Source organism: Peribacillus sp. SIMBA_075 (assembly GCF_046534585.1).
The window spans coordinates 1-57,671 of record NZ_JAWRYN010000027.1; the positions used below are offsets into that span (position 1 = coordinate 1).

58 protein-coding genes, 6 pseudogenes and 1 CRISPR repeat array (1 of these 65 running past the window's edge) are annotated in these 57,671 nt (G+C 34.4%); of the genes and pseudogenes, 40 read left to right on the forward strand and 24 right to left on the reverse strand.

Features of this window, described 5'->3' with window-relative positions; genetic code table 11:
- A pseudogene (locus tag SB775_RS17885) lies at positions 1-216 on the forward strand (hypothetical protein); the annotation flags it as partial.
- Positions 217-863: 647 nt separating this feature from the next.
- Here SB775_RS17885 and SB775_RS17890 read toward each other — a convergent pair.
- The 5 genes from SB775_RS17890 to SB775_RS17910 form a co-directional block, all read right to left on the reverse strand.
- The gene (locus tag SB775_RS17890; protein ID WP_410862569.1) at positions 864-2,213 is read right to left on the reverse strand and encodes a PepSY-associated TM helix domain-containing protein; all 1,350 of its coding nucleotides are present in this window, start codon (positions 2,211-2,213) and stop codon (positions 864-866) included.
- Positions 2,214-2,526: 313 nt separating this feature from the next.
- Positions 2,527-3,222, reverse strand: a complete 696-nt coding sequence (locus tag SB775_RS17895; RefSeq protein ID WP_410862571.1) for an ABC transporter ATP-binding protein — start codon at positions 3,220-3,222, stop codon at positions 2,527-2,529.
- The gene (locus tag SB775_RS17900; RefSeq protein ID WP_410862573.1) at positions 3,219-4,031 is read right to left on the reverse strand and encodes an ABC transporter permease; all 813 of its coding nucleotides are present in this window, start codon (positions 4,029-4,031) and stop codon (positions 3,219-3,221) included. The genes SB775_RS17895 and SB775_RS17900 overlap by 4 nt, the downstream gene beginning before the upstream one ends.
- A 155-nt stretch (positions 4,032-4,186) precedes the next feature.
- The gene (locus tag SB775_RS17905; RefSeq protein WP_410862574.1) at positions 4,187-4,726 is read right to left on the reverse strand and encodes a nitrous oxide reductase accessory protein NosL; all 540 of its coding nucleotides are present in this window, start codon (positions 4,724-4,726) and stop codon (positions 4,187-4,189) included.
- Complete coding sequence (locus SB775_RS17910) at positions 4,723-5,988, reverse strand: right-handed parallel beta-helix repeat-containing protein (protein WP_410862658.1); 1,266 nt, start codon at positions 5,986-5,988, stop codon at positions 4,723-4,725. The genes SB775_RS17905 and SB775_RS17910 overlap by 4 nt, the downstream gene beginning before the upstream one ends.
- Before the next feature lie 655 nt (positions 5,989-6,643).
- On the opposite strand from SB775_RS17910, the gene SB775_RS17915 reads away from it, so the two are divergent.
- Entirely contained in the window at positions 6,644-7,471 is an 828-nt protein-coding gene (locus SB775_RS17915) for a sensor histidine kinase (RefSeq protein ID WP_410862576.1), read from the forward strand.
- Positions 7,472-8,110: a response regulator gene (locus SB775_RS17920; RefSeq protein ID WP_410862578.1), complete on the forward strand. Its 639-nt coding sequence runs from the start codon at positions 7,472-7,474 to the stop codon at positions 8,108-8,110.
- A gap of 218 nt (positions 8,111-8,328) precedes the next feature.
- On the opposite strand, the gene SB775_RS17925 is transcribed toward SB775_RS17920, so the two are convergent.
- Positions 8,329-8,862 carry a hypothetical protein gene (locus tag SB775_RS17925; protein WP_410862580.1) on the reverse strand — a complete coding sequence of 178 codons (534 nt, stop codon included), beginning with the start codon at positions 8,860-8,862 and terminating at the stop codon, positions 8,329-8,331.
- Between the two features lie 245 nt (positions 8,863-9,107).
- Between SB775_RS17925 and SB775_RS17930 the strand changes: the two genes are divergently transcribed.
- The 6 genes and pseudogenes from SB775_RS17930 (at position 9,108) to SB775_RS17955 (ending at position 14,008) form a co-directional block, all read left to right on the forward strand.
- Positions 9,108-10,115: a metallophosphoesterase family protein gene (locus SB775_RS17930; protein WP_410862581.1), complete on the forward strand. Its 1,008-nt coding sequence runs from the start codon at positions 9,108-9,110 to the stop codon at positions 10,113-10,115.
- 24 nt (positions 10,116-10,139) lie between these two features.
- Positions 10,140-10,340, forward strand: a complete 201-nt coding sequence (locus SB775_RS17935) for a twin-arginine translocase TatA/TatE family subunit (RefSeq protein ID WP_410862583.1) — start codon at positions 10,140-10,142, stop codon at positions 10,338-10,340.
- Positions 10,341-11,027: 687 nt separating this feature from the next.
- Positions 11,028-11,267: a hypothetical protein gene (locus SB775_RS17940; RefSeq protein ID WP_410862584.1), complete on the forward strand. Its 240-nt coding sequence runs from the start codon at positions 11,028-11,030 to the stop codon at positions 11,265-11,267.
- 239 nt (positions 11,268-11,506) lie between these two features.
- Positions 11,507-11,968 carry a hypothetical protein gene (locus tag SB775_RS17945; RefSeq protein ID WP_410862585.1) on the forward strand — a complete coding sequence of 154 codons (462 nt, stop codon included), beginning with the start codon at positions 11,507-11,509 and terminating at the stop codon, positions 11,966-11,968.
- Between the two features lie 190 nt (positions 11,969-12,158).
- Positions 12,159-12,503 carry a Na(+)/H(+) antiporter subunit C gene (locus SB775_RS17950; RefSeq protein ID WP_367411943.1) on the forward strand — a complete coding sequence of 115 codons (345 nt, stop codon included), beginning with the start codon at positions 12,159-12,161 and terminating at the stop codon, positions 12,501-12,503.
- A gap of 231 nt (positions 12,504-12,734) precedes the next feature.
- Positions 12,735-14,008, forward strand: a pseudogene (locus SB775_RS17955) (IS110 family RNA-guided transposase).
- Positions 14,009-14,694: 686 nt separating this feature from the next.
- Here the strand turns inward: SB775_RS17955 and SB775_RS17960 are convergent.
- Positions 14,695-14,934 (reverse strand): hypothetical protein, encoded by a 240-nt coding sequence (locus tag SB775_RS17960; protein WP_410862587.1) that lies wholly within the window; start codon positions 14,932-14,934, stop codon positions 14,695-14,697.
- 676 nt (positions 14,935-15,610) lie between these two features.
- Here SB775_RS17960 and SB775_RS17965 point away from each other — a divergent pair.
- Positions 15,611-15,856, forward strand: coding sequence for an AbrB/MazE/SpoVT family DNA-binding domain-containing protein (locus tag SB775_RS17965; protein WP_048689328.1), 246 nt, complete (start codon positions 15,611-15,613; stop codon positions 15,854-15,856).
- A gap of 7 nt (positions 15,857-15,863) precedes the next feature.
- Positions 15,864-16,253 (forward strand): type II toxin-antitoxin system death-on-curing family toxin, encoded by a 390-nt coding sequence (locus SB775_RS17970; RefSeq protein WP_410862660.1) that lies wholly within the window; start codon positions 15,864-15,866, stop codon positions 16,251-16,253.
- A 331-nt stretch (positions 16,254-16,584) separates the two neighbouring features.
- Here the strand turns inward: SB775_RS17970 and SB775_RS17975 are convergent, their stop codons facing one another.
- A complete protein-coding gene (locus SB775_RS17975; protein WP_410862589.1) occupies positions 16,585-17,730 on the reverse strand; it encodes a tyrosine-type recombinase/integrase in 1,146 nt (381 codons plus the stop codon).
- A 350-nt stretch (positions 17,731-18,080) separates the two neighbouring features.
- Here SB775_RS17975 and SB775_RS17980 point away from each other — a divergent pair, with 350 nt between their 5' ends.
- The 5 genes from SB775_RS17980 to SB775_RS18000 all read left to right on the forward strand — a co-directional run bounded on the left by SB775_RS17980 (position 18,081) and on the right by SB775_RS18000 (position 25,192).
- Positions 18,081-18,317, forward strand: coding sequence for a hypothetical protein (locus SB775_RS17980; protein WP_410862591.1), 237 nt, complete (start codon positions 18,081-18,083; stop codon positions 18,315-18,317).
- 62 nt (positions 18,318-18,379) lie between these two features.
- Positions 18,380-19,333, forward strand: coding sequence for a helix-turn-helix domain-containing protein (locus SB775_RS17985; RefSeq protein WP_410862593.1), 954 nt, complete (start codon positions 18,380-18,382; stop codon positions 19,331-19,333).
- Between the two features lie 886 nt (positions 19,334-20,219).
- Entirely contained in the window at positions 20,220-21,914 is a 1,695-nt protein-coding gene (locus SB775_RS17990; RefSeq protein WP_410862594.1) for a hypothetical protein, read from the forward strand.
- A 6-nt stretch (positions 21,915-21,920) separates the two neighbouring features.
- Positions 21,921-22,442, forward strand: a complete 522-nt coding sequence (locus tag SB775_RS17995; RefSeq protein WP_410862596.1) for an ABC-three component system middle component 1 — start codon at positions 21,921-21,923, stop codon at positions 22,440-22,442.
- Positions 22,443-22,444: 2 nt separating this feature from the next.
- Positions 22,445-25,192: an AAA family ATPase gene (locus tag SB775_RS18000; protein ID WP_410862598.1), complete on the forward strand. Its 2,748-nt coding sequence runs from the start codon at positions 22,445-22,447 to the stop codon at positions 25,190-25,192.
- Between the two features lie 216 nt (positions 25,193-25,408).
- Here the strand turns inward: SB775_RS18000 and SB775_RS18005 are convergent, their stop codons facing one another.
- Positions 25,409-26,080 (reverse strand): IS6 family transposase, encoded by a 672-nt coding sequence (locus SB775_RS18005; RefSeq protein ID WP_410862600.1) that lies wholly within the window; start codon positions 26,078-26,080, stop codon positions 25,409-25,411.
- 84 nt (positions 26,081-26,164) lie between these two features.
- Here SB775_RS18005 and SB775_RS34690 point away from each other — a divergent pair.
- The 3 genes and pseudogenes from SB775_RS34690 to SB775_RS18015 all read left to right on the forward strand — a co-directional run.
- Positions 26,165-26,292 (forward strand): annotated as a pseudogene (locus tag SB775_RS34690) (IS6 family transposase); the annotation flags it as partial.
- Positions 26,293-26,585: 293 nt separating this feature from the next.
- On the forward strand, positions 26,586-28,646 hold the full coding sequence (locus SB775_RS18010; RefSeq protein ID WP_410862602.1) for an AAA family ATPase: 2,061 nt from the start codon (positions 26,586-26,588) through the stop codon (positions 28,644-28,646).
- A complete protein-coding gene (locus tag SB775_RS18015; RefSeq protein ID WP_410862604.1) occupies positions 28,633-29,559 on the forward strand; it encodes an HNH nuclease in 927 nt (308 codons plus the stop codon). The genes SB775_RS18010 and SB775_RS18015 overlap by 14 nt, the downstream gene beginning before the upstream one ends.
- Positions 29,560-29,627: 68 nt before the next feature.
- Here the strand turns inward: SB775_RS18015 and SB775_RS18020 are convergent, their stop codons facing one another.
- Complete coding sequence (locus SB775_RS18020; protein ID WP_410862605.1) at positions 29,628-30,104, reverse strand: hypothetical protein; 477 nt, start codon at positions 30,102-30,104, stop codon at positions 29,628-29,630.
- Between the two features lie 573 nt (positions 30,105-30,677).
- On the opposite strand from SB775_RS18020, the gene SB775_RS18025 reads away from it, so the two are divergent.
- The 10 genes from SB775_RS18025 (at position 30,678) to cas2 (ending at position 40,738) form a co-directional block, all read left to right on the forward strand.
- On the forward strand, positions 30,678-30,878 hold the full coding sequence (locus SB775_RS18025; protein ID WP_410862606.1) for a type II toxin-antitoxin system HicA family toxin: 201 nt from the start codon (positions 30,678-30,680) through the stop codon (positions 30,876-30,878).
- A 114-nt stretch (positions 30,879-30,992) separates the two neighbouring features.
- On the forward strand, positions 30,993-31,466 hold the full coding sequence (locus tag SB775_RS18030; RefSeq protein WP_410862608.1) for a type II toxin-antitoxin system HicB family antitoxin: 474 nt from the start codon (positions 30,993-30,995) through the stop codon (positions 31,464-31,466).
- A gap of 936 nt (positions 31,467-32,402) precedes the next feature.
- On the forward strand, positions 32,403-32,726 hold the full coding sequence (locus SB775_RS18035; RefSeq protein WP_410862609.1) for a hypothetical protein: 324 nt from the start codon (positions 32,403-32,405) through the stop codon (positions 32,724-32,726).
- A gap of 4 nt (positions 32,727-32,730) precedes the next feature.
- Complete coding sequence (gene cas3 / locus SB775_RS18040) at positions 32,731-35,157, forward strand: CRISPR-associated helicase Cas3' (RefSeq protein ID WP_410862611.1); 2,427 nt, start codon at positions 32,731-32,733, stop codon at positions 35,155-35,157.
- A gap of 120 nt (positions 35,158-35,277) precedes the next feature.
- Positions 35,278-35,991 carry a type I-C CRISPR-associated protein Cas5c gene (gene cas5c, locus SB775_RS18045; protein WP_410862613.1) on the forward strand — a complete coding sequence of 238 codons (714 nt, stop codon included), beginning with the start codon at positions 35,278-35,280 and terminating at the stop codon, positions 35,989-35,991.
- 4 nt (positions 35,992-35,995) lie between these two features.
- A complete protein-coding gene (cas8c, locus tag SB775_RS18050) occupies positions 35,996-37,882 on the forward strand; it encodes a type I-C CRISPR-associated protein Cas8c/Csd1 (RefSeq protein WP_410862615.1) in 1,887 nt (628 codons plus the stop codon).
- A 14-nt stretch (positions 37,883-37,896) separates the two neighbouring features.
- The gene (gene cas7c / locus SB775_RS18055) at positions 37,897-38,760 is read left to right on the forward strand and encodes a type I-C CRISPR-associated protein Cas7/Csd2 (protein ID WP_410862617.1); all 864 of its coding nucleotides are present in this window, start codon (positions 37,897-37,899) and stop codon (positions 38,758-38,760) included.
- Positions 38,760-39,410 (forward strand): CRISPR-associated protein Cas4, encoded by a 651-nt coding sequence (gene cas4 / locus SB775_RS18060; protein WP_410862618.1) that lies wholly within the window; start codon positions 38,760-38,762, stop codon positions 39,408-39,410. The genes cas7c and cas4 overlap by 1 nt, the downstream gene beginning before the upstream one ends.
- A complete protein-coding gene (cas1c, locus tag SB775_RS18065) occupies positions 39,407-40,438 on the forward strand; it encodes a type I-C CRISPR-associated endonuclease Cas1c (protein ID WP_410862620.1) in 1,032 nt (343 codons plus the stop codon). The genes cas4 and cas1c overlap by 4 nt, the downstream gene beginning before the upstream one ends.
- 9 nt (positions 40,439-40,447) lie before the next feature.
- The gene (gene cas2 / locus SB775_RS18070) at positions 40,448-40,738 is read left to right on the forward strand and encodes a CRISPR-associated endonuclease Cas2 (protein WP_410862622.1); all 291 of its coding nucleotides are present in this window, start codon (positions 40,448-40,450) and stop codon (positions 40,736-40,738) included.
- Here the strand turns inward: cas2 and SB775_RS18075 are convergent.
- Positions 40,698-40,898 carry a hypothetical protein gene (locus SB775_RS18075; RefSeq protein WP_410862662.1) on the reverse strand — a complete coding sequence of 67 codons (201 nt, stop codon included), beginning with the start codon at positions 40,896-40,898 and terminating at the stop codon, positions 40,698-40,700. The two genes, cas2 and SB775_RS18075, sit on opposite strands and share 41 nt — an antisense overlap.
- Before the next feature lie 8 nt (positions 40,899-40,906).
- Positions 40,907-41,670: a CRISPR direct-repeat array (repeat unit 32 nt; unit sequence GTCGCATCCTTCATGGATGCGTGGATTGAAAT).
- Between the two features lie 72 nt (positions 41,671-41,742).
- On the opposite strand from SB775_RS18075, the gene SB775_RS18080 reads away from it, so the two are divergent.
- The 5 genes from SB775_RS18080 (at position 41,743) to SB775_RS18100 (ending at position 44,081) form a co-directional block, all read left to right on the forward strand.
- Positions 41,743-41,955: a hypothetical protein gene (locus SB775_RS18080; RefSeq protein ID WP_410862624.1), complete on the forward strand. Its 213-nt coding sequence runs from the start codon at positions 41,743-41,745 to the stop codon at positions 41,953-41,955.
- Between the two features lie 352 nt (positions 41,956-42,307).
- Positions 42,308-42,703 (forward strand): hypothetical protein, encoded by a 396-nt coding sequence (locus SB775_RS18085; RefSeq protein ID WP_410862626.1) that lies wholly within the window; start codon positions 42,308-42,310, stop codon positions 42,701-42,703.
- Complete coding sequence (locus tag SB775_RS18090; protein WP_410862627.1) at positions 42,678-43,172, forward strand: excalibur calcium-binding domain-containing protein; 495 nt, start codon at positions 42,678-42,680, stop codon at positions 43,170-43,172. The genes SB775_RS18085 and SB775_RS18090 overlap by 26 nt, the downstream gene beginning before the upstream one ends.
- Positions 43,173-43,232: 60 nt before the next feature.
- A complete protein-coding gene (locus SB775_RS18095) occupies positions 43,233-43,448 on the forward strand; it encodes a hypothetical protein (protein ID WP_410862629.1) in 216 nt (71 codons plus the stop codon).
- 285 nt (positions 43,449-43,733) lie between these two features.
- A complete protein-coding gene (locus tag SB775_RS18100; protein WP_410862631.1) occupies positions 43,734-44,081 on the forward strand; it encodes a hypothetical protein in 348 nt (115 codons plus the stop codon).
- Between the two features lie 603 nt (positions 44,082-44,684).
- Here SB775_RS18100 and SB775_RS18105 read toward each other — a convergent pair.
- From SB775_RS18105 to SB775_RS18130, 6 genes and pseudogenes are all read right to left on the reverse strand, one after another.
- Entirely contained in the window at positions 44,685-44,903 is a 219-nt protein-coding gene (locus tag SB775_RS18105) for a hypothetical protein (RefSeq protein WP_410862632.1), read from the reverse strand.
- Between the two features lie 290 nt (positions 44,904-45,193).
- Positions 45,194-45,781, reverse strand: a complete 588-nt coding sequence (locus SB775_RS18110) for a YitT family protein (RefSeq protein WP_410862633.1) — start codon at positions 45,779-45,781, stop codon at positions 45,194-45,196.
- A gap of 1,057 nt (positions 45,782-46,838) precedes the next feature.
- Positions 46,839-47,024, reverse strand: a complete 186-nt coding sequence (locus SB775_RS18115; RefSeq protein ID WP_410862634.1) for a YjcZ family sporulation protein — start codon at positions 47,022-47,024, stop codon at positions 46,839-46,841.
- A gap of 570 nt (positions 47,025-47,594) precedes the next feature.
- Entirely contained in the window at positions 47,595-48,275 is a 681-nt protein-coding gene (locus SB775_RS18120; protein ID WP_410862636.1) for a response regulator transcription factor, read from the reverse strand.
- 415 nt (positions 48,276-48,690) lie between these two features.
- Entirely contained in the window at positions 48,691-49,212 is a 522-nt protein-coding gene (locus tag SB775_RS18125; RefSeq protein ID WP_410862637.1) for a YhcN/YlaJ family sporulation lipoprotein, read from the reverse strand.
- A 714-nt stretch (positions 49,213-49,926) separates the two neighbouring features.
- A pseudogene (locus tag SB775_RS18130) lies at positions 49,927-50,309 on the reverse strand (transposase); the annotation flags it as partial.
- A gap of 498 nt (positions 50,310-50,807) precedes the next feature.
- Here SB775_RS18130 and SB775_RS18135 point away from each other — a divergent pair.
- The 4 genes and pseudogenes from SB775_RS18135 to SB775_RS18150 form a co-directional block, all read left to right on the forward strand.
- A complete protein-coding gene (locus SB775_RS18135; RefSeq protein WP_410862639.1) occupies positions 50,808-51,014 on the forward strand; it encodes a DUF1657 domain-containing protein in 207 nt (68 codons plus the stop codon).
- A 385-nt stretch (positions 51,015-51,399) separates the two neighbouring features.
- A complete protein-coding gene (locus tag SB775_RS18140; protein WP_410862641.1) occupies positions 51,400-51,564 on the forward strand; it encodes a hypothetical protein in 165 nt (54 codons plus the stop codon).
- Positions 51,565-51,584: 20 nt separating this feature from the next.
- A pseudogene (gene spoVAC, locus SB775_RS18145) lies at positions 51,585-52,062 on the forward strand (stage V sporulation protein AC).
- A pseudogene (locus SB775_RS18150) lies at positions 52,062-52,539 on the forward strand (beta-ketoacyl-[acyl-carrier-protein] synthase family protein); the annotation flags it as partial. The pseudogenes spoVAC and SB775_RS18150, both read left to right, overlap by 1 nt.
- Positions 52,540-53,041: 502 nt before the next feature.
- Here SB775_RS18150 and xerS read toward each other — a convergent pair.
- The 5 genes from xerS to SB775_RS18175 form a co-directional block, all read right to left on the reverse strand.
- Complete coding sequence (gene xerS / locus SB775_RS18155; RefSeq protein ID WP_410862642.1) at positions 53,042-54,169, reverse strand: tyrosine recombinase XerS; 1,128 nt, start codon at positions 54,167-54,169, stop codon at positions 53,042-53,044.
- 132 nt (positions 54,170-54,301) lie between these two features.
- Positions 54,302-54,463: a hypothetical protein gene (locus SB775_RS18160; protein ID WP_410862644.1), complete on the reverse strand. Its 162-nt coding sequence runs from the start codon at positions 54,461-54,463 to the stop codon at positions 54,302-54,304.
- Between the two features lie 15 nt (positions 54,464-54,478).
- Entirely contained in the window at positions 54,479-54,883 is a 405-nt protein-coding gene (gene hepT, locus SB775_RS18165) for a type VII toxin-antitoxin system HepT family RNase toxin (protein ID WP_410862646.1), read from the reverse strand.
- Positions 54,873-55,280, reverse strand: coding sequence for a type VII toxin-antitoxin system MntA family adenylyltransferase antitoxin (mntA, locus tag SB775_RS18170; protein ID WP_410862647.1), 408 nt, complete (start codon positions 55,278-55,280; stop codon positions 54,873-54,875). Before mntA ends, hepT begins: the two co-directional genes overlap by 11 nt.
- A gap of 79 nt (positions 55,281-55,359) precedes the next feature.
- Complete coding sequence (locus SB775_RS18175) at positions 55,360-55,494, reverse strand: hypothetical protein (protein ID WP_410862649.1); 135 nt, start codon at positions 55,492-55,494, stop codon at positions 55,360-55,362.
- A gap of 28 nt (positions 55,495-55,522) precedes the next feature.
- Between SB775_RS18175 and SB775_RS18180 the strand changes: the two genes are divergently transcribed.
- Together SB775_RS18180 and SB775_RS18185 are read left to right on the forward strand one after the other, a co-directional pair.
- The gene (locus tag SB775_RS18180; RefSeq protein WP_410862650.1) at positions 55,523-55,930 is read left to right on the forward strand and encodes a hypothetical protein; all 408 of its coding nucleotides are present in this window, start codon (positions 55,523-55,525) and stop codon (positions 55,928-55,930) included.
- A 194-nt stretch (positions 55,931-56,124) separates the two neighbouring features.
- On the forward strand, positions 56,125-56,328 hold the full coding sequence (locus tag SB775_RS18185; protein WP_410862652.1) for a hypothetical protein: 204 nt from the start codon (positions 56,125-56,127) through the stop codon (positions 56,326-56,328).
- 50 nt (positions 56,329-56,378) lie between these two features.
- On the opposite strand, the gene SB775_RS18190 is transcribed toward SB775_RS18185, so the two are convergent.
- Complete coding sequence (locus SB775_RS18190) at positions 56,379-56,927, reverse strand: SMI1/KNR4 family protein (protein WP_410862654.1); 549 nt, start codon at positions 56,925-56,927, stop codon at positions 56,379-56,381.
- 24 nt (positions 56,928-56,951) lie between these two features.
- Positions 56,952-57,671: the 3' portion of an HNH endonuclease signature motif containing protein gene (locus SB775_RS18195; RefSeq protein ID WP_410862655.1), read on the reverse strand. The gene runs 252 nt beyond the window's last position; 720 of the gene's 972 nt are visible here — the last part of the coding sequence; its start codon lies beyond the right edge, outside the window; the stop codon is at positions 56,952-56,954.

The following is a 57,671-nucleotide window of genomic DNA, read 5'->3' on the forward strand; positions in this document are numbered from 1 at the left end:
TATGCGATGAAAGTTGCACCTACGGTGCGAGCAGGGGGAAAAGGGAACGATAACTTCAAACCCTTACCTATCTGCATTATTAAGGAAGACAAAAAGATCAGCGTTTTTTATGAAAGAATAATCCAATTCAATAGTAGTATAAGGGCATGTTTTGATAATCTATTTTCAAAACATGCCCTTTGTATTTATTTATCAAAGTTTTTTGTATTAGTTTGAACAAACTTTGTTTCAAATCTACAATAAGATAGATTTTAATAGGTTATTGGACGTAGAATAATGAACAGGGTTTTATGACGTGAATAGTGACAAAAAAAGAGTTATTCAAAGCGTCATGACATGTGTTCAAAAAGGACGAGTTTTGGAACAAATAATAACTTATTTATGAAATGTTTGCTTTTTTACTTTTGTTCAGCAATCGGGCCAGATAATTGAACAACACCTTTAAAGAGAACTGTATATTCATGTATATAGATAAGATTGTGAAATATTGTACTTAAACTAAAGGATTCCATATTATGCCTAAAGTGCATACAAAAATTCCGGTATTCGATTGCATACCGGAATTTAATAGATTTAGTGGTGATGATTATGGTTTTGTCTTTGATTTGATTTTTATTTAATGGAATTATTTCCTGCATTTTAATTTTTATAATGCTAGAGTCAACCCTTTCCAAGTTGAGCTTCTATCAACTCGTTGGCTTCCATATTTCAATTTAAACCACATTTTCTTTACCTTGTTATATTTTAAACTTTAATATACCTTCATGATTTAAAGGAAATCTCTTTTGTTAATAAAATATCAACTTCTATTAGTTAAGGTAACGAACGGTGTTCAATTCTTAATAAAGATTAATTTGCAATTGTCACTTTCTTTCTTTATTGAGGAGATAAATAATTCCTTCAATAATAACCACCACGATTAAAGAAATCCCGAATAATGGCATAGCTAACCCTAAAACTATCATAAAGATAATAAAGCCAACCGAAAGACCACTTGAAGCTCTTGGTGGAGCTGAGAATTTACCCTCTTTTTTACGAGATAGCCACGTTTTAATTCCCAAAAAAATGACGAATAGGAAGGAGAGACAAACTGATAAGTTAATAAGTTTATTTGGCCAGCCAAATAAATGACCTTCATGTAATGGAATGCCCCATGTAAACCATTTTGCCAAAATGCCATAATCCTGATAGCTCACTTTTGAAATCAAGTTTCCACTATATTGATCGAAATAGGTTGTCATTTCATCATACGGGCTAACGTCTAAACCGGTCACACCAGTATTACTACCCTTAGATACAGTGTATACACCTTCTTCAGTCGCTGGATATATAATTGAATAAGGTTTCGAAATATGAGCTTCCTCAACCTTATTGATCAATTGTTCGACACTTAACATACTGCTGTCATTTGACATACCTGGCATAGCAGACATATCACCATGATGTGCATGAGACTCGCTTGATGTGGGTGCCTCATTTTTACGAGTAGCCCATGGAATTTCACTCATATCCGAAGTTGGCGGCTGTTGTTTTAGTGTTGGAATCCCAATAGAAGGATGCTCTTGAGCTGCTGAGTATATAAAATTGCCCATAAATGCTGACCAAGGTAAGCCGGTAAAAATAATGATAATCATGGGAATTGTAATAATTGTTCCCACTAACGCATGCAATTTTTTATTTTTTTGTCGCTTCGTTGGATTCTGTATTTTCTTCAATGCCCTTCCCTTAAAGGTCATGTAAAGACCAGTAAACAGCAAGAAGATTGCCCAGCATGCAGCTAATTCAACTAAATAATTTACAACAGTTCCACCTATAAAAAGTGAACTATGTATCTCTCTCATAACATTTGAAAATGTATGTTTCGCACTTTGACTACCGACCATCTCATAATTATCATCTAAGAATACATATTTTTGGTCGCCATCTTCATTTGTCATCGTTAAGCGTGTATTATACGGATCATCTAATAAAATAACTTTCGAGACAGAATAGCCTTTGTATTGCTCTACCGCCTTCTTAATGCCTTCATCAATCGTTAATTGTTCCGTTTTTTCGCTTTCTCCAAAGAATAATTCATCGTAAGCTTTATTTTCTACATCTGTATAAAATAAATATCCAATGCCACTTAGTGTTAATGTAATCAGTAGTGGTGCGATAAATAATGCTGCATAGAAATGCCATTGCCATAAACGATTATAATTGCCTTTTTTCACTTCTAAACCCCCATCAAGAGTAACTTAATATGATTTTTGTTTTGTATCTACTTTTACTGTTGCTATTCTCCTCCTACTGTTTCAGATAGCAGCAGTCTTTACCATGCATTTATATAGTTATAGTTTGAGATACTTCTTTAAAACCATACATTTTCCCACCAAATCCCAACTGGAATTGTTTTGCTTGTTTCAAAGAATCAAAAGCATGACTTATTGATGGCAACAGTTGAGATTAATATCTGCACTCAACAGGAATGTCGTCATCTTTGCACTTATAGTTGTTTCTTTAAAAAAATCCTGACAAATGCGATTCTCATTGGCGATGAAGCTTCAACAACTTCATCGTCGTCTCTTCTACCTTATTTTCATTATTGATTGTCTGAATGATTTCCCCCTGTTTCATAAACAGAATAATGTTGCCCGTCTCGGCTGCTACATCCATCATATGGGTAGAAAAAACGATAATTGTACCATTTTTTTTAATCTGATTAAGAATTTCAACGAACCGGTTTACCCAGTAGGGATCCAATCCATTTGTCGGTTCATCCAGTAGCAAAACATTCGGTTTGGCTAAAATTGATTGCCCAAATAATAAGCGTTGCCTCATACCCTTAGACAAACTTTTTACTAATTCACGCTTCTTATCACCAAGGCCTATCAAATCCATTACTTCATTAATCCTATCTCTTTTCACTTTCCGTAAAGATCCATAAAAACTAAGGAACTCTTCAACTGTCATCATTTCCTGGGCATGGAAATCATCAGGCATGAAGCCGATTTCGGTTAAATAGTTCTCGCGATCGAATTTAATTACTCTTCCGTTTATAGAAGTTGTACCACTTGATGGATAAAGAATACCCGCAATTATTTGCAGTAATGTACTTTTGCCAGCACCATTTCCACCGCATAACACAAGGCAAGTTCCCTCCGTTACTTCAAAAGAACATGGATATAACGCAGTCTTTTTCTTATAAACCTTCGAGACACCATCCACTTTTAATCCTGTCATCGCCTTTTCCTCCATTCCAGCATAAGCATCGAAAATAATAACGTCAGTGTCAAAAATCCAATGACATATAATATATAGATAATGATTCCGAAAGAAGAGTCTAAGAAAGTCACAAGTGAATCATATGCTTGTCCAAAAACAGCTCCTGCATCAAGTGACATGACAAAGGACACCCGAATGATTTCAGCAGGATTGGCAAATAATGCGAATTTCATCAATGGGGCAATCCATGGGTAAGGGAGCAATCCTAAAATACCAATTAATGCAGTCGGCCAAATCATAATTAGGAAAAACCAGATAATGACTGAAATTGATAACGCCTGCCACCTTGTCGATACGATACACCCTACGGTTATACCAAGGATGAGAAAGAAAAAAATAAGAGTAATAGAGAAAAAGTAAATAGACAAAAGCCAATCACTGGAAAAAACACTCCCACTCACTAGACCTATTGCCAAGCTAATTCCATAACTGAACGTGAATACGATCGCTTGAGCCGTGAATTGACCACCTATTTTCCCAACTATGTACGACAATGTAAATAACGGATAGGTATTCAACAACCGCCATTGTCCATTTTCCATTTCATTGGCGATTGAAAAGGAACCAATGATCAACATGAAAAGTGGAATGATATATAAAGCGACATTGACTACAGTACCAGTCGTATTGGTATATCCAGTTAAGGAGGGGGAGCTGCTTTGCAATAAAAATAAGAGAGATAATACAGCGACCCACAAGCAAAAAAAAGAATAATAAGATCGCTGTCGTACCGTCATGCGCAGTTCAGAGCGCCAAATATTCCACATCTTCATTCCTCTTTTCGAACAATCTTCTACCTAAGTATCTTAAATGCCTAAAATTCAGTTCATAAATACCTAAAATTCAGTTCATAAATACCTCATATATAACTATCTGATAAAGTAAAAGGGACCGCCCGAAAACGGAGCTGGCCCCTATTCTTTTAATGAGAATCATCACTATGACTATCTTCAGCGCCATCTGAATGTGAATGGTCCTTCATATCTTGTTTCTGCATCATTTCATTGTTTTGCTCCCAACCATAGTCAGCTAAATCCTTTGCTGTCATTAGCGTACTGCCTTCATTTGCAGTAGCAAACTCTTCAGCAGAAACTTTATCTTTAAACGATACTACATTATAGGCCATTGGTGTTTTAACCGATGGATTGTGTACATAAGTTGCATCTTCCCCTAAAACCCACTCTTTATCGTTGTAATCACGGACAAATTGAGCATCAATTTGTTTATTTTCATTTGCATGAACCCATTCATACATACAGCCTACATCATCAAAAACCATAGATTTACCATTTTTCAAAATAATTTCGGTAGCATGTTGGTCGTCAATAACAGCCATATTACATGTATCACAAGTGTCCGTTGTTTCATTAATCGCAACAGGTTTAACCTCATCATTTCCACATGCTGTGAGATTCATAATTATTCCTGCCAATGCAATAAAACTAAATAGTTTTTTCTTCATCTTCTTTTCCTCCCAAGTATAAATAGACTAAAGCTTGCTAAAATCATCACTGCACTCATAATCCATAAACTAAAACTCGATGATTGTTCTTTTGCTACTTCCATCGTCATGTCCATTAGAGGGGCTGAATCTATTAACAACTGTTCAGCCGGACTTTTCAACATATTTTGCAACAGGATAATTCCTGGTGCTTGAAAAAACAGCTGATATTCCGGAACATCCGCCGTTAAGGTAAGAAAATATGGGTCAGCAGTAAAGACAATTTCACTCTCTCCATTTCCATTTGTATCAACCTTGCTTGCGGCGTCCCAATAATTCCTATCTACTTGATTATTTGAGCTTTCTATGGCCTGTGCATCGTTGACGTTTCCAACGAATGTATTATTTACTGCCTTATTTCCATTCGATTTTAAAAACTGTACTCCTGTAAAATTGTCCATGATTTTATTGGAATCCAATCGGTTATTTTCAGCTTCTTCGATAAAAATGCCTACTCGATTGGAAATAAACTCATTTCCGGTCACCTCAGTATCAGAAGCCAAATATATTAACAGTCCTTGAGCATTCACACTATTGTTATTAGAAGAAAACTGATTATTACTAACGACTGTCCGTTTTGATTCCATCAACTCAGTGCCTGTTGTATTTGATCTAGATACATTTTCGTCAAGTATATTATCATTGGAAAACATGAGATGCATACCGTAACGTGATTTTTGGATGTTATTTCCATGCAAAGTATTCTCATTGCTTTGTTCTAAATAAATTCCGTCAGAAACATTGGTTATATTAAGGTTATCAAACTTATTTCGGTTGGATTTCCATAAATCGATTCCATTCCCTTGATTTATGCCAATAATCTCGCTGTCTTGGATTGTCACGTCAGTCGCATTTTCAAGTCTAATGCCGAAGTGCTTAGCCTCAATATTAAGTCCTTCCAGAATATGATTAGAACCAGTAACATAAATAGCTGTGTCTTCTTTTTCATCCCCACAGTGTTCCACTTTGATATTTTTTAGAGTAACACCCTTATTGCGAATGGTAACTACCGGCTCAGCCTCACAAGAGCGAAGAAGGACTTTACCCGTTCCTTCAAGGGTTAATGGCTTGGATATTACCACTGTTTCCTCATACTCTCCATCCTCTATTTTAATCGTGGCACCGTTGGGAGCTTCATCAATTTTAGATTGCAAAGTGCTTGCTGCTTCAGATACAGCTGGCATGCAAAATGATAATAAGAGGAGAAACATTATGTAATGCATTATTTTCACTTCTTTAGCCTCCTCGCTCTCGAATAGATTCACTTTGTCAGTCTAGTCTTTAATGATGATAGCCATGATTATGATGTTACTCTTGATTTTGGTGTCATCCTATTATGAAAATTAGTTTCTCTTCCAAAGCATTTCTAAAAAGGGGTAAAGACAACATTTATCGAATTTCCCACGTAAAGGCTTAAACCTTTGAAATCCAAAGATATACCATAAATTGTAAATCTACCTCTCTGATAATAAAAGGAATTAGGTGTATTTTCGTTACCTCAACCCAAAATCCCTTTTTAGAAAGTTATTTATTAAAATGGGGAACAGGATCAGAGTAAGAAAACACAACCATAATTAATAAATGTGCTAAATTAGTTTTTACGGCAAATGGTCAGTGGCACCACTAATAACATGAATAAGAGTCAACACTGGATACTTGTTCATGCCACTGCAGTTTCGATTAATAATTAATTTCGCTTTTAATTAGAAAAAGTCATCCCGAAAGATAACCTTTCACCAAGCCGTCATCCACATTATTATAGGCAGAATGAAAAGATTAAATAATAACTCGAAAGAGTGATTTTAAAGAAAAAATGTAAAAAATTTTAGTGCAGATGATAAAATATAGACACATTTCATGTAGAAAAAAGGTGAAAGCTTGAAGTATAAACAAATAAAATGGCTCATTTTAATTCTTCCAACTGTGACAATCACGTTATGGGAATACATTCGACACGCCTTACTTCTTCCTTATATCTCAATGGATATGGGGAATTTTCTTTCGCCTGTATTAGTATTTGTCGTTACACTCATCTTCTTACGGCATTTATTTTCAATTTTAGAACGATTTCAAGAAGAGCTAAGATCGGAAAAAGCCAAGAAAGCAGCACTTATTGAGAGAGAAAAGTTAGCAAGAGAACTTCATGATGGAATTGCCCAATCTTTATTTCTCTTATCCGTAAAAATGAATAAGTTTGGAAGAAAGAATCATCTCGAACATGATTCGGATTTTCAAAAAATTAAGCAGACGTTACAGCACGTTCACGAGGATACTCGTCAAGCTATTACAAACTTAAAATACTTAGCAAGTGAAGATCCATTTAGTTGGACAGAAACCATTTATCAGTATGTAACAGAACTTAAGAATAATCATTTGATGGATGTAAAGTTAGAATGGGGAATACAAGAAGATACGCTATCAACGAAAGAAAAAATAGAGCTGTTTGCGTGTATAAAAGAAGCCGTTGTGAATGTCATCAAACATGCAAAAACTAACCAAATATCGATTCATTCAAGAGAAAAAGACAATGGGTGGATTTGTGAAGTCAAAGATCAAGGAATAGGATTCACAAATGAAACAATTCAGTTTAGCAAGGGCTATGGGCTACAAATCATTAAAGATAGAGCCAGAGATATGGAATGGGAATTTTCTATGAAGAGAAAAGATAATGAAACCATCATTGAATTAAAAAAGGAGAACAAGTAGATGCAACCTTTTCGAATACTAATTGTTGATGATCACTCTCATGCAAGAGAAGGAATTCGAGAAATTTTAGAAGAATATGAAGACTTTCTTATTATAGGAGAAGGGAAAAATGGAGAGGAAGCGATTAAACTTACCGAAGAATTAATGCCTGATATTATTCTAATGGATATTCAAATGCCAGTAATGAACGGACTAGAAGCAACTAAAAGAATAAAACTTAAATTTCCATATGTGAAGATTGTGATGATTACGGTTTCAGATGATATCACAGATTTATTTGATGCGTTAAAAAAAGGGGCTCAAGGCTATTTATTAAAAAACATTCAATCGGAAGCATGGTATGAATATTTAAAAGCTTTTGCTTTAGATGAGGTACCAATGTCAAAAGAAATCGCCTTTCAAATCTTAAAGGACTTCCCTCAAAGCACAATGACTAAAGAGAAGACACCTTTGTCTAAGCGAGAATTAGAAGTGCTACAATTAGTGGCCAAAGGTTTATCAAATAGAGAAATTTCAGAGACTCTTTTTATTTCGGAACATACAGTTAAAAGTCACCTGAAAAACATATTAAGTAAACTTCACTTAGATAATCGAGTTCAACTAACAAGTTATGCTTTTCAACAAGGCTTGATGAATTAATTAGGGTATAATGAACATCATCATGATCCTGGCTTCATATTAAGCCGGTAATGTGTTTGGTTTACGAAGACAGATTATAAACAACTGAAAGTTTAATTCTTGTTGAAATAACAGGTGCGTTAGCTTAAGTTCGAAGCTGCCTTAAAGACAGCTCTGATCTTGAGCTAACGCACCCGTTAGCTCAATAAGAAAAACCCCTAGCCCCTAATGACTCATCATTATAGGAATGAATCTGCTATTTCTATTAAAACCTTTGGTGGAACTTTATCAGATATCCTCTTATCAATTCCTAACATATACTGCCAACCATCTTTTTCAAAAATCAAATAATTACATACTTGGGCTCGGTTTGTCACATATAGTGCATAAGTGTCATTGCTTATTTTATACTTTTTGTCAATCCGTTCTTGTGTAAAATTAATCCTGTGTTCGCTCGGTCGAACTCTGATTACATAATGGTTTTTCGGTATATTTTCATTAATTAGCTCAACTTCAAGCTCATTGTTTATTCCAATTGTATGATTGCATCTGCCTAATTGATGTGTGAAAGCTATAGGTGGCAATTTATATGGAATTTTTATCTTTTTATTAAAGTATGATTCGCAGGTCTTCAAAGCTTCCTCAACAGGCCTGTAACCTATATCGAATAGAGCTTCTTCAAGTGGAATTCTGCCTGCGTTTGCAGCAACTACATTCCCAAAAGTATTAAAGCCAAAAATAAAACAAATGGATAAACACAACCATCTAATCATAGGAACCCACCTTTTTTTATGGTGGTAGTTTGTTCAAACTTTAATTAAACTATACTATACCGTTATTTGAATTGCTGAACAGCCTTATGCAACAAACCTGCCCCGATAGTTCTATAAAGAAGGTTCCATAACCGCTATTATTTGTTCCAAAACTCATAATTCTTACATGTATCTATTATTAAATTATTATCTACTCAGTATTATTAATATTGTTAATAATACTGAGTAGAAGGGAAAAATGTTCAATGAAAAAAAATATGAAAGACCAAAACGTATTAAACGAAGAAGTAAAAACGGTAAAAAATGATTCTTTTAATGTGGAAATGGATCGCCGCACCTTTTTACAGAAGACCACGATGTTTGTTGGAGCTGCTATGGGAGTAACTCTAGTAAACTCAATTCCTGGTTTACCAGCTAGTGCAGCAGCTAGTTCATCCATCATGAAACCAAAGATGACATTAAATGTGATCAGTGACATACATATTAGTACTCCACTGACTTCTGAAAAGTTTTCGGCTGCACTTCAAGATCTTTACGAAATCGACCCGAAAGTAGATGCTATGGTTATCAATGGAGATTTGACGAATTACGGTACAGAAAAGGAATATTCAAAATTTAGAGAACTATTAGAGCAATCTCCTAAGCCAGAGAAAACGTATATGACCATTGGGAACCACGAATTTTTTAACAGACAGGGCAACGAAGTGAATATTAAACGGTTTACAGACTTTATAGGTGAAGATCACGTGTATTATGAGAAAATGGTCAAAGGTTATTCTTTTATTTTTCTTGGCTCTGAAACCTGGGGACCAGATGAGCCATATAAAGACGCAGCAAATTTAAGCGAGGAACAATTGAATTGGCTGGAAGATACTTTGGAAAAACGTAGCAATAACAAAAAACCTATTTTTGTATTCCTTCACCAACAAATGGAACATACTTTTGATGCTTCTTATCCATCTCTAATTCAAGATAAAGAACTGAACGATATTCTCTCGAAATACCCACAGTCCATTATATTCTCAGGTCATACCCATCAAGACCTACTTCGTCCAAGTATAATCCAGAAGGATTTTACAATGATTAATACTACATCTGTCTATTATACAACTTTTGGCATGGATGAAAGCCAAGGTTTGCATTTGGAAGTTTACGATGACAAGATCATCGTAAAAGGACGGGATTTCTACCGTAAACAATGGATTCCAGAAGCACAGTACACGATTGATATTCAAAAAAAATTAAAAGTCTAAAATGAACAATTGGAGGTCAACTTTATGTTTCAAAATATAGGAATTCCCGGATTAATACTAGTTCTTGTAATTGCACTTATCGTTTTCGGTCCATCAAAATTGCCAGAACTAGGTCGTGCAGTCGGCTCAACATTAAAGGAATTTAAAAACTCAACACGAGATCTAGTTTCAGATGATGAGACAGATCAAGAGAAATCGAATAATAAGAACGAAAAAAGTATGTAATAATATAAATCTAGTAAGATGTGAGTATATCATTTAACTCGCATCTTCTTTTTTTAACTAGGGGTCCAGACACATGCCCTTAGCTTGATGGGCATGTGGCGGTACCCCATTATGAACTCTATTTTGTAGGTGATTGGATTGTGTCTAAAAAGGCTCTACACTATTGAGATTGTGAAAGAATGTACTTAAACTAAAGGGGCAGGATAGTTTAACAAGAATTATCCTGAAAATATGGTGGTGTATAATAAATTTTAGTTGAGGGGGAGATTGGTATAAATAAAAAGCTAAGTTTAAGCATTTTAGTAAGTATCATTATTCAAATTGTGGTTTTGAGTTCTATAGATAATTTAAATGTTTCAAGAATCCTTGTGATAGTAGGAATTGTTAACTTATTTTTTACTTTAATGGTATTAACCAAAAATAAAAATAAACCGTTATAAAATGTATTACTTTAACAAGATATGTTTTTCTTATTGAGCTAAAGGGTGCTTTACTTCAATAACGAAGGTTGCTGCGACAGCCCTTTCTTATGGAACTATCGGGGCAGGTTAGTTCAACAAGGTGATATACTGTTGAAGACAATATATTTAGCCAAGTCACTATTTTAGTGGGGAATGATAGGCAACTATAACGAAAAATTAACACTGACTACTGAGTGGAATTAAAACAACTATAGGAGATATTAAAATGTGGTTAAAAGTGAGTTTAGCGATTTTTGCAATACTGGGTTATTTTCTTATGGGGTATGCCATCTTTGGAAATAAAAAGAAAATCGATGATATGTATATAGGTAATTCTTCTAGCCTGATTGAAGTGATATTGGATCTTACGTATGAATTCTCCCCAACGTTAATACGGAGAATCTTGCTATTCCTTTTAGGATTAATCTGTGCATTTATCTTTACCATGGGAGTAATTTTGTCATAAGTATTCCTCAACCCACTAGGGAAAGAGGATTCATATAAATTTCTATATAATTGAACTAACGGGTGTTTAGTTGATTAATTGAGGTTGCTGTGGCAGCCCTTTTCTTATGCAGCTAACGGGGCAGGTTAGTTGCATTAGTACAAAGTTTAGTCGAACTGTGACATAAATATTTATCTTTAAGTATTAAACTTTCTCCAACTACGGATAATAACAAATAATAAAATCCAGGAGGAATTTATTTGAGAAAATTAATTTGTGTTTTTGTAGCTTTACTTGCTTTTGGCACTAATATCTTGCCTGTTCAAGCTGAAAAAAATCATCAACATAGTTCTAAAGGACAGGAACAAATCTTTGATAATTTTTTCGTTCAACTTTACCAGGAAGAAATTTTAACAGCAGTAAAGGATTATTATAATACTGACTCAATAAACATTGGATATGATTGGTGGGATAAGAATTACGATGTTGTTGAATTGTTACAAAGTGAACCAGGACGAGAATACAGTTCTAGCTATATATTGAAATTTACTGTCTTAACCCACTCTGCATTTGTTCCAAAAGAGAAAGCAAAGCCTTTAGGAATTGATACAATAACGCTTGGTGTGGAACCAATTTTAAATAACAAAGAATTCAACCCGAATGGTCAACCTGTTGTTAAGTTTATAAATTTTCAACACAATAATCCTCCAAAAGAAAAATAAAGGTGATGGGCACTATTCCGGTGCCTTTTTACCGTGTAGTTTGGGTCAACTCTACAATAGGTCTTATGCAATTATCGGGTGCGTGTTGAGAACCGGGGCTGCCATTTGGTTGCCTTTTTGCTTAATGAACTAAAGTGGCAGGTTTGTTAAGTTATAATAAATCTCTGACAATAGGGAGAGTGATTGAATAATGGAAATTTTAATGTCTGTTACAATCGGCGTCTTGTTTATGTGCGCCACCTATATGATGCTTTCAAAGAGCCTGATTAGAATCATCATCGGCACAGGTTTGCTAAGCCATGGCGCGCACCTCTTGATACTTACGATGGGAGGGTTGAAAAAGGATGCAGCTGCGCCGTTGTTGGGGCAGCATGCTGATTCTTATGTAGACCCTTTGCCACAGGCTCTCATCCTGACAGCAATCGTCATCAGCTTCGGGGTGACATCCTTTATTCTTGTGCTAGCCTACCGAGCCTATCAGGAGCTGGGGACCGATAATATGGAACAACTGAGAGGAAACGAAGGAAATGATTAACTTTGTTGGATTTCTTATTGAATAAACGATTTGTGAAGGAATGTACTTAAACTAACGGGTGCGTTAGCTGAATATCAGAGCTGTCTTTAAGGCAGCTTTTTTTTATGCAACTATCGGGGCAGGTTAACATTCCTGTAGTTCGTTATTTTTCAGCTTTGAAAAAAATAGGGCTCCTCAGTAAGATATGAGTAAGACATCACTCTAACTCAAAACCTTAGGAGGAACCTTAATATGAATTTTAAAATGCAAGACAAACAAAATCAACTAATAGAAAGAATTTCCGATACACATCTAATTGTAGGTGTGGATATAGCCCAACAATTACATGTTGCTCGAGCTGTTAACTTCCGTGGAATTGTAGTTGGAGATCCTCTTATATTTGAAAATAATGAAGAGGGGTTCGTAAAACTATTAAGTTGGATTCAAAACTTACAAAAACTAAAAACTTAGATTCCACAATAGTGGGTATGGAACCTACAGGACATTACTGGATTAACTTATCAAAATGGCTGGTTAAACAAAACATTGAGGTAGTTACTGTGAATCCCCACTTAGTAAAAAGGAATAAAGAGAATCGTGACAATATTCAATCGAAAAGTGATAAAAAAGATGCCCTTGTTATTGCGGATATGGTCAAAAACGGCTATTATTCCTTTGTTCGTCCCACATCCGAATCATTTGAGAAACTTAGAGTTCTAATTTCGAACCGTGATGTAATTGTTAAACGTCTCGTGATCTCTATTAATCAAGTAAATCGATGGGTGGATGTGGTCTTTCCTGAACTCAGACAAGTGTTTAAAGATGTAACGTGCAAAGGCGCCATCGCAACCCTTCGTTTATTTCCTACACCGGATGAAATATCTTCACTAGAAACACTAGATGTCATGAGGGGTTGGAAGTCTTTAATGAAACGACAACCAGGACCCAAGAAGGCTCAGTTACTAATCAATCTAGCAAAATCCTCAATTGGGACCGAACAAGCTCTTGATGCTTATAAATTACATTTAGAACAATTATTAGAGGAATATGACCTCGCTGTAAAACAACTCGAAAGAGTTGAACAACAAGTTAAAGAAGTTCTCTACAAAATACCATTTGCAAAAAAACTACTTATGATTAAAGGAATAAGTGAAATTTCATTAGCCGGGATACTGGGTGAATCAGGAGATCTAAGTGGTTTCTCTCACGGAAACTCTCTATTACGGCATGCGGGATTACATCTAGCTGAAGCAAGTTCAGGCAAATGGAAAGGTCAGATTGTCATTTCAAAGCGTGGAAGGTCAAGACTACGACGATTCCTTTACTTAGCAACTATGAGCCTTGTGATGAATAACCCTGAGTTTAAAGCCGTCCATTCCCATAATGTAAAGGTAAAGAAGATAAAGAAAATTAAGTCAATCATGAAACTGATAGGAAAACTAGCAAGGATTTTTGTAGGAATAGCACGACGAAACGAGTCTTATTGTCCAAATAAAGTCCAAGTATCAATCCCTTTAGCAGCATAGAAATAAAAACATTAGTTATATAGAATGTATCATTTTAAAATAGTTAACTTTATTTTGAATGTTGTCTTATTCGTAGGATTTCAAATATGTACGGAGTACCAGGTTTCTTGAACAAAAGGGCACTGTGACCCATAAGGTTAGCATAACTGGCCCCTACCCCTTTGGATAGGCATGACGAAGGAATGAGAGGGCAATTGACCCGTTGAGACATGGGAGGGATAGCCTCCAGGGGCGGCGTGGAGATGTACATTATATGGTAAAATATGGAGTGGTAGCTGGTTCCTTTATTTAACTATGCCTTCACGAAGCCAAAATGATCTGTTCTCATTTCAATTACCCGGAAGTCAAATTACAAGGGTTATGAAATCCTTCGAATAAGTGAGCATTCGAGAGATATTTGTATCAAACTGAGGGAGTTCAATAAGAAGAGCGAACATACATATTTCATAGTAGTGATAACCTAAAAGCAACTATTGCCAGTGCCCTTGTATCGGCAGTAAAGAAGCTGGTACAGGGTCATTTCTACTTGTTCTAATCTTCTTGTTTCCACTTAAGTAAAAAGCTGTAGGTTAGCACCAAAACAACCCTTTGGTAGCCAAGAGGGTTAATAAAAAGGGGATTTATTCTATATACTGTTCCAGGTATTGGCCTCCCCTAGGGTAGACTAAAAAATATCATTGGACTTCTTAGGGTTGCAGGGTTGTTTCTCTTAGTAGTTTCTCGGCTTCAATTATACAAGCAGACTTGTCATGTAGGTATTCAAGTGAGATACCCCTTTTTAACGCTGTTCGTTCCATTAATCTAATTTCATGATACATAGCACCAGACAAGATCCCTTTTTCAATGTTCTTATTTATTTCATAATAAAATCCTGCCAATAATTCTAACGGTAATTCATCGTAAAGGGAATTTTTTTTGTTCTCCATAAAGTACCTCCTATTCTACAATAAAACTAGCATACATATTTGAAGGGATCTTAAGGGGAGCTTTCAAGCTAGGGAAACCCTGAATTTGACCGAATACAGAGTTTAAATAACATGATTGATGAATCACTGTTCCCTATTCGGAAGAAGATTGTTGTTGCATAAAATAGGGGATTTCTACTATGTACTGTTCCGGGTATGGCCCCACCTACGCCAGATACTATGACGGCCACGCATGCCATCCAACCTATTATCATCATGAAAGAAAGCGCTTACATTGTCAAGGATTCATTTGGAAATACGAGCAAAAACCCTTGGTATGATAAAGTGATCCCAGGCTGATAGGCTGAGACTAAAATTGACAAAATCAGTAGATCTATTATTTTGATAATATCTAAAAAAGGAAGATGTTGTATTTAATAAAAATGGTTGAGCGCCATTTAAAGCTAATAAATTTCCGAATGGGCGGTATTGCATTGTTACACCCGTTCGTAAAAGTACACTTTTATGAACGGTTTTTATAGAATAAGATTAAAAAATAAGAAATGAGTAAAAAAATGGATGTTCGAATGATCGCAGGCTAAAAATAACAACATTTAAGATAAAGTAGTATAAACAATAATGACTAATGTTATAATAGTAATAACAATTATAACTTTTTTTGAAGGAGGAATGAATAATGGCCATTAGGAAATTAACTAAAGTCGGAAATAGCTTGGGAATTACGTTTCCAGTTGAAATGTTGAAAACTGCAAATTTAGCTTTTGGAGACGAATTAGAGGTTGAATTCAAGGGTGAAGAAATCATATTAAGGAAAAATAAAAATGTGAAATTACCTAAAGGTGTAGATGCAGAATTTATGGAAATGTTATCAGATGTTATTAAAGAACATGACGAAGCATTCAAGGGATTGGTGGATAGATAAGTTGGATATTATCTATCTTTCCACTAATCAGATTATTGCTATCAATGCCATTCAAATAAAAATTTATTCTCCTAGTGAACAAATCGGTGTGAAAGATACCGGTCTCCTTGATTCTGCAGTGAACAGACCCAGACAAACTGTTTTCGAGAATGATGCTTACCCATCTATTCATGAAAAGGCTGCAGCCTTATTCGAATCCATTTCAAAAAATCATGCGTTCCACAACGCTAACAAGAGGACAGCTCTTGCTTCACTTATTATGTTTCTGAAAATCAATCATTATCAATGGCTTATGGGATTAGAAGAAGAACAGGATTTTGTTGTAGATGTCGTCAACCATAAGTATGATTTTAAAGCTATCGCAAGAATCATCCAAGAGAACATAAAGGCTTTATAAAGGGGTTCGAGATTCATTGAGCATTTAAGCTTATTGGGTCTGCAGCAAATTCATCCTGGACTTTGAAATACAATAAGTGATTATTCTAAAAGAGGGGGAGAACAGGTCATCCAGATGACTTGTTCTCCCTCTTTTGATCTTCTTCTTTATATAAAGAAGAAGCAATGTAAGCATACATAGATGTAGGTATGAAATACCTTTTATTAAATCTGGACTATTTTTCATATCTTCAATCTTTAAACCTTTTTTGAAATGGATCTTTTAAGACCGCGCCATTCAATTGAGTCCAAAATTCAGTAAAAACTTCTCTAAATATGACGACTTTCTTCTATTATATATACTCTCCAAACACATCTGATTTCCACAAATGAATCGCATGCCGTTCTTTTTCAAAAACCTTCTCCAAATATATTTCTGTAGTGGATAACTGCTCATGGCCCAGACTCTTCATAATTTGATAGACATCCACTCCATTTAAGTGAGAAATGATGGCAAAAGCATGCCTAAAGGTATGAGGACCAACGGAAGAAGAACGGAACTTCAAAAAAGGCATTCCACTCTCTTTAATGGCTTTTGTTAAGTATTGAGACAGATATGAGGGAGAGTAGGCACGGCCGGTATTGGTCGTAAAGAGCGGGTCGTCTCCTTCTGCTGCATCTATATCGTCATTCCCCCTAGCTGAACGGAACATCCGAATACTATTCATGCCTTTTTCTTTCACTGGTATTTGCCTTTTTTTATTTCCCTTCCCTAGTACTTCTAAAAAATACGTGCTGGTAATGGAATCATATTGAAGATCCTTGACTCGGAGTCTAGTAAACTCTTCATTACGCATGCCTGTCATCGTTAGGATATGTATAATCGAAAAAACGATGGGGTGGTTAATTTTCCTGAAGTAATCAAGTAGCTGAATGACTTCCTTTGGTCCTAAATCCCGGTTGGGCCGATCATCTTTACGAATATTGATCTTAAAGAAACCTTCATGAATGGGTTCTTTGATATAGCCTGCTTCGAACAGGAATTTTAAAAAACTCTTAATGATGGTTGTCTTTCTGGATAATGCGGCAACGGAATAGGCTCCTTTTGTTAAGACATAGGGGCTTTTTTCTGATAACCATTCCTGATACCTTCGAATGTGCCGGGTAGATAGTGATTTAAAGAGGGAACCTTCCACAACTTTTTCCAAGTCTACATGGATTTCCACTGAATACGTGAGTAATTGTTCAATAAATTGAAGAAGTTCTCGCTCATAGGCTTGGACGGTGCGGGTGGACTTTTCATGTTGCTGTTTTAAATGTTCTCGTCGTTGAAGAAACCACTGGAGCATGTCTACATCGCTAAAATCGGAAAAAGGATTTTGTCCATTCTTTTCTGTCGTATCTAAACGTTCTTGTAACGTATAAATCGAAATGTCTGAAAGCCTCTTTTTCCATGCACAACTCGGAAGCTCTTTCGTTTTTTCTATCAATTCATGCATACCTGTATCCCTCCTTTTTATAATTCAACTATCTATTAGATAAAGTCTATATTTTTTAGATACCATTTAATGAATACTAATTACATTATAACAAATTACAAGAGTGAAATAATTATAGAAAACCTAAATAAATTCACCATTTATTTAGGTTATATGATATAACTTATTAATACGTTACTTCTTTTAATATAGATTTTATTGATTAACATAGATATATACATTAAAGTATAATAAATAGAATTCATTCATTATACATACTAAGAACTCTAGTAACGGATATGATAGAATAAATATATAATAAACTATATAGATGAACAATTTAAAATATAAGAATAAAGGGTGGAGTATACTTGATTATTTCAGATTTAGAGAATAAACACGAAACGATCCCTTATGAAGTGGGAGATTCAGTTCGAGTTCAGCAAACGTGCACGGAAGAAGAAGACCCAGAGAGTTTTTACTATATTCAAGCATTTGATAAGAAAAAAGGGGAGGTCTTGGAAGTAATCGATCATACACGTCTACAATACCGCGTAAGGTTTGGACAAGCTGAAGCCGTTTTGTATCATGAGGAAATTATTGGTTAACAAGCATGGATAAATGATGAGTGAAACGAATGAGAAATCCAGGAAGACAGGAGGGGTATAAATTGGAATGGTATACGCAACAAGAGGTTGCCGATTTACTAGGGGTTTCCAAAGCAACGGTCTATCATTATGCCAAGCAGAAGAAAATTAGTAAAATTGCGGATCCCCATCGAATTCATCGAGAGGCACGCTATGAAAAAGCGGAAGTGGATCAACTTGTGAATGAAAAGAAATCGCACCCTACGGGTATGAGGCCTACTGAAGTAGCAAACAAACTAGGATTGTCTGTTCAAAGTGTCTATAAGTATATTCAAGAGGGGGTAATAAAAGCAGAGGTAGTACCTTTTGGAGATGAGAGGACAATCTATGTCATATCTGAAACAGCCTATGAAGAAGCGGCCGGATTACTGAAACCATCTGAATCCCAACGCCCAAAACGATTTGAGTATTATCATTCTAGTCAAGGTATCGTCTTATTTCAGAAATTTCATTCAAGCAAGGTGCCTGAAGCACGTGTTATACGGAATAAGGACAATGAATGGGGTTTTTACTTAGCCAATATTCAGAAATGGTTGCCATTTGAAGAAGGGATAAGAGAGTATCAATTAAAGCCGGTCTATCCTATCCATCAATCCACTTTAGAGTATAAAGGCTATGTACAGCTTGAAATTCCGAAAGATGCCGTTGTCTTTTATCCATTCATGGACTATTTATATGAAACATGGGGAATGGAAAACATACGATTGCGGGAACAGGATCACAGGATAGCACTCTTCATTCGGGCTGGGGAAAGACCCTTAACGACAAAGAGTTTCTTTGCGGCTGAAATCCTGCCATTTTTAATAAAAGGAGACATCTACAATGAAGAGGGCCACCTGATTTTACGAAGTTCTTATCGGAAAACTAGTTTAGAATTACCAATTGATCTATTAGAAAGTATGACAGAGTTGGCTGAACAAGAAGGAATCAGTATGAGTAAGTGGGTAGAGCAAAAATTATCATCCATACTAAAATGATTTTAAATGAAGAAATGATTTTATTGAGGTCTTTATACCATCCAAGTCATTACCCATTCATTATATATAGAGCTACTTAAAGGCGTCAGTAAATATTTTATTTGATAAAAACAATTTTATTGCATATTTTAATATTGAAATACACTTAAAAAAAGAGACCATTTCATATCCTGGAGAGGAGCATGAAATGGTCTCTTTGATTATTATTTTTTAGGCTGTTGCCTATATTAAAACGAATTAACCCATTATCCATAAAACAAAAGTTAATTTCGCCGTAGAGCGAATCTCAGCATCAAAATTTAGAAATATAAAGGTAATCTTTACTTAATGAAGGAAGTTTTGAAAAATGGATTAACTCATGAAACCTTCCTTTTTCAAAATAGAAGAAACCCGTCAAAAAATAGAGCATCTGCTTGCACAGAAGTTAGATACTCTTAAAGTTCGTTAGCTTGGAAGAAATGCGTTGTAATTTTTTTCTTAATTTGAATATGAGTTAAAACGAGTTGAACAATACATAAGTAACTGCGAAGTCTTTTAGCTCTTTAATGTTGAACTATTCAATTTAAATTAATGATTTACAATTTATAAAAATGTTGATGAATGTAAAGCGTTGCTAAAATTGAAGGGGCAAAAATTAATTGCTACTTTAATACTATTTTTAAAATTAAGTGTATTACAGTTCAAACCAATTTCTTTATTAATGAAGATTCAAAAAAACGTTCATAACATCAATTATGGGCTTTTTTTCTTGTTATTAGATAGTTTTGTTATTGATTTCATATAATTAGTAACTTAATATATTGTTACTATTACAATTTTTTGTATGATACAATGTTAGTAGAATTTTGCCATTTTTTGATAGTAAAGGTGAGTGTGAAGGTGATATATGAACCAGACATATAAATATGAACAAATAAGCCAAATGATTCATACCGCGTCATCCCTGAAGAGGAGAAGCGATACGGATTTCTTAGACGAGTTTCAGGAATTTATTTTTAGATATAAAGAAAACCAAATTAATCCATTATTTGGTCAGAGCTCAGAACATATAATAGATAATCTATTAAAACATGAGCCAACTGAAGAGGGAGGACTAGTTGCGATCTATGGTTTCTATTATCAAATGTTAGTTCTTATTGAGTATATGATTGAAGCAATTCGAGGTAAATGGAGCTTTCTATCATTAGAATATCATGATGACATAATTGCGGGAAACGAAGATCAAAAAGTAGTACGGTTTATTCAAGTAAAGACGAGTGCAAAGTCAGCTGTAAGTATAACAGATAGTAATATCCATATATATAATAGATCTACAAGCAAGAAGGAAGGCCCAGCAAAGGGGAAAGTAAGAAATAATTCATGGCTTGATAAAGTAATTGATAATGCAGCATATGTAAAAGATTTGGAATTAACATTAGAGTTTGATATAGTAACTGACTATTCAATTTACAGTAGTACTAAGGTAAATGTTGATATATACAATGAAGCGACGAGAGGGAAAATTATTCAGGAAAACGATGTCATTTGCGAAAGGCTAAAATCAACTTGTTTCGATCAGGATGGTAACGAAATAGACTATGACAATAAATATGGGAAATCGCTTCCAGAATTACTGGGGAACGTTTGTTTTGTTCAGAAATCAAAAGTCGATGTATATAGGAAGTGGTTGTGCACAGGTTTAAGTGAAACATTGGGCGCGGGCATAAGAATTAATGAAAATGATATAAATTGGTTAGTGGGGGAGTTACTTTCAAAGTGTTCTAACAGGGAAAGTGGTCCGATACTTTTCTTGCGCAAAGATGAAATAGAAGGATTCAGACAGGCATTACGGACCAAAGCAGTTGTGGCTGCCAGACCAACTGTTTATAAAACAGATGCTACTGAATTATTGAATAGATGTATGACTAGCATTTTAGCTAAAATTTCAGATGGTAATTCAAAAATAGAGTTAGAATTAGAAATGGAGAAGTACAAGCATGCTCTTCTGGATAAAGTGACTGAATATAATACTTTACAATCTTTGTTGAAAAGATTTATTGATGGAGAGAAACCACGCTTTGGTGATAATGAAAAAGATTATTCTGAAGACCTGATCATCTTTATTAAGACGTCCTTATTACTATATTTAATACATGATAAATTCATTCTTTCAGACAAATTTGAAACATTATTAATCAAAGAAGCATTCTCTAATACAGAAGAAGATTTAAAGATTGGATTCTTGAATCTTGGATTAGAATTAGATATGGATGAAGGCGTGAAACTACTTGAAAATATAATAAATAAATCATCTGAAGAAGAGCAACTTGAAATGCTTTGGAGAAGTTCGTCTTTATACACAATATTTCATGGCGATTCAATTAGGACAAGCGATCCTTTAGTTATTGAAATTAATACTTCTATAAAACCAAAAGTGGAGCAGCTAGAAATGGGTTTAAAATCGAATGATGTCTCACCTGTCTTAACTATTGTTCCTGAAAGACCTCTTAATGACTTATATCAACAAGTAAGGCGAACACAAAATGTTGAGGAGTTTAAACTAAAAATAGAAGAAGCGTGGACAGCAATAAAAAGGACGTGATTAGTTTTGGATAAATCAAAGATTTTATCACAGTTATTTAAAAAAGGATTTGAATTAATACAACTAAACGATTTTGAAGGCACTGAGTTTGCTTTATTTAGAAAGGATCATATTTATATTATAGTATGTCATTACGTAAACGATCTAGATATAAACAGTATTGAGGAAGAAGCTAAAAATCTCAGAAACCTAATGCATAAAAGAAAAATTAATGCATGGAATACTTATTTGTTAATATCGTTTGAAAGAGATATTGAATTTCAAGACTTAATTGTAATTGAGAGAAGTTCCAAATCTATGAGAAGGTACGTAATAACAAACGAACATGATTTTAATAGAATTCCTTTTCTTGATAATATTGAAGTTGTTTCTAATCCATTTGAAATTTCTTCTCAAACAACAGTTGGAAATGATGAACAGATCAGAAGAATTATTGGGTTTTTTCAACAGCATAATGGTGAAAATGTTAAAATAAAAAGTTCAACAATACAAAACAAATTAAATGAATTATTTGATTTGGAGGGTTGAATATGTGGATAAAGGAAATAAAAATTAACAATTTCAGAAATTATAAAGGAGAGGTTAGCTTCGATTTAGATAAAAAGATTACTATTCTATATGGCGATAATGGTTTTGGAAAGAGCTCCTTTTTTGATGCAATTGAGTGGTGTTTAACTGGTGTAATAAATAGATTTGAGCTAAATGACAATGATAATGAATTTGACAATATGGATCTCATAAATGAAGATGCACTGAAGCAAGATAATGCAACATGCTTTGTCACATTGTGTTTTGGAAATTATATACTTAAGAGGCATTTCTCTACTGACAGAGGAAAGACGAAAAATACATATGTTGAACTAAAAATGTTATCTACTGCGGAAAATGGGTTAGTGCAGACTATACACGGAAAAGCAAATGTAGAAAGTAAACTTAGAACTCTTTTTATTCCTAATTTAAATGATAACACTCTTGATATTAAACAGCCATTTATATTGTCACAGGATCAAGTCACTGATTTTGTTATAAAAGATAAACCTAAACAGAGGTATAAAGCCTTAGCGAATTTAGTGGGACTTAATAAAATTATTAATTACTCGGATAATATGAGGCTTATAATTAGAGAACTTAACAGCAAAGCTAAAGAATTAAATGACACTGTTATAAAAACTCAGGCAGTGATTGACTCCTACAGTTTTGATAAAAAAGTTGATATTGAAGAAATTATCGCTATTGCTAAGGACATTTCTCATGCACTACCTCGTCAACATGAAGAATATCAAGTTTTTATTGATGAATCAAGATTTAATATTAATTCTAAAATTATCAATATAAAAAAACAAGTTCAGATGTTGGAAAAGTACTCTGTAAATGAAACACTGACCTTTGGAATGATGATTTCTTCTAAAAATGATTTAAAATTAACATCTTATAGATTGGAAAACCATATAACTGTGGTTCAGGATTTCATTAAAAGACTAAACAATAAATTATCTCAGTTAGAAAAAGATGAACATAATAGAAAAACAACAAATATACTTCTTCAGCAACAAACCGAATTAAGTAAACAAATACATTACAAGAAAAACGATATTATAGAACTGGGATTAAATCTAAATGTTGATCTAGATAATATTGATGCTCAAGTAGAGAAAGTCTCGAGTATGATAGAATCTTGTAATTATCATATATCGTATTACGATGAATTCCATAAAGTAATCAAAGAAAATAAAGACTTTCCTTTAGAAGTTACAGAAATAAATATTTTACTTTCCGCTTTGACAAGAAGTAAGAAACGGAAAGAAAAATGGATTAGTAAAATTTCAAACTGGATTCTTGACAATTCTGAGAATAGTGGACAAATTAAACTTCATGAGTTATTACAGGGAATAAATGAATATTTGGTTTTAACAAGGGAAAATAGTGTATGCCCGGTTTGTACTACAAACAAGGAAGGTGAACTAATTGATATTTCAAACTCAAATCTATTGGTAATGACAGATATACTTCAAAAGCAGACATTGAAGGTGAAAAAGGTTTTAGAAATAAAAACAAAAGTTGAAAATGCCCTTGGTATTATAATTAACAATATAAAGAGTGCGGAAAATAAAGAAGAAAATTTAAATCGTACAATCAAAAAAAATAAGGACCAACTAATAAGAATTACGAATGATGATTACTTTAATATTTCCATTATGGAAAAGAGTAAACAGGTTTTATTAAATGATGTTATAGGGTTGAACAAGGAGTATGAGATTTTAAATAAATCGAAAACTTACTATATTCAATTAAAGGAACTAGAGAGACGAAATCTAAGACTCAAAGAAAGTATAAAAGAATTAACTCAATTAATCATTAACAATAGTCCCAACGTAGTTCGTTTGTATAATAAATTATTCAAAAAGAGAGTTAGCTATTTAGATGAAGTCCAATCCATGCTTTTAAAGAAGAAAATGGAGTATGATGACATTAACTTAGAAATAAATATTCTAATAGAGCACGGGGTAACTAATGATGAAGGTCCTTTTTCTACAAAGTACCAACAATTGAAGAATAGTTTAGGTGAATTGCAGAGTAAAATAGAATTAATAGATAAGTTAAACTCAAAATACTCCGACTTTAAAAGGTCTAAAACCGTAGAAAAATCAATTCAAAGAGCAAAAATTGAACAACAAGTAGCAAAGGATAAATTAAAGAACATTAATAGCAAGATTAATCTTATTAACACTTATATAAATGAACTAAATGATAAAGTTGGCTCCGAGGCAATAAATTTTCTAAATCAAGAAAATTCAAGCGTTCAACAGTTATACAGATATTTAAACCCTATGGTTAGTTCCAAACAACTGAAGTTTGTTGCCGATGAGGAAGAGCTTAGCATCAAATTAACAAGCAAGGAAGAGAACGGTATAAGCAAAGAAACTAGTGCTAAATATGTGTTAAGTTCTGGTCAAATGAATGTATTGGCATTGTCAATATTTTTATCCGTTAATGAAGCGATGGATTCAGAATTGGACCTTATAGCAATTGATGATCCTATTCAAAATATGGATGACGTTAATCAATTTTCGGTTTGTGATATTTTAAGCAATTTACGTAGGCAACTTATTTTTTCAACACATGATTTAGATTTTATTAAATTATTTGTTAAGAAAAATGAGCATCTAAATGATGTAATTCAAGTCTATATGTTAAAGCAACCTGTTATTACGTCGCAGGAGAGTTATGAGCAAATTTTATTCGGAGAAAAACTAACTAGTGAACAATCAAGTATGTAGATTGTTGCCGTACTTTCTAGGGAGGATATATGGTCTCATAATAAATAGTTCATAGAAGGAAAACATTCAAGAATATATTTTTTTACTGCTGTTTTCATAAATTCAATATTCTTAAATAAGGCACAGCCCTTTATAAAGGATTTGCGCTTTTTAAGGTTCTGGTGCAAATATGATTTGTTAGAAACATAGTACCTCAATATCCTTTTCATCTATGAATTATGATGCTACTCCAAACAATTTATGGATAAATTCTTTTTGATTTTGAGCAGACTTCACCCCTTGATGAACCTGTTTCTTTTTAATCATATGCATGGCTTTTATGCCACTTAGTATGTAAGTAGCTGTAAGAAATGATTTCAATCCTAACATCGAACGCACTCGCTTCTTTATAAAACGATGATCTTGTTCTATTATATTATTGAGATATTTAACTTGCCTTATTTGTATGCCTTCAGGCATGCGTTTCTCTTCTTTTAACTCTTGAATCGCTACAGGATAGGCTGGATTTTTATCCACTGTTATGACACGAGGTTTACAAACATGAGAAGTAGCCAAGGCTTTCTTGAAAAAGCGCTTGGCTGCTTGTTTATTCTTGAACCCGACTGCACGATATAAATACATCCATTGACCTTTTACTTTGATATACGTTTCATCGACTCTCCAAGAGTCATTTGTTGGCTTAAGATGACGACTTACTCTTTTATCTAATTGAGGTCCATATTGATGAACCCAACGCATAATCGTTGTATGAGCCATGGACAAGCCACGCTCCTCCATCATTTCCACCAAATTACCAAAACTTAAGTTGTACCGTAGGTACCATCGTACTATTAATAAAATAATGTCAGGCTGATATTGCTTCCATTTGAACAAATCATCTTTTTTCATACCGAACACACACCTTTTTTTAGAGTAATAGTATCAGTATGTCCAAGATTTAGAGATTAATTTCAATTGTCTTCAAGTTCTTGCACCAGAACCAGTACCTTGAGTGGTATCGAAGCTATGCATATGGTTAAAAAAGATCAACCTCATCAACGGGCAAAGTCTGCCCCAAATGTGGTTAATTCATTCATAAGTTGTTCGGAGTAGCTGCTTAATCCTAAAGTTAACAGGACATTACCACTTTATGTTTCTATTGCATTTTTTTTGCACCAGAACCCTTAACGTTGTGTAGGGTACCCAATAAAAAGATAAGCTATTTTGATCTAGTCCCAGGCTGGAGACAAAGTCGACAGTAGTTTTCTTTATCTTAGGTTCCATTAAACGATAATGTGGATTATTCATCAGAGTAAAAATTTGTCGATTTGTAAATATCAGAAAAAAACAGCTATATAGTCTTGTTATAGATTGATAGAATGGTAACTGATACAGATATTTGGAGGAAAAAGAGATGGAATTGATTTATGCTTGGATAGAAAAATTTAGGAACTATAAAGAGGTTGAACTAAATTTAAGTGAAAGATTTATAATAAATTATGATCAATTCAATAAAAGTATTAAAATAACACCAAACGGATCTTATATTTCAATTTATCCGGAGTATATTACAAATATAAATGCTGTGGTAGGTAGAAATAGTGTGGGGAAAACAAATTTATTAGATGCAATAGGACTAAGAACTAATGATAGGAATAAAAATAATGCCGAATTTGAAATAAAATACAAACAAAAGAGGAAATTCGGTTATCGCATACCAAATGATGTTGAAGCTGAAATTAAACATTCTATTTATTTTTTTCTCTACTATATTGGTAAAGATAGTAATGATCAGGATTTATTTTGCATAGAAGGAAATGATATTGAGAGTTTCCAAAACATAATAAAAAATGAATCTGGAATTAGTAATGATTATTGGAGAAGTAAATATTGGTTTGCTTTTATATGTAATTATGTCGAAGGGATGTTTATTCATAAATATGATTTAAATGCAAGAATGGGAGATTATAGAACTGAATTACATGAAAATGAAACGAGATTATATGGCGATAGTAGAAGTGAAATGGATAAACTTGCTATTATTTCACTCCGGGAATATCTTAATGAGAAATATTATGATTCAAGTTCTATTAAACCAGAAGATGATGATAAAATTTCTGTGCCAAGGAGAATTGGTACTTTTCAATCAAAATTACTTTCTAAAAAAGTTGAGATGCTATTTAATCAATTGTACAAACCTAAAAGACTGATGTTCAAAGATGAAAAGTACATATTAAAAATAATTTTTGAAGATTATTTTTTAACCAATAATTTTGATGATGAAAACAAACTGGGCACGAAGTATTCTTATAAGGACCTTAATGGAAGAGAAAAAGAAGTCTGCAAAGTACTTGAATCCTTTATACAATTCTTTTTTAATTCAATTAGCAATAACATGACAGTTGAAAAGATAATAGAAATTAAAAGACAAACAATCGGTATTACTATTAAAAAAATGTCTTTTGATAGTTTAAAAAACTATTACTTTAAAATAATAAATATAATAATTAGTAATAGCTTCATTGAAGATAAGGAACATAAGCAGTATGTTCTAGATTGTTATATGGATTTAGCAGTGGAGTTATCGAAGAACAAAAGTATAAAATTCAATGATAATTCTATAATTGTGAAGCTTACAAAAAATGCAGATATTGATGAGTTTCTGAATGTTATTAACATAACTGTGGACGAAAAAATAAGAAGTACCATTAATAATAAAGAGATTTCTGTTTTTAGTGGTTTTTTTAGTTATTCAATTGAAGATTTAAGTGATGGAGAAGCTGCGTATCTTGGCTTTTTTGCTTCATTAAATGAACAGATTTCCTCGCTTACCCCTAATAAAGACAAGTATATTATATTGTTAGATGAACCAGAGGCAAGAATGCATCCAGAACTAACAAGAAACTTTATAAATGAGTTAATACTCTTTTTAGGGGATATAAGCGAGAGCAAAAAGAAGTTTCAAGTTATAACTTCGACACACTCTCCTTTTATTTTATCAGACATTCCCTCAACAAATATTACCTATCTAGAAAAAGGTGATGAAGGTTATTGTAAAACCGTAAGAAGAGGACTTAATACTTTTGGAGTTAATATCCATACTCTATTTAAAGATGGGTTTTTTATGTCGTCAACAATGGGAGAGTTCGCAACTAGCAAAATTAAAGAAGTCATTTCATTAATCACTAACCATAGCGTGGAAGATTTGACTGAAAAACAAAAATGTGAGTGTTTATACATTATTAACTCTATTGGAGAACCCTTGATACGAAATAGAATTATGAAAATGTTTAATGACAAATTTCAATTAGATTATACTGATTTATTTAGAGAAAATCTAAAACTAAAGGAACAGTTAAAAAGATATGAAGAACCTAGAGAAATCATTCGAACAATTGAAGTTTTAAAGAAGCAAATAGAAAAACTCCAAATACATGTCAATGAATTAGAGGATAAGAATAATGATCAAGATTAATATGGATGATAAAGTTAGAAAAAACATCCAAACAGAACATTTTCAGGATTTAAATATGAGAGCTAAGGATACAATTAAAGAATTAATTAAGACAACAAAATATAAAAATTTGAAACATTACATTTGTGATAAAACTGGAAACATAGATGAAAAAAAGCTTAAAAAGCTATTGATTGGATCAAAAAGCGATTTAATTGAAATCATTAATATTATTGGTGAAATTAAGTTAGGTAAAAAAGATCCATTTGAAAATTTGTATACGAATTTCACTAAACGGGTTTGGTCAAAATCGCTTATGGAAAAGTTAAATGTAAGAGTTTGCCCATATTGTAATAGACTATATACATTTACTTTAGGTAAAGAAGGAATAAGACCACAATTTGACCATTTCTTTCCAAAGAGTCTTTTTTCATATCTATCGGTGTCTTTGTATAATTTAATACCTAGTTGCGGTATATGTAATCAAAAAAAACAAGCATTAGACACTAAAATGAATGATTTTTATTATCCATATGAGGACGAATTTGGATATAATGTAGTCTTTCAGACAAGCTCTGTAGATAATGATTTTACATACTGGGCTGGAACAAGTGATAATTTTGATATAAAGTTGACATGTAAAGATAAAAATCATAATTGTAAGGTTAATAATCTAAATGAACATTTAAAAATTGAATTATTATACAAACAACATAAGGACTATGTAAGAGATATTATTCGAAATGCAGTTATTTATAACGATAGTAGAATCGTGGAATTGATGGAACAGTTCCCTGAATTATTTGAGTCAAAAAATGAACTACTTAATTTAGTATTTATGAGCTTTATTGAAAAGGAAAATTGGGGCAATCGGCCTCTTTCGAAGTTAACACATGATATCTATGAAGAGTTTAAATTATTTACGAGCAAATGAAGGTAGAGAGTAATATCAAACTCAAGATGAAATCCCGTTCGTTTCCGACGGGATTTCGTTTCATATTATCAGAGTATCTCTTCTAAAAGTACTCTTAGTCTATCTGGGCCATCAATCTGTATTTTATTTAAATTACTTACCCAAAATCTTAATATTTCAAGTTTATCTAATCCTTCTGATACTTTTGCTACCCTCTCTTTAATCCTTAGAATATCCGGATTCCCCATAATATAGATAGAAATTTTAATAGTTGAAAGGGATTGTTGAAATCGCATGACCTGGGTAATATGCTCTGATAGATGAATGTCGAGTTGTGAACCTTCAAAAACTATGTCTGTTCCCTCGTTCTTATAGGCTTGATTCCCTCTAGATTCAATGATTAATTCGATATTGTTTTTTGTAGCTCTTACATCTACTTCTGAATGTGTGTCGCCACGTTTAATTGAATATCCTCTAAGTTGAAGATGCTGTACGATACGGTCGTTTACATCTTTGGGGGTCATTATTATCTGGTCAGGATTGAGTAATTGAGAATTAGCAGGCATATAACCCTCCTTATAAAGTTTTATATCTTTACTAACAAATATAACATTTTAAGGATGATTTGGATGTATAAAACAGGCAAATCAGTCAAGGATTTATTTGTATCAAAGGAAAGAGGATAGTTTTAGGGGAGATTTTTAAGTGAGCAACAAGTCATCACCACCAATATTTAGAGCTCGCACCACATTCATAAAGACACTCCCACACTTTATATGAAAATGAAGAAAACCCTTACTTATCATATAAAACGTTGATATATAGAATTTACAATGGTTACAAAAGCAAAAGAGTATAGAGAAACTTTAATATTAGAAAAGGAATATATTCATCCATAAATAAGAAAAAAGGAAAATATTTTTACATTCAGGAAAGGTGAACAAATCTTTAATCTAATCCTCAATCAAAGAAGTGTAATCCTGACCTTTCTGTTTTATTTAACGGTTGAAAAGATTCTTCTGATTTATAATATAGATTTCTTATATTCTACGATATCAAAATAATTTGACACCATTTTATACACGTGTGATAATACGTATAATTAAGCAAAAATTGAATAATATGAGGAGTGAATACTTTTGAAATCCCATTCTTCCAGAATAATCAATAGCGAGGTTGAACTCCTAGCTGATGGTTGGTATCTGGTTCATACTCTAGGGGGGCATCACCACTACAAGCATTCTAAAAAGTCAGGCCGACTGACTGTTCTTCATCCTGAGAAAGTCTCAACGATGAAGACAATGAAAAGCATTGGTAAACAAGCAGGGATTAAGATTTAATCCCTGCACCCTCTAAGTAATTAAAATGAACCAAACTGGAAGAGTAACAAGTAGTGAAACATCTTAATTTAATTAAAATTACAAGAAAATCTTTAGAAAGGAGAGATAATTAATATGGCACGCTCAAAAGGTGACATTAACAACCCACAGCAAGATAGACATTTAAAAATTTCGTACTCTTATCCTGCAATTTTTGAGTATGATGAAGATGGAATTTCAGTTTCGTTTCCTGATCTCCCAGGTGCACTTACTTGTGGAAATGATGAAGATGAAGCCTTTAGAAATGCTAAAGAGGCATTAGGATTACATTTATTTGGGATGGAACAAGATAATGAAACCATTCCTGTACCTACAAAACTCATTCAGGTATCCCTAGAATCTAATCAAGCTGTAGCTATTATCAACGTGTTTATGCCTTTGATTCGTGACCGTGTAAAAAGAACCACAGTAAAAAAGACACTAACAATTCCAAAATGGCTTAATGAAATAGCTGATGAACATAATATAAACTTTTCTCATATTCTACAAGAAGCTTTAAAAGAAAAATTGGGAATAAAAGAAGGTCAACAGGATCACCATTTATATTAATCCTTTTTGTATTTTGCAACTAGTTGAAATTACTCAAGTTCAATTAAATAAATTTATTAATTAAATTAAGATGTAAAGATTGATTTCAAAAAGTTATCCACTAACAATATAAGAAAACACAAAAATAATTTATCTAATTTAACATTCAGTAATGTTTAGTTCATTGATATGCCTATCTAAGTTTAATAAAAGAAGAGCAAAAACTCTCATGTCTAACTTTCATATATCTGACTTAACATAAAATTGAATATAACCCCGAACTAATTAAAATCTTAGCAATAGTGCTATAGATATTAAAATTTTCAAAGGGTCGATACAAGAGTCACTTTTGACTATTGTATCGACCCTTTTTCTTTTTTTCTAAAACAGCCACTTTTTGATTAATAATTTCTATTTAATTTTCAACATAATTAAAGATAGAGAAAAGGAAATAATTAAGGATATTTTCTAAGAGAACTCTTAATTAAATTTAATATTTTTCACATACATATATAGCTGTATGCACATTATCCTTTATGATTATTTAAATTTACATTTAGTTGACACGTATTAAAATACGTGTAATACTACGTATAATAACACGTATTATCGCTATAGATTGCATTTATTCCCTGTTTTTACACAAACAAGCACATTGGGCGTTGCATGTTCAAAAGTTTGGATGGCATCCATCATCCTTTGAGTAAGGTATAGGATGAGAGTAGTGAGTACATGTTTTGAGAAAAAAGAGGAGGAACCTGTATGAAACACGATTTAGCTTTCCGAAACAAAAACATTTAGAGCTGGATTTATTAAGAACGCTTTGCGATAGTAGCGGGGTATCCGCTGAACTCGTATTACGCCTTTGCAACATTTCTCTCCTTGATATGACAGAGAAGACCAAGCTTGATCGGGTGGAGCAGGCAATAGAATCTTATATCGAAACAGAAAATGCAAGTGAGGAGGATTTTTCATGATTTACAAGGAATTGAGCTTGAAGAATTTAGCTCGTATAGGAGTGCAAAATTCAACTTCCAAACGGATCACAAAAAGAACGTTGTCGTCATTTACGGGGAAACGGGCATGGAAAAAGCACAATCATCAATGGTCTTAAGCTTGCTATTCAAGGCAGTGACGCCGGACTTCTTGAAGACGAGACGTACGACCAATACATACTTGAACACTTCAATCAGCAAGCTCTTAAAGAGGGGGAGCGTAACGCTTACGTTTCCTAAGTTTAAGTACATATTTGGAGGGGAATTTAGTTTAGAGAGGGAGTGATTATATGAGTTATATTGCTCATATCCGTGAAAGCGACAATCGGATACAAACAGTTGAAGAACATTTACTAGAAGTAAGAGATTTAGCAGAATCCTACGGAGAAAAGATTGGCGTAAAACATTTAACTGGGTTAGCTGGCATGCTCCATGACATAGGCAAATATACCAATGAGTTTAGAGAATACATATTAGCAGCAGTAAATAATACAACCGCCCCACCTAAAAGAGGAAGTGTTGATCATTCAACTGCAGGAGGCAAACTTTTATACAACCTCTTCCATACAGAGAATATCACTCGTTACAAAGGGATAGTAGCTGAAATCGTAGGAAATGCTATTATTTCTCACCATGCATATCTACAAGATTTTTTAAATCCAGATTTAGAATCAAATTATTTACATAGAGTTCGGGATAAGCAATTGTCTGAATTTAATCTGACAAAGCAAGAATTTTTTGAGCGTGTCATAAATGAGACAAGATTTCATGAATATGTTGAAAAGGCTGCCCTAGAACTAGAACACTTCTTAACGAAAGAATATTCAGAAAATAAAGAAACCGAATTAATGTTCTTAACTAAATTTATCTTTAGTGCATTAATTGATGCTGATCGAACAAATACACGATTATTCGAAGAAAAAAAGGAAATCGAATCTGGAATTCAGCCAGAAAAATTATTTAATACATATTACCAGAGGCTTTTGTCAAAAATCAATTCATTCAAAAAACAGGAAAATGCAAATACTCCCATTAATCTTCTAAGAGCAGAGATGTCCCATCAGTGTGATCAATTTGCCGAGAAACCGTCAGGAATCTATACATTATCCATCCCCACTGGTGGCGGGAAAACATTAGCTAGTCTAAGATACGCACTTAAACATGCTAACCTTTATGACAAAAAAAGAATTATCTATATTGTCCCTTATACAACGATCATTGAGCAAAACGCAGAAGAAGTACGAAAAATATTGGGGGATGATGCTCAAATATTAGAGCATCACTCAAATGTAGTAGAAGATGCAGAGGATCATGATGAAAATCTGGATGGCATGATGAATGTGCAGCAAAAATTAAAACTGGCTAAAGATAATTGGGATTCCCCTATTATCTTTACAACAATGGTTCAGTTTTTAAATGTGTTTTTTGCTAAAGGAAGCCGAAATATAAGAAGACTCCATAACTTAGCCGAGTCAGTCATTATTTTTGACGAGGTTCAAAAAGTTCCCGTTTCTTCCGTGTCTTTGTTTAATCAAACATTAAACTTTTTAAAAATGCATGGTCATTCTAGTATCATCCTCTGCACGGCAACTCAACCGGCGTTGGACTTTGTAGAACAAAAATTGGAAATCAATGCAAATGCTGAAATGATTGAAGACTTAGAAGGTGTAATCGAAGCTTTTAAACGAGTAGAAATCATAGATAGAGCAACGAATGAAATTTTTAACAATGAAAAAATTTGTGATCTTATTGACGAGAAAATGAATGAAGTTAAGAGTATTTTAGTCATTTTAAATACTAAAACGGTTGTAAGGAACTTATATAACCTTTTAAAAGAGAAAGATAACGGTATTCCTATTTTTCATTTAAGCACATCGATGTGTGCTGCGCATAGGAATAGGATTCTTTCTGAAGTCACGCAGCATCTTAAAGAGGGAAATAAGATTATTTGTATCAGTACTCAACTTATTGAGGCTGGGGTTGATGTCAGTTTTGATTGTGTGATTCGTTCATTGGCAGGATTGGATTCCGTCGCACAAGCTGCTGGAAGATGTAATCGTCATGGAGAAAAGGACATCCAAAATGTTTATGTAATCGACCATGGTGATGAAAAATTAGATCGTCTAAGAGAGATTAAAGAAGGTAAGCAGGTGTCCAAAAAAATCCTCATTGATCTTAGGAAGAATCAAACAAGCCATGGTGGCCATGTGTTATCTAAACAAGCGATGGAAAGGTATTTCAAAGAGTATTACACAGCATTTGAAACAGATTTGAATTACTTTATACCAAAATTAAAAAAGAACATGACAGAATTATTGATGGCATCAAAACCTGAAAATAGTTACTTAGAAGCCTATTCTCGCAAAGAGAAAAAAGGCATTCCATTATTTCTAACAAATAGTTATAAAACAGCGGCTGATCATTTTCATGTGATTAATGAAATAACTACTTCAGTTATTGTGTCGTACGAGGATGGTGAAGATATTATTACGGAATTAAACGGTAATGGGACAATAGAAGATCTTACTAGATTACTACGGAAAGCCCAGCAGTATACAATTAACCTGTATCAGTATGAATTAGATCTATTAGCAGAAAATGATGGAATAGTGAGTTTTCTGGATGGGAAGATTTTAGCTTTAAAGAAGGGGGCGTATAACACAGAATTTGGCCTGAATCTTACAAATGATAGTAAGCTAGGTGAAATCATATTTTAAAAACCTATCTTTTTTAACCTAGGTTTTCAATAATATTATATTTTTCAATCCACACTTTCGTCTAATCAGCTGGTATATTATGTAATTATAGTTATATATCAAAAAAAGAGGGTGATTATAATGAGAAACTCGATTGAATTTGAGGTTTATGGTAATTATGCTTTATTCACGGACCCCTTGACGAAAATGGGGGGAGAAAAACTTTCTTATCAAGTACCCACTTATCAGGCGCTTAAAGGAATTGTTGAATCAATCTACTGGAAGCCCACTTTGCTAATGGTAGTAGATGAAATACGGGTTTTAAAACCAATACGTATGGAATCAAAAGGGATTCGCCCCAGTGAATATGGTGGAGGAAATACACTAGCCAATTACACCTATTTAAAAGATGTAAGGTATCAGGTTAGAGCTCATTTTGTATTTAATCTTCATCGACCAGAATTGACTTTTGACCGTAACGAAAATAAGCATCACAACATATTAAAACGCGCTCTAAATGCTGGAGGACGAAGAGATATTTTCCTAGGAACTAGAGAATGCCAAGCCTATGTTGAACCATGTGTATTTGGGGAAGGGGAAGGATTTTATGATAATTATGGAGACATCCATTTAGGTACCATGGTTCATGGAATTAATTATCCGGATGAAACAGCTAGGAATCAATTGGAAGTGCGATTATGGAATCCAGTGATGAAGGACGGCCTTATTCAGTTTATTAGGCCGGAAGAATGCATACAAGTACGTGTAATATCAGATATGGAATCGAAGCAATTCGATGATAGGAATGTAGAATCCGCTGATAACCTGTTCAACCAATTAGAAAGAGGGAGGTGAATAAATGAGTTGGTTATTAAATTTATTAGAAACATATGAATCTAATTTGGACCGCGTTGGTGTAATTGAAAAAAAGTATAACGATAAAGAATATACGCTGTTACCTATATCTCATACTACTCAAAATGCTCATATAGAAGTGGAAATTACCGAAGATGGCGAATTTCATTCAGCTACTGTCATTGAAAAAAGTGATGCTAACACATTAATTCCATGTACGGAAGATTCAGCAAACAGAGCTGGTTCAAAAATAGCCCCGTATCCTCTCCATGATAAATTAAGCTATGTAGCTGGCGACTTTGTTACATATGGCGGGAAAATAAAAAAAGAAGAACCATTTGCTTCCTATATAAAGCAATTGAAAGAGTGGGAACAATCAGCATATAGTCACCCTAAAGTGAAGAGCATCTATACTTATTTGAGAAAGAAGCGTTTAATTAAAGACTTGATAAAAGAACACATTGTGTATGTGGATGCACATAATCACTTAATTGATGTATGGAGTGATAAGTATGAGCCATTATATGGCGCAAAGCCACCCATTTTTTCCGCAGTTAACTCGGGGCAAGAAAGTGCATTTGTTCGATTTAATGTTCGTTCTCCGGATCGTATTTTAAAGAAGGTTTGGAAAGATCAAGAAATATTTGAATCTTTTATTCAATTTTATAAAGATTTATTAAGTGAAGAAGATTTATGCTTTGTAACTGGGAAAGTGGCCCCGAGGACGGACAAACACGCTAATAAAATAAGAAATGCCGCAGATAAAGCAAAATTAATATCTGCGAATGATACGAGTGGTTTTACATTTAGAGGACGCTTTAAAAAAAGCGACGAAGTAGCTAGTATCAGTTATGAAGTATCCCAAAAAGCCCATAACGCTCTGAAATGGTTAATTAATCGTCAAGGCAAAATCGTTGATCAGCGTGTATTCCTTGTGTGGGGGAATGAAGAAATTACTATACCTGATACAACGCTGGATACCTTTTCTATTGCACCTTTGCCAATTGGAAAAAAAGAAAGAATGTCCTTCACCCACCAAGAGTTTGCCAATGAAGTGGCTAAAGCTTTAGACGGGTATAGGAATAATTTAACTTCTAATGAAAACGTCAATGTACTTATTCTTGATTCAGCAACCACTGGCCGATTGGCAGTGCTTTATTATAGAAACATGAACAAGGAACTGTATTTGGATCGGCTGAAGAAATGGCATTCGACATGTGCATGGCTTCACCGCTACCGAAAAGATAATAATGAACAATATATTCAATTTTACGGAGCGCCAGCTACAAAGGACATTGCATTTGCAGCTTACGGTCCAAAGGTGAATGAAAAAGTCGTCAAAGGATTAATGGAGCGCATGCTTTCTTGCGTTATCGATGATAGAAAAATCCCATTAGATATTGTAAAAAGTGCTTATCAACGTGCTTCTAACCCTGTGTCTATGGATAACTGGGAATGGGAAAAAACACTCAGCATTACTTGTGCACTATTAAATAAACAGGAGGGATGCCAAGTGGCTTTAGATACAGAAAATATGGACCGTGATTATTTATTTGGCAGGTTATTAGCTATTGCGGATGTGATGGAAAGAAGAGCTCTAGGTTCAGGCGAAATGCGAGCTAGTAACGCACTTCGTTATATGAATGCTTTTTCTAAACATCCCGAAAGAACGTGGAAAACCATTCAGGATAGTCTTCAACCTTATCAAGCCCGGCTTGGAACAAAAGGATTATATTTATCCAAGTTAATAGATGAGGTGGCTTCTAGTATTTCATTTGAGGATTTTAATAATAAACCTTTATCAGGTAAATATTTATTAGGTTTTTATAGTCAACGACACGACTTATATCAGAAGAAAGAAAATAATGATTCCGTAGAAGTATCTAACTAAAAGGGGATATTAACATGACAATTCTAGACCATAAAATTGATTTTGCTGTTGTTTTATCAGTAACAAAAGCCAATCCAAATGGCGATCCATTAAACGGCAATCGTCCAAGACAAAATTATGATGGTTATGGGGAGATTTCCGATGTGTCAATTAAACGAAAAATAAGAAATCGTTTGCAAGACTTGGGTGAATCTATATTTGTTCAATCTAATGATCGAAAAGTCGATGCTTTTAAAAGTTTAAGAGAACGTGCGGAGTCTAACGCGGAACTAGATAAAGTATTAAAATCGAAAGAAAGTGCAAATGATACGTTTGCAATGATAGCTTGTCAAGAATGGATGGATGTCCGGAGCTTCGGTCAAGTTTTTGCATTTAAAGCAGTAGGAAAAGGAGCTAGTGTTTCCGTTGGTGTAAGAGGGCCTGTGTCTATCCATACTGCTACAAGTGTTGACCAAATCGATATTACGAGCATGCAAATTACGAAAAGTGTTAATTCTGAGCCTGGAAAGGAAAAAGGTTCAGACACCATGGGAATGAAACACCGTGTAGATTTTGGAGTTTATGTTTTTTACGGAAGTATTAACACACAGTTAGCTGAAAAAACTGGTTTTACAAATGAGGACGCGGAAAAAATTAAACAGGCACTAGTTACATTGTTTGAAAATGATACATCAGCTGCTAGGCCGGATGGTAGCATGGAAGTTCATAAGGTTTACTGGTGGGAGCATAATTCAAAATTGGGCCAATATTCTTCTGCTAAAGTACATCGGTTACTAGACGTTCAACATAATGTAGAAGAGCCGAAAACGTTTGACGATTATACCATTACTTTGAATGTACTAGAGGGTTTAAAAGTTGAGGAAATTGACGGTTTATAATGGAAGAAGATAATTATCTTATGTTGTCTGGTCTTCAGCATTTTCAATTTTGTAAACGCCAGTGGGCTTTAATTCATGTGGAACAGCAATGGGAAGAAAACGTTAGAACGATTGAAGGACAGCATCTCCATCGTAAGGCGGATAAGCCATTTATTAGGGAGAAAAGAGGTAATAAACTTATTGTTCGCGCAATGCCTGTTAAGTCAAATGAACTTAAAATTACAGGTGTTTGTGATGTGGTAGAGTTCATTGAAGATGAAAATGGCGTTGAAATAAATGGTGCTGAGGGAAAATACATCGCTTATCCTGTCGAATATAAACGAGGGAAACCGAAAGTAAACGATGCGGACATTTTACAATTAACAGCCCAGGCTATGTGTTTAGAGGAAATGTTACTTTGTGATATTGATATAGGTTATATATTTTATAATGAGATAAAACACAGAACTGAAGTACCGCTACCGTTAGATACTAAAAATAAAGTCAAGGCTATTGTCGTAGAAATGCATGATTATTATAAGCGCAGGCATACGCCTAAAGTAAAAACAGGAGCTTTTTGCAAAAACTGTTCCCTTCAAAATATTTGCTTACCAAAACTAATGAATAAATGGTCTGTAAAAAGTTATATTGAAGGGAAGATTCATGAATGAAAAAACTTCTTAATACTTTATTCATAACTCAGCCTGATGTTTATTTATCGTTAGACGGTGATAATATTGTTCTTCTTAAGAATCAGGAAAAGTTGGGTAGGTTGCCACTACATAATTTAGAATCCATCGTTTCCTTTGGTTATACAGGTACAAGCCCAGCACTGATGGGTTATTGTGCCGAAAGAAATATTTCATTAGTATTTTTAACATTGAGCGGGCGATTTCTGGCGAGAGTTGTCGGGAAAAGTAAGGGGAATGTAGTTTTAAGGAAGAAACAATACCGTGTATCAGATGATGAAGTAATGTCAGCAAAAATTGCACGTAATTTTATTGTTGGGAAGCTTTATAACAATAAATGGATAATTGAAAGAATGACAAGGGATTATCCATTACGAGTGGACGTGGCTCAATTTAAAGAAGTTTCACAACATTTATCATCGATCATTCTTGAAGTAAGAAAGTGCGAGGATTTAGAAAGGTTAAGAGGTTTGGAAGGACAAGCGGCAGTCAGTTACAATAAACAGTTTAATCAAATGATTTTACAACAAAAAGAGGATTTCTATTTTAATATGCGTTCTCGGAGACCACCGTTAGATAGCGTGAACGCAATGCTATCATTTGCTTATACGTTATTAGCAAATGATATGGCATCTGCCCTAGAGGGTGTTGGGCTTGATGCATATGTTGGTTTTTTGCACCGTGATCGACCCGGTAGAGCATCTTTAGCCTTAGACGTCATGGAAGAATTGCGAGGTGTTTACGCAGATAAGTTTGTTTTGACATTAATCAATAAAAAAATCGTAAATAAGGAGGATTTTCAAAAAAAGGAAAATGGAGCTGTTATCATGACAGATGGAGCTAGGAAGAAATTTTTATCGGCCTGGCAAAATAAAAAGCAAGAAAAAATTACACATCCATATCTAGGTGAAAAAATACCTTGGGGATTAGTACCACATGTACAAGCTCTATTATTGTCTCGTTATTTACGTAATGATTTAGATGAGTACCCACCATTTTTGTGGAAGTAGGTGTAACATTTGTTAGTATTGATTACGTATGATGTAAGTACCATTAGTAGTGGCGGACAAAAGAGACTGCGGAAAGTTTCGAAAATATGTCAAAATTATGGTCAACGAGTTCAGAATTCAGTATTTGAATGTATTGTAGATGCAACTCAATTAGCCACTTTGAAAATAAAACTGTCTAATATTATTGAGGAAGATCATGATAGTCTCAGGTTTTATCAGTTAGGTAACAATTATAAGTCCAAGGTAGAACATATTGGTGTCAAAGAATCAGTCGATTTAGATAGTCCTTTAATTTTTTAGTGCGAATGTTCAGCACACATAGATTTCCAGAAACATTCGCACCTAATTTTTCATGTTTTACTAGTGCAATTTTATGAATTTCTAAATTGAGTTCTTTATTTAATAAAGAAAATAGTGTATTTTTGAGTTGAATAACCCATTTTTTAGTTGTTTTAATCAAAAATCGCCGTCGCATCCTTCATGGATGCGTGGATTGAAATCGTAAGGATTGCGGGCATCTTGGTTTCCCGGAGCTCGTCGCATCCTTCATGGATGCGTGGATTGAAATAATTTCATCCATCATACATAGCTGCAGGATCTTAGTCGCATCCTTCATGGATGCGTGGATTGAAATACCAATTATCGAAGGACTTAATGAGGTTATAGAGAGTCGCATCCTTCATGGATGCGTGGATTGAAATGCAAAGTCTTTACTTACGTACAAGTGGTCAAAGTCGCATCCTTCATGGATGCGTGGATTGAAATATTAATTGTAAGTTTGTTGATTGCTTGGAAGGAGAAGGTCGCATCCTTCATGGATGCGTGGATTGAAATTTACGATTACTGTTTGCATTTTGTTTCCACCTTTGTCGCATCCTTCATGGATGCGTGGATTGAAATATTATTAAAACTCATATTTAGTTTCTTCCCCTGTTGGTCGCATCCTTCATGGATGCGTGGATTGAAATACCTTTTCTGGAACCTCCAAGAATCGGTAAACTCGTCGCATCCTTCATGGATGCGTGGATTGAAATCTTGGGTCGCCTCCCTTTATTCCGTCTTTGTAATAGTCGCATCCTTCATGGATGCGTGGATTGAAATATTTTGCGTTTTGATACAGTGTTCTTGCCTTTAAGTCGCATCCTTCATGGATGCGTGGATTGAAATTTAGTTAGTGATCCTACTGTTACAGGGGTTGAAGTCGCATCCTTCATGGATGCATAGATTGGAATAAATGATTAATTAAAATAATACGGTTTGTCGGACTTTTGCAAAGTGCTAGTATTAGCAATAGTTACAGGACGATGGAAGCATTGCATGATGTAGTGAAGGCTGGGAAGGCAAGGTATATTAATAAAATTCTAGAAATTAAGGAATTACTAAATATTTATCAAGTCGAACCAGATACGTTATTAAAGGATATTTGGTTTAGAACAAGGTCTTTATTAATGGATGGAAACTACGTTAGAACCTTATTTCAGCTCGAACCAGTAGGACATTATTCCATTAGGGAATAATGTCTCTTTATTTTGGACTCAGCTCATTGGAATTTGTTTTAGTTAACTTATATTTTGAAAGTAAAGTCAAAGCTCCTTGTTTTTTGTTTCTAAAATAGAAAAAACAGATATTTAAATTTATGGAAATAGATGCTATTGTTATTTTATAGAATCATTTGAGGTGGTTGTTATGTCAGAGTTCAGAGATTATTTAGGGTCGTTTATTCGGTTATATAGAGAGTCGAAGGGTTTAACTTTAAGAGAATTAGCTGATTATTTAGACGTTCCTTTTACGTCCGGCTCAGTAAACAGGCAACAGAAATTAGATGTATGAAAGAACTATACGAGATACAACAGGGGGAGAAGGAATAAGATGTTAGGAGCAATTCAGATTATCGCGTTTTTATTATTCGTAGTTTTTATCGTGAAAGGAATCATTGATATTTTTAGAAAGAAGAAATGGAGAAAATCGTTTTTATTCAGCTTAATTTCATTCGTAGTCTTTATGATTGCCATACTTAACGACCCGACATTAGATACAGAAACAGCTTCTAATGAAACGAAAACCAAATCATCACAGGAAGAGAAAAAGCAAGAAGAAAAGGCTGAGAAAAAAGAAGAAGCAGCCAAAGAAGAATCTGAGAAAAAAGATTCTGAAACAGCTAAAAAGGAAACGGAAAAGACTTCCGAAAAAGCTACTACACCCGCTACAACTAAAACAGCTACTCCTAAAGCCGTACAGCATGGAGTCAAAGCGAATAAAGAATAAAACGGTTGGGATTCAATTAGGAAAAGAGAGAACCGATAAGTATGGCCGAGTATTAGCGTATGTTTGGGTAGGGGATACGACTTATCAAGAAATGGTATTGGAAAAAGGATTAGCCGCTACCGCTTACTTATATAACGATTTAACGTTGCTCGATGAATTTCATAAGGCACAGGATATCGCTCGTAATAAAAAGATTGGAGTTTGGAGTATTCCAGGCTATGCTCACGTAGACCATGACCACGGTTTCCATTATGAAGAAGAGAAGAAAGCAGAGCCAGCTCCCGCTCCAAAACCTAAACCTGCTCCGAAGCCAGCGCCTACTCCAGAGCCAGAGCCAGAACCACAAGCAGAGTTCTTCCAGAACTGCACCGACTTACGTACCAAATATCCAAGTGGCGTACCATCCGACCATCCTGCTTATCAAGCGAAGATGGACCGAGACAAAGATAATTACGCATGTGAACAATAAAAGGAGGTGAGTCGAAAAGGGCTCGTCGCGCTGGCATTGTTCATACTGCGGCAGAACTTTATGCGAGATCCGATGATGAATCTGAGCGTTTCCAAGCTTCCGATGTTCATCGTTGGGCTGCTTCTGCTATTGTCGTATACGTTGATATTTATGTCGAGCATGATTGTTCTGCCGATGTTTCTGCAGACTGGTGCAGGACTATCTGTGTTCATCACCGGACTCATGATTTTCTTGATAATTTTTACGAAGAAAACTATCCAGCAATATACGAGTTAGAACAAAAAGCGTTTACAGATTCGTTTGGTCAATGCTGGAAAAAACCAGGTGGGGATATATTGAATTTACCATCGTTCTTTTTTTCCACGACGATAATAAATCATATGAGTTAAAAAATAATCAATGGATTGATGATGAAGAAAAATGGTCATAAAAAACGATGAAGAATGCCTATATATAGGCATTCTTTTTTATTATTGAAATATCAACATTAACGATTAACATAGCTTATTTTTATAAATCTCAAATTGGCAACCAAAGCTTTCGCAGATTTGAAAAACAAAATTGAATACTGAAACAGCTAATCATCTGGTCACTAGGGATCAGTTGGCCATCAAAACAGCTGAATATGACGCAAAGGTTAAAGAGCTTGCTTCAGCTAACAATACAATTAAAAACTTGAATGCTACACTTAAATATGTGGAAGAAAAGGCTGGACAATCTGATAAATTAGTCGCAGAACTTGTAAAAGAAATTCAAAAGGATAATAAAGAAGTGGAGAAACATGGCAAAGAGGTTGAAAAGGTGAAAACTAAAGCTGAGGCTGCTGAACCAATGACAAAAGAAGAAGTGTATGCAATAAATATCACTATTGATAAAGCAGATACACCATCAACAGAAGATGTACATTAAGAAGAATATCAATTAGTTTAAAATTCTTTTTTGTCTCAAAATATAAGAATACTAGTGGCAATGAGATACTATTTAAAAAAGCCTCCAAGATATACCTAGAGGTTTTTTCTGTCTACGGAGTCCTGGAAAACCGTAAATGGAGTTTCCCCAATTATACATTATTCAAGAAAATGTAAATGTATTTTTTTTATTCCGTCTCACTACAACAAGATTACTTGCCGTTTTGAGACAATGAATTTTATATATTTACAACTTCCTATAATTTATCTTATGTAAACCAGTTAAATTGTAAACTATGTAGAACCATAACTATTCTCTCTCCTCCATGTGTGTACGAAGACACAATGTAAAGTACATTGGGGACATGAATTTGAGTACATGGAGTTAGTAATCCACTCAAAACCGCACCAATTCAATCTCTAACTGTTTTGAGATACAAAATCGAGTACATTATAAACAATACAGTCGTATAAATTTAACTGTAAACAGACATAATTGATATCCCGTTTGTTCGGATATCCAGCAGCTCGAATGGTTGATAATAGCTCCACGAAAGAAAAGCGTTTTTTCCGTAAGTTTTTTAAAAGATTTTCCCATGTTTGATTAAAATGCTTGGATGGCCAATGAACATTCGAATAACCTGCGAAAAAGACTTAATTTAGAAAACAACAGATACATGATGACAAAGGTAATGATTCCTGTAATGGTCTGTTCAATTCCGTTTGCTTTGATAGGACTGACTGACAACGTGACAACAAACACAATGGCCGCAAGATCAGGCGGGGTCAACTGAGCCAGTACAGCCTTTCCTTTACAGAGCATTGCGACAATCACTAGACCAAAAAGCAGAATTAACTTGCCAATAAAAGTGAATATTTTCTAACCTTATTTTTATGTTTTCTAATAAAAAGACAAATACTATTCTACCACAAAACCATGAAAACATACTTAGCAAGGTGGACAGCTTGTATACAATAAAGAAAATCATAACTTCATGCCAAGTTATCAAGCGCTTTATGAAATAAGTTATTTATTAAAATACTAAAATCAACCGGTCGAAGGTGTAACGAAATGAAATCATTCAATCTTCTAGGTCTAAATGGTTCCATTCATTACTTATTCGATGGGCTAGCCATTAAAGATGTAATCATTCCAATCATACCAATAGTTAAGCCAGAAAAAAGGAAAGCTTTTAACTCTAACATTTTAAACGCCGACGTTACAATTAGACCATCTATCATGAAAATAACGACCCCTATATTAACGGACATAGCTTTCGATATAAATTGAGCTAACAAGTCAGTTCCCCCGGTACTTGCCTTATATCGAAGCATGACTCCTACTCCGATTCCAATTAATCCTCCTCCTAATAACACACTTGGAAAAATAGAAAGGGAAAATTGGTTTCTTAAAGGGGCTAGCCAATCAATGAACATAGACGCAACAATTAAACCCAAAAAGCTATTATAAAAGAATGATCGTTCATGAATCCATGCGAATATACACAGTGGGATACTCAAAAGAAACATGGCTAAACCTGTTGGGAATCCAAAGTAATAATGGATGATGAGGGCAATGCCTGTAATCCCTCCATCTAATAAATGATGGGGAACTAAAAAACCGTTTATTCCGATACTCAATAATAGACTGCCTATAAGAATAGCCGTGATTTTCTGAAGAATAAACATCACCTTTATCATTTGTTTATTGCTAATATATGTACAAGCATAAGACTTCAGAATGAGGCAGAGATTTATACCTAGTTGAAATTTAACCTTTTTAAAAATGGGTGTGACTAGGTGAATAAGGCCTCCTGTTAAAAATGCTCTTATGCAATTTTTTAACCACTGGTCTTTTTGTTTCGGTGTTTTTGAATACTTTGATATTCTTGTTGAACAGGTGTCAATTGTTTCTTCTGATTACTCGAAATGGGTCTCACCCCCTCTTTCTCCTTACGTTTGTTCTTTCATAAGACCTTTGATTTTATTAAAGTCCTTATCTAATTACTTTATATTTGTGTTATCCTTTTGGAGTTTTTTGTTCTAATTGATCAAGTTCCAAATACATTTTTGAATTCGTCGAAACAAGGATTTTATGATCTGGATACACTTTTTCCAAGTCTGATTTCACGTTCTTTTCGATTTTTTTAATCGAAAACGCTCAAAGTTTTCGACTTTTAGTGCTATGAATAACTCTTTATCCGTATTCACAGCCTTGAAGTATAAATTTCCATTTAATCTGAGTGGAATTGCTTTAACAAACATAATGGATTGTGAAGATAAAAAAATGGATACGGATATAGACGGTATTGCGGATAAATCTTCTTTAACAATCGGGTACACCTCTTGAACTGGTCTAGCCCTTGACCTAATAGTACGATAGGGCGCGTTAATCGAGGATGATAGCTAACGACTCTGAGGTTTTTCAAAGTTTAATCAAAATGTATCCCTATTGAAAGATTGGATGTAAGTACCAAATGGCTAAGTAAAGCCTTTTTAGAAACAACATTCGATTTGGGATTATGCTCATCCCAGGAATTACATCCTGTATTAATCTTATAAAAATGGGCATAAAAAAAGCAGCAACTTTGTCCGCCTTTTTCTCCTATTTTGTCCATATTTTTTATTAAAATAAATAAGCCGATTACTTTGGCGTAAAATAAGGAAAATACAGATTTACAAAGTTAAAAGCATCCCATCTGAAATAGAAATTAAAACATAAAAGGCCGACCAAAAATGAGGTCAGCTTTTGATATTCTTAGCAGCATGCACCATATCCATAGGCTGGGGCATATCCACCATAACCGCCACCAAAACCACCGCAGAAACTAGCTCCAACAATAATTAAGAGAATAAACAATACAACTAAAAAGGCAAATCCACCACTAAATCCACAGCCCCCGTCAAATCCATCACAACAGCCATCTCTACGAAAACCTGACATACAATCACTCCTTATTTGTTTTAAGGAGGAACTTAAATGGGTTAATTCATTCTATGTTCTACATAGTTTAATGACACGATTAAACAACAAAAAAGACCGAAATATCATTCTACCTTTCATGGCTCAAATACTTCATTTCATTGATTTGGCGTTCTATTGGGTCAAGGCTATATTCTAAGGCTTCCATTTGAATCACTTTTAGTTCGTTTGCTACATCATTCTCTTGAACCTTAGGGAATATATGTCCGACAATCCCTTTCTCCAATAAATTCTTTTTTATTTTGTTGTTGTATCTTCAATGCTTTATACAATTTCAGTTCTTTCACAACAATAGAACGAACCTTCTTTTCATCAACATCCGGAACGAACGATAATCGGTTACTCAGCTCCCCCTATATTTCAACCAAAAAGGGGTACCGCCACATACCCATCAAGCTAACAAAGTAAATTACTAAATACGAAATGATCCTTGTTTCAAAATTAGCGAGTGATGGAAAAATAGGCATACAAAATCCGGCTCTTCAGCACGCATTACGAAAACTGAGGAGCAGGATTTATCATTAGTTGAAATTATTTCACTTCTACCCAGCCGTTTTTAATGGCTAGAACAACAGCTTGTGTACGGTCGTATACATTTATTTTTTGAAACATGTTACTTACATGGTTTTTTACTGTTTTTTCACTGATGTATAAAGTTTCGCCGACGGCACGGTTGCTTTTTCCGTCTGCTAAAAGTTGAAGAACTTCACACTCGCGTCGAGTCAATAGGTGATGCGGTCTTCTGATTTCTACAGCATGCACTGAATCACGATCAGCACCCACTTCAGCAGCTAAACGACGATATTCTTTGACTAGATTATGTGTCACCTTCGGGTGAAGGTATGAGCCACCTTCTGCGACTACACGAACAGCATTAATTAACCCCTTGGCGTCCATTTCTTTTAACAGATAACCTTGTGCTCCTGTTTTCAATGCATGCTGTACATAGTTTTCATCATCATGAATCGATAAAATGATGACTTTCGTTTCAGGGTAACGGTTTACAAGCATTTTAGTTGCTTCAACACCGTTCATATTCGGCATGTTGATATCCATGATAACAACATCTGGTTTGTGTGTTTCAACAAGATCCATAGCCTCGCTTCCGTCATCGCCTTCGGCAACAACATCAAAGGATTCAAAATCTAATATACGCTTAACGCCTTCACGGAAAAGCTGATGGTCATCGATAATGATGATACTAGTCTTCAACGGCTTCTTCCTCCTAATTTATATAAATGCCTATTCTCTAAAATTTATAAATAGGGAATTTTCTTTTCAGCAGCATTTACAGAAAGAATAGCATATTTTTTCGTTTTGGGGATAATCCTTTTTCTTAGCTTGATGGCGATGTGGTGGGGCCTCTTGTTGAAGAAACTGTACGGCTGAACCATTAAATTGTTGATTAAGTCATACACATAAAGCAATTAATTCTTGTGCTTGATATTTACTTGTACGTTGAACAAAAATTCTTTAGAGAAGACGGAGATAAGAGATTCATTTCGTCTGAAACAGAAAAACTCATAGAAAACGCCACCCTTCCTGTATATTTCTACAAAAAGAATAGCGTTTTTTTCGGAATGATGATACAAATTCACCTTAGTTTGATGGCGATGGGGCGGTACCTCTACTTGGCATCCGGGAACACTCTTCGTACCATATCACCAAACTCATCAGATAGTCCGCCAATGGGCTTTCCATTTTGAATATCGTTCACATATTCTTTCATACTTTTAACAAAGTCCGGATTCGCAGAGACATAAACATCGTCTATATCTTTATCATGTTTTTTTACCTGATCAACAATTTTATTTTCTAAGTCATTAGTCAGGTTCTTGTCATTTGTCAGATTCACGGCAACATATGCGTTATTATCTGTAATAATGACAGAGGCACCGTCTACACCTTCCATGTCCTCTAGCCGATTTGCTATTTCATCAGCCACACGCATTTTATTATTATGGTCAGCATTGTAATTGTAATCGTTATCCCTGTTTCTGTCGTTTACATTCAAGGTATTGTCCATGGCATTATTCTTATCGCTTCGAGTATTCATTCCTACATTTTTTCCATGATCATTATTATCACTCGTCCCGCAGCCGGTAAGTAACAGCGCAATTAAGGCGCTTGTTAAAAAAGTGGATTTCATGTTAGTCACTCCTTTTAAAAGTATTTACCCTAGTACTATTTGTTGTATTTTCGGGAATATTCATAAAAAGAGGATTTTATTAAAAGTGCTTGTTATGGATACCTGACTGGTTTTGCTCGGAATATCTACATTAATTTTATTTCATTAATTGCTGTTTCCGATCTTAAGACCATTACCACATGCCCATCAAGCGAAGGCAAACATCGAGAAAACGTTGCATTTTAATTTTTTATAAATAAAAATATTTGCACTGTAATCAATATGTGGATTTTGCCTGTACTGGGAAATGTTACAAGCTCCCATAATGTAATAAAACAGGAATGAGTTGTACCCCGTCGTAAAAGTACATCTCGAACAGTGGAATTTATTATCAAAACAGCCGTTATTAACGTCCTTATATAGTAATGATATAGGAACACGGTGTAAAATTGCGAATATATTTAATAAATAATGAACAAACTAATTACAGCGTGAGAAACTCCTTGGAGTTCCTTTCCTTTTTTATCTAAAAATACCTTCTAATATTAATTAGGAGGTATTTTTATTTTTGTTTCTCCTAAGGGATTTTGGAAAAGTCTTGGCTACTTAAGTCCTCTGAATATAAAAATTTGTTTGATTTAGTGTTGACAATCCAAAATGTCCTTTAATTCAACCTTAATCTTACGTGTTCAGTACGCCTTACGGGCTTTATCAAAAATGGCGTTTGTGATCGTTTTCTGAGGTTCGTTCTTTTGCCTCGTAGTAATAAGTACTCCGTGAAAGCTCTAGGACGCCACACATTGCTGATACCGAGTATTTATCTTTGTTCCGTTTAATGACATTTACTTTCGTCCTAGTATCAGCGCGGCTTGCTTATTCTCCATCTGTAACTTCTTCAGTTCTTTTCGTAGTTTAATAAGTTCTTGTTCCTCAGGTGAACGGTTATCTTTTTCTTCAAAAGAACCTGTGTTTTCACTATGTTGTATCCACCGGTCTAAAGAAGAAGGAGTAAGTTCATATTCTTCAATAAGAGACTTACGGTTTTTTCCATTTTGGTAGAGCTGAATGATCTGTTGTTTAAATTCGGAAGTCAACGTACGGCGTTCTCGCTTGGTCATATTGAGTTCTCCTTTATCTGTAGTGTGTTAAGTGTATCTGCCCTTAAAACTTCTGTCCAGATAAGTGTAGACGTTTCAATCGCTCAAATTAGAAATAAAAATACTTTTAAGGGACAAATTAAGAAAGTTCAATTATAAAAAGTTATAAGGAGCTAGTGATATGCAATTACCCGAAGACGTTAAAAATTTTTTAGGAATAAATTCAGCTAGGCATAAAACAGAAGAGCTAGGTATAGATCCATGCTTTTCACAACTCATAATACATAAAGAGATACATGGGAATAGGGTATTCGTCCCATTAGATTTAAAGAGAGTTTGGAATCGTTTATAACAACACAAAGAGCAGCCGTCTGGATGTAAAACGGTTGCTCTTTTTATACTCTTAGACTTTTACTTCGTAATAATTTTATATTATATGGAAGAATTTTGAGTACATATAAAACCTTTTTTTCTCCATTCTAAAAGAGTAATAATTTTTTGAAAAAGGAGGCGTTATTCATGACAGTAATCACTAACGTTAAGACAACTCTTGCAGGGTTGAAAAGTGCTCAAGCTAGCTTTGAAACCTTCTCTCTTGGTACAGACAACGAACAAGCAAAGCAGCTTTACCAGGATGCTGCAAAACAAACTCAATCCATTATAGACACCATTGAACCACGTATTCAACAAATCGAACAAGAAGAACCCCAATACAAACAACAATAATGTAAAAGCTAGGGAAGGTTGGTTGAGTGTTAACCAACCTTTTTTGCCTTCCATGATAATAAAATAAAGGGGTGATCTTATGAAAGAAAAATAAACCAATTCATCATGTTTCTTTTATTACTAACTGTTATCGGTTAGGTTCAGGATGTAATAGAAATCAAACTCAATCCGGTGAGGACCATGAGGATCTTAGTATTTCACAGGTACATATAAGCAAGCCCATCAATCAATCCGTGGCGAATCAAGCAAAAAAGAAGGTCATCACAGAGGAAGACATTTCGGATGTGAAGGCTGTGAATACGGATAAGAGCTATTAATAGCGATAAAAGTCGAAAACTTTGAGCGTTTTCGATTAAAGAAAATCGAAAAGAACGTGAAATCAGACTTGGAAAAAGAGTATCCTGATCGTAAAATCTTGGTATCGACCGATTTAAAAATGTATTTGGAACTTGATCAATTAGAACAAAAAATCCAAAAGGATAACACAAAACGGAAGAAATTAGAAAAGGACTTTAATAAAATCAAAAGTCTGATGAAAGAACAAACCTAAGGAGAAAGAGGAGTCGAACCATGTCGAATAAACAAAAGAAACAATTGACACCTGTTCAACAAGAATATCAAAGGATTCAAAAACACCGGGAAACAAAGAGACCAGTAGTTAAAAATTGCATAAAAGCATTTTTAACAGGGGGCCTTATTTGTCTGATCGGGCAGCTCATTTCCGCGTTTTTTATTTATTATTTTGATTTCACCGACCAAACAGCTGGAAATCCAACTATAGGGACTTTAGTTTTTATTACGATGCTTCTTACAGGTTTCGGTGTCTATGATTGCATGGCTCAATTTGGAGGCCGGGACGGCTGTACCGGTTACTGGTTTTGGCAATGCCGTCATTTCAGCAGCGATTGAACACCGAACCGAAGGGTTCGTATTAGGGGTAGGCGGTAATATGTTTAAACTGGCAGGATCGGTGATTCTATTTGGCGTCTTTTCTGCGTTTGTCATCGCCTTGATTAAAACAATTCTTATACAGTGGGGTGGCTTGTAATGTTAGAAGGTCATCGTAAATGGGTCTTCGAACAAAAGCCCGTGATTGTTTCTACAGGTACAGTGGGAGGGCCGTTTGAAGCAGATGGAGCTATCGCGAAAGATTTGATCTTCTGCATGATGATTTATGGCTCGGTCAGGATTCCTATGAAAAAGCTCATAAAATATTTTTTGAAGAAGCTTGTCAAAATCCATGGAAAAAGGGGGGATTCAAAAGGAACAGGTTCAGTTTCTCCTAGCCGGGGATCTTGGTCAGATTGGCCATGAAGTGTCCCTGGATTTATTTAAAAAGCATGGAACCCCTATTAGTGAAAACCAGTATCAGGACTGCGGATTAATGATTTATCGGGAAGGGCAACCGGTTTTGGCAGGAGGTAGTGGTGCGGGGTGTTCAGCAACAGTCGTCTATGGTCATTTATTAAACCGAATGAAAAAAGGTGAATGTAAAAGAATGTTAGTGGTGGCAACGGGGGCCTTATAATCATACGTGCTTATTGGAAGTTAATTCAATTAAAAGAATCCGTGTATTTATAATCAATCTTTTTTATAAAAATCTCTATAACCTATAAAAATGAAATCCACATTTTGATAATTTTGTTCAAAATGTGTGGGTTTCTTCTATTATAAATTCGGCTTTTGCAGCACACTTTTGATCAAACTTTACTTTAATCCTACAGTTAGAATCAGTAATCGGTTGTACATTTCGAATTGATTATAATTCGAAATACGACATTGAAGCACAGGATTTTTAATAAAAGATACCGAATAACATAAAGAACTTTATGCAAATCTTTATGTTTAAATAAGATACAGCGTCTATATTTTGATTTTCCAGGTTCCAGGGATGAAATATTGGGTCACCAACTTCACTTGATAGTCGATCCCTCTTCACAGACGATTCATAAGGATAAAAGATTATTCACCAGAGAAGGTTCTTTCAAAACAAAAAGAGAAGGCTAGAAAATCTTCTCTTTTTTCTTTTAATCCTTTTCACGATAATTGGTTCTTCTCTCTCCCAGGAGTTTCGCAGCCTTTTTAGCCTTCTCTTGCTCAGGGTTTGTATATAGGGCAGCCGTTGTGGTTGAAGTATGACCCAGTTGAGTCATCAGCAAATGGATGTCTCCTGACTGCTCCATTAAGTTCGTTCCATAAGTATGCCTAAGTTTGTGTGGGGACATCGATTTATTGGACTTAAATGCCTTCGTGTACTTCTTTACTAGTGCCTCAATCGCGCGGTTGGAAAGTGGGGTCGCTCCATCATTCACTCTAGTCAAGAATACATAGGCCGTATCATCGTTTGATCCCCTATAACGTTCCGATCGCACAGCTAGGTAATCTTTTATGTCCTGCATGGACGGAGGAGAGACTGCCACAACATCCTTTTTTCCACCCTTACGTAAAACGTGTATTTGTTTTTCTTCGAAATCCAAGTCACGTAGCCTTAAGTTGGATAACTCGTTCACCCGGATACCGCTTCCTAAGAAAAGGGATAAAATTGCAAAATCACGTTCTTTGTCCCTTTTAAAATAAATGAGTTTCCTGGATTTTCCAGGTAGCTCCTTTTCATAATTATGCTTCACGAATTCAAGAAACCGAGCATCTTCATCATTGTGAAAAATCTTTGTAGATATTCTAGAAGCTCGTGCCCCTAATGTCTCTTTCACTTTATTCACTTCAATTTTCAGCATAACATTTCGATAGAAGTAAGGTTCGCCTTCATCATTTTCGGTCTGAGTCGTTAAATACTTGAAAAGGGAACGTAATGCTGAAATTTTCCGATTGACTGATACCTTTTCTGCCTTTTTTGTTTCCTTTTTATTGATGGGAATATTTCTCCGTTCCAAAAATTTTATAAAGGATTGGGCTTCGACTAATTTTAACTTTTCCAGCACGGACAGAGGAATATCCTTAATATGTTTGTCTTCAGCAATGCCTTCGGCAATCAGCCATTCCAAAAACAATTTATAATCAAGAACGTAATTCAAAAGGGTGGAAGGGGAACGGGTATCCAATTTATTATCAACATATTCAACGATGTAGAAAGGCATGGACTTAACCAGCTGTTCCAATTTCTGCTCATGGACTTGATGTTGTCTGGTATTGGCCATTGGTAAACTCCTTTATAAAGTTCTATTTCTGCGTAAAATTCAATTTTTACGAATAGTTGTTTACATAATTATGTTATGTTCAAGTTACTAACTTACGTAACAGCCCAGCACGGAAGGGTAGGACTGAAATAATTAACTTTTCACAGGAATTTTTACATACTCATATTTTTCTGGATTTTGAAGTTTATGATTTTCGATAGCAGCTTCAGCAACATCTTTCGTTTCAAAGATTTTATCTACCTTGATTGTTTCTTTATTTGTCTGGAGATCATAAACACGGATTTTGTAATTCATCATAAAACTCCTTTATTAAAATTTGAGGATTTGTTTTGTATAGTCAGTGAAATCCTCAAGATGGTTCGCAACAATTTGCTGCAAAATGTCTATATTAACCGTCTGGTAATCATGAACGGCAATGTTTCTAAAACCCACCATGGCCTTTAATCGTTTAACAGTATTTTCGTCAATAATTAAAGCCCCATGAAGCATATCAAAAGCATCTCTGCTGGTTTGAGGCAATCCCAATTTCCGTTCAGCTACAATATGCATAGCCAAGTCGATTGACGCTTCGCAGGCCCTTTGAATATTAAGTATAATGGAGTCTTGTTTAGTAAAGTCTTTTAGACTTCCAGCATCGTTGGCATATACTTCGCGAACGCGGTTCATGCAACGCTCTATTACACTAATTTTATTCAAAATCACATCATTCTTCATAAATGCTCCCACTTTCTCCTATTTTTTTTAAGATATTTTCACGTTCCTCATTCAATTTTGCGTACATGCTTAGAGCAGTCATTTGTTGGTTTTTAAGAAGTGTGTCATCTTTCGAATAAATCACAGTACCAGTTGTGTAAATCTGTGCTTGAAAAACGGTTGATGCTGATCTTAGATTAATCAGGTCCACATCTATTTTAAGGATATCGGCCAGTTCCTGGGCCAATAAAAATAACTCATATGTAATATGTGAAGAATCTTCACTGTAGAACGCTACATCAATGTCACTATCCTTATGTGTAGTGTTCTTCGCGTAAGAACCAAACACGATGATAAAGGAAGGATCAATTTGGCCTATTAGGAACTCTTTAATACTTTGAAACATTTCTGTTTTCATAAGACACGCTCCCTAATGATAATATGAATATTATACCAAACGTCTATTCCTATGTCCATTTGTTCGTAAAATGAGTATTTTACGCAAAGATAAGTTGAACCTCTTTCTCTAAAGCACGTGCTCTATTCATGTTACCTTTTCCAATATACTTTTTCTCACTTTTAAATTTTATAACATATGTTCCAGGTCCTTTTTTGCATTTTCTTGTATCCACCGTAAACCTTCCTTGCCTTTTTATTCAAATGAAGAATAATAAACATCCTATAACTGACGTATATCTTCATCCTGATTTAATTCCTGTGGATATACGTCCTTTGGCAATGTCAATGACTAGACAACAATTTACTGAATTCTATAGTGGTTACTTAAAAGTTGTAAAGGATGCTTTGGAGGATCCATATCGACCTAAAAAGGCTTTAAGATACGCATTGCAGGACTGGAGTCGATTAGACTTCTTTTCAATGAGTAGGCTGTTACCCAAGGTAAAACGAGATTACCGGTTTGTTTATAAATATGACTCAGACGAAACTTCCTTTTATAAATTAGCTGGTGGTTTAAGGAACGCTAAAGGTGTTAACGGTGATAGCATTTATTATAAAGCTCAAAACAGGGACAAGTCTGAAGAAGTTTGGGAAAAAGAAGAACAATAGATTTATTGCTAAACTAATATAGTTATACCAGGGATTTCTCTGGTTTTTATTTACCTACATCACTCTTTCAACTAAATTGGTATTATGTTGAAAGAGTGGATTTTTAAATATTTGTCCCCTTCTTTGCAAAATGTGACACAAAAGTGATGCCTTTCCATGTTATGCTTTTAACAAACAAATAAGGAGCTGCATACATGATTAATAAATATGCCTTCATTTTACTTGCTGGCTTAATGTTAATTGGTTGTTCTTCTCAATCAAATGTAAAGGCATCTAAAGAAAAGACTTCTAAAGAAGAATCTGAACTAAACGATCCCTCAGACGTTATTTATGAAACAGACAAAACTAAAAATCCTAAACACAAACAAACAGTGATACTTGACATCGAATCCAAATAGTAATCAAAAAGAGCGACTGCATTTAATTAGCAATCGCTCTTTTATTTATTTTACCTGGTTCTATAGTAGTTTTCAGCTGTGTATATAGGCCAGCTCCAAAACGGCACACCTTGCGAAATAATGTAGCGGTCTAAGAAGATTTCAAAGTTAAGGTTTAAAGTTTTTATATCTGTAAATTCCAAAATGTTAAGGTAATTCGGATCCCCACTCTTTAGTTTTTCAATATCTAATATTAGATAGCAATCTTCCAATAGGTGTGCAATAGGAATCCCATGTTCACTTATATATTCAACTTCTTGAGTTTCTTTTATGTCATCTAAGCTAAATAAATGAAGACCGCCTCCTATGTTAACACCGTCGTCATCGACTGATTCATATATTCTTGCTCCATTATGGAGTGTCAAGAACGCTTTGTAGTCTTCAGGAAGCTTGATATCGTGTTCACTTTCAAACTTTTCAACTTCATTTGACTTTATTGGTGGGTTAAAAGAACACGAAACGCTATAGACTTCCCCTTCCTCTGATAATGACTTCATTTGGTCTTTGTTATCCAACAATTTCTTTAATCCGGACAATGTATTTTGTACAAAATGACTCAATTCACTAATCCCCTCCATTATTAATTAATATGAAGCCCACCAAGGAGTTACTGTTTGTTGATGGAGTTCTTTTGGCAATGGGAATAAATTAGACATCGAATTTGTTCCGCCATATTTTAATGGCAATTCATGATGTATTTCAGCACCCGGCCATTTTGGTCCCCATTTTGGATCTCCATATGTTTTAATATACCATGGCATAAATTTATCCTTAAGTTTACTATCTCTCTTAGTTCGATCTTTTTCTGGTACTACCTTTATATCAGATTTTGTTGGAGTCCACATACTCGTTCTATTGTGTGAATTGTATATTTCAGGGTAAGCCTTCGTCTTTTTATTAACTAATACCTCTTCTGTTTCCCCCTCATTAGTTCGTGTACCAATACCACTCCAGGCTGCCGTAGTTTTATGAAGGCTCTTGTAGAAATTCGTCGTTTTATTGTTGTAAGTTTTTGATGATTTTTTACCAACTTTTATTTCTGCACCTGTCCACTCCGTATCAAATTTGGTTACTTGAGTATATTTACCATACTGATTTTTACCTGAATAAAGTTTTCCACCTGTCCATATGGTATGTGGTTTTTTTCCGGTCATTACTTCAATTTTAGATGACATGGTAATAGTTCCTTTGTTACCAACATATAACGTTTCATGGGCTACTCTCAGATAATTAGCTGGTGCTTTAGCTTTAGCTGACATTCCATTACTATTAGACTCACCTTTTTTAGTATATATGGTAGTTTT

Bases quoted from the DNA above. Each gene is read 5' to 3' on its own strand.
- SB775_RS17940 (WP_410862584.1), top strand. From the start codon at position 11,028: ATGTGGTTAAAAGTGAGTTTAGCGATTTTTGCAATACTGGGTTATTTT.
- hepT (WP_410862646.1), bottom strand. From the start codon at position 54,883: ATGAAGAATGATGTGATTTTGAATAAAATTAGTGTAATAGAGCGTTGC.
- SB775_RS18020 (WP_410862605.1), bottom strand. From the start codon at position 30,104: ATGCCTGCTAATTCTCAATTACTCAATCCTGACCAGATAATAATGACC.
- SB775_RS18110 (WP_410862633.1), bottom strand. From the start codon at position 45,781: ATGATAAAGGTGATGTTTATTCTTCAGAAAATCACGGCTATTCTTATA.
- SB775_RS18185 (WP_410862652.1), top strand. From the start codon at position 56,125: ATGATTAATAAATATGCCTTCATTTTACTTGCTGGCTTAATGTTAATT.
- SB775_RS18005 (WP_410862600.1), bottom strand. From the start codon at position 26,080: ATGAAAAAAGATGATTTGTTCAAATGGAAGCAATATCAGCCTGACATT.
- cas1c (WP_410862620.1), top strand. From the start codon at position 39,407: ATGAAAAAACTTCTTAATACTTTATTCATAACTCAGCCTGATGTTTAT.
- cas4 (WP_410862618.1), top strand. From the start codon at position 38,760: ATGGAAGAAGATAATTATCTTATGTTGTCTGGTCTTCAGCATTTTCAA.
- SB775_RS17900 (WP_410862573.1), bottom strand. From the start codon at position 4,031: ATGTGGAATATTTGGCGCTCTGAACTGCGCATGACGGTACGACAGCGA.
- SB775_RS17975 (WP_410862589.1), bottom strand. From the start codon at position 17,730: ATGCATGAATTGATAGAAAAAACGAAAGAGCTTCCGAGTTGTGCATGG.
- SB775_RS17950 (WP_367411943.1), top strand. From the start codon at position 12,159: ATGGAAATTTTAATGTCTGTTACAATCGGCGTCTTGTTTATGTGCGCC.
- SB775_RS17925 (WP_410862580.1), bottom strand. From the start codon at position 8,862: ATGATTAGATGGTTGTGTTTATCCATTTGTTTTATTTTTGGCTTTAAT.
- SB775_RS18135 (WP_410862639.1), top strand. From the start codon at position 50,808: ATGACAGTAATCACTAACGTTAAGACAACTCTTGCAGGGTTGAAAAGT.
- SB775_RS18115 (WP_410862634.1), bottom strand. From the start codon at position 47,024: ATGTCAGGTTTTCGTAGAGATGGCTGTTGTGATGGATTTGACGGGGGC.
- SB775_RS18010 (WP_410862602.1), top strand. From the start codon at position 26,586: ATGGAATTGATTTATGCTTGGATAGAAAAATTTAGGAACTATAAAGAG.
- SB775_RS17935 (WP_410862583.1), top strand. From the start codon at position 10,140: ATGTTTCAAAATATAGGAATTCCCGGATTAATACTAGTTCTTGTAATT.
- SB775_RS18095 (WP_410862629.1), top strand. From the start codon at position 43,233: ATGCGAGATCCGATGATGAATCTGAGCGTTTCCAAGCTTCCGATGTTC.
- SB775_RS18160 (WP_410862644.1), bottom strand. From the start codon at position 54,463: ATGAATTACAAAATCCGTGTTTATGATCTCCAGACAAATAAAGAAACA.
- mntA (WP_410862647.1), bottom strand. From the start codon at position 55,280: ATGAAAACAGAAATGTTTCAAAGTATTAAAGAGTTCCTAATAGGCCAA.
- SB775_RS17965 (WP_048689328.1), top strand. From the start codon at position 15,611: ATGGCCATTAGGAAATTAACTAAAGTCGGAAATAGCTTGGGAATTACG.
- cas7c (WP_410862617.1), top strand. From the start codon at position 37,897: ATGACAATTCTAGACCATAAAATTGATTTTGCTGTTGTTTTATCAGTA.
- SB775_RS18000 (WP_410862598.1), top strand. From the start codon at position 22,445: ATGTGGATAAAGGAAATAAAAATTAACAATTTCAGAAATTATAAAGGA.
- SB775_RS17930 (WP_410862581.1), top strand. From the start codon at position 9,108: ATGAAAAAAAATATGAAAGACCAAAACGTATTAAACGAAGAAGTAAAA.
- SB775_RS18180 (WP_410862650.1), top strand. From the start codon at position 55,523: ATGAAGAATAATAAACATCCTATAACTGACGTATATCTTCATCCTGAT.
- SB775_RS17910 (WP_410862658.1), bottom strand. From the start codon at position 5,988: ATGCATTACATAATGTTTCTCCTCTTATTATCATTTTGCATGCCAGCT.
- SB775_RS18105 (WP_410862632.1), bottom strand. From the start codon at position 44,903: ATGCTCTGTAAAGGAAAGGCTGTACTGGCTCAGTTGACCCCGCCTGAT.
- cas8c (WP_410862615.1), top strand. From the start codon at position 35,996: ATGAGTTGGTTATTAAATTTATTAGAAACATATGAATCTAATTTGGAC.
- SB775_RS18125 (WP_410862637.1), bottom strand. From the start codon at position 49,212: ATGAAATCCACTTTTTTAACAAGCGCCTTAATTGCGCTGTTACTTACC.
- SB775_RS17960 (WP_410862587.1), bottom strand. From the start codon at position 14,934: ATGGAGAACAAAAAAAATTCCCTTTACGATGAATTACCGTTAGAATTA.
- SB775_RS18085 (WP_410862626.1), top strand. From the start codon at position 42,308: ATGTTAGGAGCAATTCAGATTATCGCGTTTTTATTATTCGTAGTTTTT.
- SB775_RS18080 (WP_410862624.1), top strand. From the start codon at position 41,743: ATGGAAGCATTGCATGATGTAGTGAAGGCTGGGAAGGCAAGGTATATT.
- cas5c (WP_410862613.1), top strand. From the start codon at position 35,278: ATGAGAAACTCGATTGAATTTGAGGTTTATGGTAATTATGCTTTATTC.
- SB775_RS18030 (WP_410862608.1), top strand. From the start codon at position 30,993: ATGGCACGCTCAAAAGGTGACATTAACAACCCACAGCAAGATAGACAT.
- SB775_RS18015 (WP_410862604.1), top strand. From the start codon at position 28,633: ATGATCAAGATTAATATGGATGATAAAGTTAGAAAAAACATCCAAACA.
- xerS (WP_410862642.1), bottom strand. From the start codon at position 54,169: ATGGCCAATACCAGACAACATCAAGTCCATGAGCAGAAATTGGAACAG.
- SB775_RS17920 (WP_410862578.1), top strand. From the start codon at position 7,472: ATGCAACCTTTTCGAATACTAATTGTTGATGATCACTCTCATGCAAGA.
- SB775_RS17905 (WP_410862574.1), bottom strand. From the start codon at position 4,726: ATGAAGAAAAAACTATTTAGTTTTATTGCATTGGCAGGAATAATTATG.
- cas3 (WP_410862611.1), top strand. From the start codon at position 32,731: ATGAGTTATATTGCTCATATCCGTGAAAGCGACAATCGGATACAAACA.
- SB775_RS17895 (WP_410862571.1), bottom strand. From the start codon at position 3,222: ATGACAGGATTAAAAGTGGATGGTGTCTCGAAGGTTTATAAGAAAAAG.
- SB775_RS18090 (WP_410862627.1), top strand. From the start codon at position 42,678: ATGGAGTCAAAGCGAATAAAGAATAAAACGGTTGGGATTCAATTAGGA.
- SB775_RS17990 (WP_410862594.1), top strand. From the start codon at position 20,220: ATGAACCAGACATATAAATATGAACAAATAAGCCAAATGATTCATACC.